The following is a 46,078-nucleotide window of genomic DNA, read 5'->3' on the forward strand; positions in this document are numbered from 1 at the left end:
TAATTTTTAAATTTACTTTGGTAAACTTAACCTGTAACTTATTACAAGGAGTATTAGATGAATACAAGTATTGTAGGTAGACATATAGATTTAACAGATCCAATCAAAGAATATATTAATGCATCAATAGAAGCATTTGCAAAATATAATTTAGATATTATTTCAGTCAATTCGATTATTTCTCAAGAAGAGAAACATGGCAAAAAAGCATTTTCTTTTGAATTTACTTTAAATATTGCTAATTTAGATACTGTTGTTGTAAAACAAAAAGATAAAGATTTATATACAGCTATTGATATTGCAGTTGATAGAGTATCTAAAGTCTTAAGAAGACATCATGATAAGATATCAGGTCATAGAGCAACTAAACTAAGCGAAGTTGATTCAGCTAGCAAAGAAGATGAAATTGCTAATGAATTAGAAAAATTAGAAGGTGAAATTGTTGGAGTTAGATTAAATTCTTATAAACCAATGGATATTGAAGATGCTTTAAATGAATTAAAAGAATCTGAAGCTGCATTTAAAGTTTTTTATGACAAAGACGATAATATGAGAGTGATTTATCCAATGAAAGAAGAGTCAAAATTTGGTTTATACTAAACTTTAGTAGTAAATAGTAAAATTAAAGGTATTAGCTTTGGCTAATACCTTTTTTTTTGTTATAATACAAAAAAATTACATATACATGTAAAAACTTTTTGTTATTAAAAGATATTAGAAGCTTCTATGTTTAAATTTCTAAGGTATTTTCTTAAATACTTTAGAAATTTAAACGTACTTCTTTTTTATCACATTGTATATGTTTAAATAAATAGGATAAGAATGCAAGATATAAAAGAATTAACAAAAATTGCTTTAATTGGACAACCCAATGTTGGAAAATCATCGCTTTTTAATAGAATTGCTCAGAAGCGTATTGCTATTGTATCTGAACAATCAGGAACTACAAGAGATATAAGAAAACACAGAGTTAGTATTTTTGATAAAGAAGCTCTAATGCTTGATACTGGTGGAATTGATGAAACAGATGATGCTATTTTTTCAGTAGTAAAAAGAAAAGCAATTGAAACAGCAAAAGAGTCTGATATCATACTTTTTATGGTGGATGGGAAAAAACTTCCTGATGAAAAAGACAAAGAATTGTTTTATGAATTACAAAACTTGGGTAAAAAACTGGCTCTTGTAGTTAATAAAATCGATAATGATAAAGAGATGGAAAGACTTTGGGATTTTTATGAGTTCGGAATTGGTGAAGAAAATTTATTTGCTATTTCTGTTTCGCATAACAGAGGAACAAAATCTTTAATGGATTGGATAAACAGATATTTACCTGAACCTTATGTTGAGCCTTCAGAAGAAGATGAAAACAAAGAATTAAATGAAGATGAATTAGATGAAAACTATGATGAAAAAATCACTGATGTTAATGAAACACAAGAAGATGATAATAAATTAAGAGTGGCTATTATTGGAAGAGTGAATGTTGGTAAATCTTCTATTCTAAATGCACTTCTTGGTGAAGAGCGTTCTGTAGTATCTCCCATTGCTGGTACTACTATTGATCCTGTTGATGAAATGTATGAATACAAAGACAAAGAGATTACTTTTGTTGATACGGCTGGATTAAGACGAAGAGGGAGTATTGAAGGTATAGAAAAATATGCTTTAATGCGAACAAAAGAGATGTTACAAGTAGCAAACTTAGCGTTATTAGTTCTTGATGCTTCTGAGCCTTTTGTTGATTTAGATGAAAAAATTGCTGGTTTGGTTGATGAGTATGGATTAGGTACTATTGTTGTTTTAAATAAATGGGATAATAATATTGAAACGTTCAAAAAAGTAGAAGAAGAAATTAGAACACGTTTTAAATTTTTATTTTATGCTCCTATTATTGCAGTATCTGCAAAAACAGGACGATCTATTGATAGATTAAAAGATAAATTAATAGAAATTTATGACAATTATTCACAAAGAATAACTACGTCTGTATTAAATGCAACAATAGAAGAAGCAGTTAGAAGACATGCTCTTCCTAGTCCTAATGGTGCGTATTTAAGAATTTATTATACTACTCAATTTGAAACGAAACCGCCAAGAATTGCGCTTATAATGAATAAACCTAATTTACTGCATTTCTCTTATAAAAGGTATTTGATTAACTTTTTACGCTCAAATATTGATTTTGATGGAACACCTATACATTTAGTTGCTAGAAAAAAAGGTGAAAGAGACAATAACGAAGAAGAATTTTTAGAAGAATAAAAAGATTATAAAAAAGGTTTAGATATGTCTAATATTTATCTTCTAAATAATCAAAAACACGAGGGAGTAATTAATCTAAAAGTTTTTAGGATTAATTACCTTCCTTTTAAAGCAGATTTCTCACAATATAATGCTTTAATTTTTACATCTAAAAATGCCATTACTTCACTTCTTCCACATAAGGGTTTATGGGAAAGTATTGATTCTTATGCAATTGCACCTAAAACAAGTGAAATTTTATTATCCCATCATTCAAAACTAGTATTTGTTGGAAAAACGTCTCATGGTAATGATTTTGCAAAAGAACTGATTCCTTTATTAAAAGATAAAAATGTTTTATATATTTCTGCTAAAAAAACTGTTTCTAATTTAGTCTCACTTTTAACAAATGCAAAAATTAACATAAAACAACAAATCACTTATGAAACCGTATGTTCAAATGAAGATAAAATGTATATTTCAAAGAATGCTGTTATTATCTTCTCCTCTCCTTCTTGTATTGAATGTTTTTTTAAACAGTACTCTTGGGATAAATCTTATAGAGCTGTTCTTATCGGTAAAACTACAGCTTCTTATTTCCCTTCTAACTTAGATTATGCAATAAGTGCTAAACCAAATATCAAGTCTTGCATTAACTTAGCTAAAGAACTTTATAATAAATAAGATAATTCTTTTTTATGCTCTAAATTTAAACTATAATTTAAATTTACTTTGCTACAATTACGGTATCTAGGTAGCTCGGGATTTCCATTGTTGAGGGTCCGATACTGTATTTTTGCGAGTAAATGTAGATGTATGGTGTGCAGTGTTTCTTTTTGTTTACACTCCTGAAGTACAACTCTTACATGCAGTGATTGGCTTTTATGGGCCAAATTGATGGTTAACGACTACTTGGTACTTTATTTATTAAAGAGTGTTTTTTAAACATTGTTTTATAAATAATATTTAATGCAAGGATTTTTAGTGAAGATTTTGATACTTGGAAGTGGTGGTAGAGAATACTCAATGGGTTTGAGTATTTCTAATGAAAAAGAGCATGAATTATTTTTTATGCCAGGAAATGGTGCTACTTCTGACTTAGGTACAAATATTAATATTGAAAATTATAATGAATTGTGTTCTTGGGCAATTACTAAAAAAATTGATTTAACTATTGTTGGTCCAGAAGCTCCTTTAGTTGATGGTATTGTAGATATTTTCAAAGCAAAAAATTTGGTAATTTTTGGACCAAGTAAAGCGGCCGCTAGACTTGAAGGTTCAAAAGTGTATATGAAAAATATGCTTAAAAAATTTAACATTCCTACTGCTGCTTTTTTAGAAACAAGCAAAGCAGAAGAAGCTTACTCTTTTATTGATAATATGAACACTCCCATCGTTGTAAAAGCAGATGGTTTATGTGCTGGAAAAGGTGTAATAATAGCAGCATCTAAAGAGGAAGCAAAAGAAGCAGTAAAAGATATGTTAAGTGGAAGTTCTTTTGGAGATGCGGGGAAAGCTGTTATTATAGAAGAATTTTTAGATGGTTATGAACTATCCGTTTTTGCTATTTGTGATGGAGAAAATTATAAAGTATTACCAGCTGCCCAAGATCATAAACGTCTTTTAGATGGTGATAAAGGACCTAATACTGGGGGAATGGGTGCTTATGCTCCAACCCCTTTGGTTGATGAGGAACTTTATAAAAAAATTGAAGATAGGGTTATTAAACCAACACTTGAGGGAATGAAAAAAGAAGGGGCTTCTTTTGAAGGTGTTCTTTTTATTGGTGTTATGGTAGTAAAAGGTGAGCCTATTATTTTGGAATACAATGTGCGGTTTGGGGATCCTGAGTGCGAAATACTATTGCCATTAATTAAAAGTAAAGTTTCTGATCTTTTTTATAAAGCAGCAACAAAAGACTTATCTAATTTAAACATTGTTATGAAAAATGATTATGCTGTTGGTATTGTAATGGCAAGTGGAAATTATCCTTACTCTTCATCCCAAGCTGCTGAAATTATTGTGGATGAAATAATTGATGAAGACTTAAAAAATAATTCTCATATTTCTTATGCAGGTGTAAAAAAAGAAGATGGAAAACTTTTTGCAAGTGGTGGAAGAGTTCTTGTTTGTGTTGGTTTTGGGAAAAACATTAATGAAGCAAGAAACAGAGCATATGCTTTATGTGGTCAAGTTCACTTCTTAGGAAAAAAACTAAGAACTGATATCGCTTACCAAGCATTAAAGTAAGCCTATGAACAACAGCAATGAACTAGAATTAGCTTCCATTCAAGCAAGAATAAAAGCCTTTGTTATTGATGATATATTAATGACTGTTTTGATTATTTTTGTTTTTTGGGAGTTATTTACTAAAAACAATACGTCAATGGAAGAGTTATTATTAATTATGAATGAATTTGTTTATCAAATTGTTTTTATTAAGTTTGTTTATCATACTTTCTTTATCTGGTATTATGGAGCCACTTTGGGTAAATTATTTGCAAAAATCAAAGTCATTGATAATGACAATTTAGGAAAAGTGTCTTTTTTAAATGCTGCCTTTCGCTCAAGTGCTAGAGTAGTGTCTGAAATGCTGTTTTATATTGGTTTTATAATTGCTTTTTTTAATGATGGCAAAAGAACATTTCATGATATGTTAGGTAGGACTGTTGTTGTTAGTGCGTAATTATATATTTTTAATCTCATTTTTATTTATTTCTTTTGCACAAGCTGCTATAGAAACACAAAAGTTGCAAATTCTTGCAGCTAAAGTTACTACAAATAACGATACCCTAATAGCAACAGGAGATGTTGTTATTTATTCTCCTAAATATTATATCACTGCTGATAAAGTAATTTATGATAAAAAACTTGAAACGTTGGAGCTTTTTGACAATGTAATTATTATAAAAGATAATAAAATAAAAACACAAAGTAATTATTCCTTTTTAGATATGAAAAAAGATGAATTATTGCAGAACCCCTCTTTTCTTATAAACAATGCAAGTAATGTATGGATTGATACAAATGTTATGACAAAAGAAAACGATGAGTTTTCTTTTGGCTCTGCTGTTATTTCTTCTTGTGATTGTATTGATCCTATGTGGAGTTTGCGTTTTTCTTCTGGATATTACGATGAGTTAGATCAATTTATCCATACTTTTAATACGCGATTGTATATAAAATCTATGCCTATTTTTTATACACCATATTTTGGTTTCTCAACCAATACAAATAGAAGAACAGGGCTTTTGAGACCTACTATTGGTTTTTCAAGCGGAGAGGGTTTTGTTTACTCTCAACCCATTTTTTATGCACCAGAAGCTAATTATGATTTTGAATTTGTGCCTCAATATAAATCAAATCGAGGAGTGGGATTATATTCTTATTTTAGATATGCCGATTCTGCTTATTCAACATTAAAAGTTAAAGTTGGGGCCTTTAAAGAACAAGATTCTTATTATAAAGAACATGACTTAGACAATCAAAAACATTATGGATGGGATTTAGATTATGTACGTAGTAATTTATTCTCCGATAATGAAAACAATAAAGATGCATTATTTGTTTCTCTTTCTTATTTGAATGATGTAGAATTTATTACTTTAGAAGGGGATGAATCTGCTCCAAGTGATAAAAAAATCACATCTAAAATTAATTATTATTTTAATACTCCTTCTTATTATGCAGGAACTTATTTAAGATACTATTTAGATCGTTCAATTGATGATAATTCTTCTACTCTTCAACAGTTACCACAGGTACAAGCACATAAATATATTGATTCCGTTTTTTATGATAATTTACTTTATTCTGTTGATGTTAAAAATACGAATTACACCAGAGAAAATGGTTTAAATGCGAATATGACAGATGTTAATGTTCCTATTTCTTTAAGTTTTTCTTTTTTTGATGATTTTTTAAATCTTACTTTAAGTGAAGAACTTCAATTGTCAAAAATAGATTATTCTAATTCTTCAAGGGATTATGAAAATGCATATTTAGCACAAAACTTGCATGTTTTAGATTTATCTACGGATTTAATAAAACCCTATAGCTCATTTATTCATACGATTAATTTGTCTTCTAAATTTACTTTTGCAGATACGTTAAAACAAAGTGGTGATATTTATAAGATTAATGGTGAAAATCAAGATGACAGTGATTTATCTTCTTTTTCATTAAGCAAAAATGAACGTTCGGTTGCTTTAGGGCTTAATCAGTCTTTTTACTCACAAATTGATTTATCACAAATTATTAATCATAAAATGACACAAAATATTACCTATGATAGCAGTGGAAATTCAAAATTGACCAATTTGGAAAATACACTAAGTTATAATTTTGATTTGGGAACTTTTTCTAATAGATTTGTTTATTCAAATGAAGATAAAACATTTATTGAGAATTCCACAACAGTAAAATTTGACTTTAATGATTTTGGAACAAGTGTAGGGCATTATAAATCTAAGGATACTCCCAATTCTAATAAAGATGATTTAGAATCTGCAAATATTGCTTTGCGTTACAAAATAAATAAAAAATATAATATTGCTTATAAGCAAAATTATAATATTCATGATAAAATAAAAAGTAAAGAAAGTTTTATATTTTCTATATCTGAAGATTGTTGGGCTTTATCCTTAGAATTACGAAATGAAATAATTACCAGTTCAAGTGCTGATACTACTAAACAAAGTATAATATTTATTAATTTTGAGTTAAAACCAATAACAAGTGTTCGTCAAAAATTTAAAATAAGAGAAGAATAATATTGATGATAAAGAGTTGAAATGAAAACAGATAAGGTTTATTTTAAAAATAGAGAAGATGCGGCAAAGCAGTTAATTGATATTTTGCCAATTGAAGAAATGAAACTTGAAGATTGGATAGTATTTTCTACCTCTGCAAGTGGATACAGTATTGCTAAAATAGTTGCAAAAGCTTTAAATGCAAAAGTAGATTATTTATTTTGTGCTAAAATATATACACCAAATAATGATGAATGTGAGATTGCAATTGTTAGTGAATCGCAAGAAGTTGTGATTCACGAAGAGTTGGCTAAGTCTTTTGATATTTCTTTGGATTATGTATATTCTAAATCCAAAATAATGCATGAAAATCTTCTTAATGAGAAGGTTTATAAGTTTAGGAATAATAAAAGACTTGTTAATTTAGAAAATAAAAATGTTTTATTAGTAGATGAAGGATTAAATACGAGTTTAACAATGATGGCGTGTATTAAAACAGCCATCAATTTAAAAGCTAAGTCTGTATCCGTTGCTGTTCCTATTATACCAAGTGCTAGTATACAGGTGATTGAGTCTATAGCAGATGATTTATACTATAAAAAAAATATTGCACATTTTATTAATATAAAACATTATTATGAAGAATTAGAAGAAGTTAAATTTATAGATATTTTAAATATAAAGAATTAAGGAAAAAATATGTCAACAGTGTGTGAATTTGAATTAAATAATAAAGAAGAACTGTTTCAGTTTAATAAAGTTGCTAAACAAGCAAATGGTTCAGTAATGTTAAGTTTAGGAAATGCAGTTGTATTAGCAACTGTTGTAAGTGAGTTTGATAATCCTGTTTCAGAAGATTTTACGCCTTTAACAGTACAGTATATTGAAAAAACATATGCAGCAGCTAAATTGCCCGGTGGTTTTATTAAAAGAGAGGCAAAACCAAGTGAGTTTGAAACCTTAACATCAAGAGTAATTGATAGAAGTTTACGCCCTTTATTTCCAAAAGGTTATGTTTATCCTACTACAATAACTGTTATTGTATTTTCTGCTGATAAAGAAGTTGATTTACAAGCTCTTGCTTTAAATGCGGCAAGTGCTGCTTTATATACGTCTAATTTACCTATTAGAAAATCAGTAGCAGCAGTTAGAATTGCTAAAATTAATAATGAACTTGTTGTTAATCCAGAAATGTCTTTGCTTAATGAATCTACATTAGATTTATTTGTTGCAGGATCAAAAGATGAATTGTTAATGATTGAAATGAAGGCTATTTCATCTTTAGATATGGTTGAAGTTGATATTGAAGCATTTACAAAAGTTCATAATACCAATGAAATAAATGAAGATGATTTAATTGAAGCTATAGCTCTTGCACAAAGTGCATTAAATGAAATTAATACTACTTATGAAGGTGGTTTTGAGTCTGTTTGTAAAGAACAAGAAGTTGTAAATTTACTTTCTTCTTCATTAAAAGAGGAAGTTCTGGAATACATTAGAGATAATTTTTCTTCTGATATTAAAGAGGCTATAAAAAAACTTGCAAAAAGTGAAAGAGCAAATGATCTTAAACGAATATCTAAAGAAGTAAGTGCTAATGAATATTGCAAAAAAGAAGAACTTGAATATGCTTCAATTTATGAAGCAGTAAACATAGTAAAAAGAGAACTGGTTCGTTCAATGATTGTTAATGATAAAGTTAGAGCTGATGGTAGAGGTCTTAAAGATGTAAGAGCTATTAGTATAGAAACCAATATTTTACCTTCTGCTCATGCTTCTTGTTTATTTACAAGAGGAGAAACACAAGCTTTAGTAGTAGCTACTTTAGCAGGTCATAAAGAAGGGCAAATGTATGAAAAACTTACAGAGAAATCTACTTCAATGGACAATTTTTTACTACATTATAACTTCCCTGGTTTTTCAGTAGGAGAAGCTAAACCTATGTTCAATGTGAGCAGAAGAGAATTAGGTCATGGTAATTTAGGTAAAAAAGCGCTGGAATCATCAATTGATAAAGATTATTCTGAAACAGTTAGACTAGTATCTGAAATACTTGAATCCAATGGTAGTTCATCTATGGCTACAGTTTGTGGAGGTTCTTTAGCGTTAAAAGCAGCAGGTGTTCCTGTTTCTACCTTAATTGCAGGTGTTGCAATGGGAATGGTAACTGAAGGTGATAAATATTCAATTCTTACTGATATTATGGGCCTAGAAGATCATGATGGAGATATGGATTTTAAAGTTGCTGGTTCTTCTAAAGGAATTACGGCTTTACAAATGGATATTAAATTAGGTGGTATTGAATTAGATGTTTTAAAAGAAGCATTATATCAAGCAAAAGAAGGTAAAGATCATATTCTTGAACTTATGGAAGAAGCAGCAAAAGGAATTATTCCAAGTTCTGCTTTACCATTAATTGAACAATTTAAAATTGATCCTTCTAAAATAATGGTTGTTATTGGAAAAGCAGGTTCTACAATTAAAGAAATAATTGAGAAATTCTCTGTATCTATTGATCTTGACAGAGATTCAGGAAATGTAAAAGTTAGTGGAAATTCACAGCAAAGTATTTTAGATGCTTGTGCACATATTAAAACAATATCTGACAACGCACCTGCAAGAAAAGAAAAAAAATACATTAATTTTGAAGAACTTTACAAAGTTGATGACGTAATGATGGGAAAAATTGAAAGAATTGCGGATTTTGGAGCATTTATTGTTCTTCCTCAAGGTGGAGAAGGATTATTGCATATTTCAAAAATATCGAAACAAAGAGTTTCTAATATTAATGACTTATATAAAGTTGGTGATGAACTTGAAATTAAAGTATTAAAAGTGAAGAAAGACCGAATAGAGCTCGCACTATCAACATTATAAATTTATTCTAGTTTAATATTTCTTAGGCTATCATATAAAAAATAACATTTTATTAAATTAAAGAAGGAAGACTATATGGCAAAACTTTTAATTGTAGATGATTCTACTATGCTAAGAGATATGTTAAATTATGCATTAACAGAAGGGGGGTATACTGATGTAACTGAAGCAGTTGATGGTGTTGATGGCTTAGCAAAAGCAAAACTTGCATCTTATGACCTTATAATTACCGATGTTAATATGCCAAATATGGATGGCCTTACTTTAATTACAGAATTAAGAAAAGTGCCTGCATACATTAAAAAACCAATTCTAGTTTTAACAACAGAAAGAAGTGACGAAATGAAAGCAAAAGGGAAAGCAGCAGGAGCTACAGGCTGGATTGTTAAACCTTTTGTTCCAGATCAATTATTAAAAGCTGTCAATATTGTATTAAGTAGATAAAAACTGAAAGGTAAATCATGTCATTTGATATTTCAAAATATAGAGAAATGTTCGTAGAAGAAGCCGAAGAACTTTTTGAATCAGCAGATAATGTATTATTATCAGCAGAAGCTAATGGCTCTTTAACTGAAGAAGAAATGGGACAATTGTTTCGTGATGTACATACCTTAAAAGGTAGTGGTGCCTCTGTTGAATTAACACTTTTTGCTAAGTTTACTCATAGTGTTGAAAACTTAATGGACAAACTAAGAAATCATAAAATTGAATATTTGCCTGAAATGGCAGGTGCATTGATTGATGCTATAGACATAATGAAAGAATTGCTGGAATTAGAAGTTGATAATGAGTTAAGCGAAGAAATCTTTGTAGAAAGAACTGCTGCACAACTTGTTGTTATTAATGCATATTCTGAAGGTACAGTAGAAACAGAAGCAGTAGCTCCTGTCGCTCCTGTTGCTACACCTTCTGTAAAAGCACCTGTTCATGAAGAAAATGATAACTTTGGTTTCTTTGATGATGATTTAGAAAACACTCAAAATAAAAAACCTTACGGTATTTTTGCTGATGATGATATTTCTAATGATACTAGTAATGATGCTTTTGGATTTTTTGATGATGAATTAGAAGAAATTTCTAAAAATACTGAAACAAAAAAATTAAAAGAACATCAAGAAGAAGACAACTTTGGATTTTTTGATGATGTTCCTGCTGTGACACCTGCTTCAGAAATGCAAGCACAAAGTCCTTCTCAAGAAGTAGTTGTGCAAAAAAGTGCAGAAGTAGTAAAAGCCCCAGTAGCTGCTGTTAAAAAAGCTGATGATACTAAAGAAAAACCTATGAAAAAAGCATCATCTACTAATAATATCAGAGTAAATCTTGATAAAATTGATTTATTAATGAATAATGTTGGAGATTTAGTTATTACAAATGCTATGTTGACTCAATTTACTTCAACCATTGATGATACAAAAACGAGAAACTCAGTTCTTGAGCGTTTAGAGTTACTCGAGAGACATATAAGAGACATGCAAGATTCAATTATGAGTATTCGTATGGTTCCAATGGAATCTATTTACTCTAAATTTCCAAAAGTTGTAAGAGATATTTCTAAAAAACTTTCTAAAAAAGTAGAATTTAAACATTTTGGTGATAATGTTGAAATTGATAAAGCAATGATTGAAGGTTTAACTGATCCATTGATGCATATTATTAGAAATTCTCTTGATCATGGTTTAGAAATACCAGAAGATAGAGTTAAAGCTGGAAAAGATGAAGTTGGTATTATAACTATTTCTGCTGAACAAGCAAATGGTCAAATGATTATTACTATTGAAGATGATGGTAAAGGTATTGATTATGAAAAAGTTGCTGCAAAAGCCCTGGAAAATGGATTAATTGACGAAAACGAATTTAATACTATGACAAAAAATGAAAAAGCCATGCTTGTTTTTGGAGCAGGTGTTTCTACTGCTGATCAAGTAACTGATATTTCTGGTCGTGGAGTTGGAATGGATGTTGTTAAAACCAATATTCATAAACTTGGTGGTGCTCTTAAACTTGATACGGAAATAGGTGAGGGTACTACTATTACAATTATGTTACCTCTTACTTTAGCTATTTTAGATGGTTTAGATATTGCTGTTGGAAATCAAAAATATATTTTACCATTAAGTTCAATTGTAGAATCTCTTCAGCCTACAGCTGAAATGATTAAAAAAATTGGTGACGGAAGTCAAGATTTATTGATGTTAAGAGAAGAATTTATTCCAGTAGTTAGACTACATAATTTATTTGGAGTTGAGAGAACATTTGATAATTTAGAAGATGGTATGTTAATTGTTGTTAAATCAGGAACTACAAAAGTTGCTATTTCAATTGATGAATTTTTAGATCAACATCAAGTTGTTGTAAAACCATTAGATAAAAACTTCAGAGCAGTAGAAGGTATTGGTGCTGCAACGGTTAGAGGAGATGGAAGTATTGGTTTAATTCTTGATATTCTTGGAATTATTAATGCACAATTAAAAGTTGATAAGGGTGTAACTGATTCTAAAAGAGCTTCATAATGGAAGAAAATACCCTTCATTTACATGAAAAAGTAAAAAAACTTCTTTATTCTTTGACGGGAATTACTCTCTCTGAGAATAAAGACATTATGATTGCTAATAGACTACATAAACTCAGACGTGATACCAGTTTTTCTGGTGATTTAGAGGAGTTATTGGATTCTATTAAAGAAGGTCATAATACTACAGAGTTTATTAACTCTTTTACTACAAATAAAACACACTTTTTTAGAGAAGACTTTCATTTTGAAGATTTAAAAGACAGGGTTCTTCCTTCTTTTAAAGCAGGTGATAATATTAAAATGTATTGTTCTGCATCTTCTACTGGGGAAGAACCCTATTCTATGGCGATGACAGTACTTGAAGCGCAAGAAGAACATAACTGTAGATACTCTGCTTCAATAATTGCTACAGATATTGATACCAATGTTCTACAATATGCTGCCAATGGGGTATATCGTTTTTCGAAATCTTCTAAAGAATTTCCTTCTTGGATTAAACCTTCTAAATATTTTAAAAAAAGAGTAAACAAAACATTAGCAAGTGAAGAAATACTGATTAAAACAAAACCAGAATTACAAAAAATGGTTTCTTTCCAAGCAATGAATTTAAATGATAATGTATATCCATTTTCTTCTAATCAGTTTGATGTTGTATTTTGTCGAAATGTTTTAATATATTTTTCAACTCAAGATCAAAATAAAATATTAAAAAAACTTTTTAAACACCTCAAAATTGGGGGAACATTATATTTAGGACACTCAGAGAATCCTCAAGATTTAATTTCTTATGTGGATAGAGTGGGCCAAAATATTTTTATAAAAAATAAGGAAATCTAGTGGTTGTTATTGGACATAAAGACGGAAGTATTGAAAAAGCTTCTAATACTAGGTTTACTCAAAAAATAAAAGGTTACAATGCTCACACCGTAATTGGTGGAGAGTTTGCTGTGGCACAAGATATTGATAATATTGCTTTTAAAACGCTTCTTGGTTCTTGTGTTGCTATTATGTTTTTTGATAAAGTTAAAAAGATAAGAGCAATGAACCATTTTTTACTTCCAAGTACTCAAAATTCAAACAATGATATGAAATATGGTTTGTATTCTGTTGAAGCCATGTTAAATGAGATGTATAAAATGGGATGTTCTAAAAATAATATGTATGCAAAAATAAGCGGTGGCGCAGATATTATGCAATTAAATATTGGTGGTGGCATGGGGTCAATAGGGCATAGAAATGTTGAATTTGCAAAAGATTTTTGCAAAACTGAAGGTTTTAAACTTTTATCTGAACATACAAGAGGCGAACACGGTCGTTTGATCTTATTAACGAATGAGTTTAGTACCTATATTAAAGTAACCAGCAAATCAGCTACTGATGCAGAAATTGCAAAAGATGAAAGAAATCTTCAAAAAGAAATTACCAAAGAGCCTGTTATTAAAGAATATTCAAAAGGTGTTGATTTATTTGGAGATGACACTGCAGAGCCTGAAATGGAAATAGAATTATTTTAGGAGTGTAAATGTATACCGTATTAGTTGTTGACGATTCTAAGTCAATGAGAATAATGTTAGAAGACATGATTAATTCAATTGACGAATTTGAAGTAGTTGCTTCAGCTGATGATGCTTTTGAAGCAAGAGATAAGATTAAAGAATATGAACCTGATTTGGTTACAATTGATCTTAATATGCCCAAAATGGACGGTGCCGTTTTTTTGCGTAATCTAATGCGTTTACATGCTATGCCTGCTGTTGTAATTTCAAGTGAAAGTGAACGAGGCAATGATATTTTTGATGATGGAGCTGTTGGCTTTATTCCTAAACCAAGTCCAGGGGAATCCTTAGCTACTTTTCAAGAAAATATTAAAGAAACACTTTTAAATCTTACTTTTTTACTAAAAAGATATACCTTGAAAAAACCAAAAGGAACTAGAATAGTTAAAACGGCTGAGCCAACTTACAAAGTACATCCGGATGAAGTAATTAAGAGCAAACCTGCTTTATTACCAGGTTCTAAAGTTATTGCAATTGGAAGTTCAACTGGTGGAGTTGACTCACTTTTACAAGTTTTTTCTAAATTAAGTGGGGATTTACCCCCTATTGTCATGACACAACATATACCCTATGGCTTTTCAAATTCATTTGCCCACAGGTTAAATGACCATTCTTTAATTAATGTAAGAGAAGCAAAAAATGGAATGGTTCTTAAAAATGGCCATGCTTATTTAGCTCCTGGGAATATGCATATGACAATTAAAAAAATAAACAAAGAATATATTGTTGAATTATTAGATACCAAAAAGGTTTCTTTTCATAAACCAAGCGTAAATGTAATGTTTCGTTCAATTAATAATGTTGTTGGCTCAAGTGCAATGGCTGTAATGATGACAGGTATGGGAGATGATGGTACAATTGCTATGAAAGAAATGCATGATAATGGTATTTATACCCTCGCTCAAAATGAAGAATCTTGTGTTGTTTTTGGAATGCCTGCAAAAGCGATTGCGAGTGGGGCTGTAAAAGATATTGTTCATTTAGACGATATTGCAAAAAGTATTATGGCTTTTTCTAAAAGAAGATAAATTTATAAATCATCCATAACAGATGTTGCTGCTTTTAATCTGTCTTGATCAAAATGCGTATAAATTCTTGAAGTATTTAAATCAGCATGTCCCAATGCTTCTTGAACTAAAATCAAATCTTTATTTTTTTTATATAAACGTGTTGCAAAAGTATGCCTTAACATATGAGCGCCATTTTTGTCTTTTCTAATTCCTGCTTGCAAAAGAATTTTATCCATTATATACGAGACATAAGGTTGTGTTAAAGCTTTTCCTGTTCTTGAAATAAAAAGTAAAGCAGAACCGTCTTGATATTCTTGGTATTCATTTAAATCTTTTTGTATGTATTTTTCATGAATCATTGCAATTCTTTGTTTATTTCCTTTCCCAGAGATTTTTATAACATAATATTGATTTTCTAAATACATGTCTTTTCTTTTGATTCCAAGTGCTTCTGATACTCTCATTCCTGTGTATAAAATGATTTTTATCAATAACCTGTTTTTTGCAAGAGAATAGGGCTTAAAAGGTGTTGTCTCCACAGCCTCCAAGAAGCGTTTTATCTCTGCATCGTGCATAAACGTAGGAAGTTTTGAACCTCGTGTACCTCCTAAACCTGCCCAATTCTTCAGCTCAATATTATAAACATAAGAGTTTTCATTCTGATCTTGGTTTTGTTTATCAATATATTTAAACAATGCAATAATCGCCATACGGTAGTTTTTTTTACTGGCATCAGATAAAGAAGACGTATGAACCGCTAAAAAATCAATAATAAATTCTTCATCAATTTCTTTCATAGAAGCAAAGCCTAACTTAATAAATTCATAATAAAGTTTCTCAACAGGATTAATATAAGTATTGATACCAATTAGTCCAATGCTTCTAGCTTGTTTTGCAAGTGTTTTTAATTCTTCCATAGAATTTAGTTCTTGACTTAAGGTTTTGAGTATTTTTTGAAATACATCTTTATCGTTAACTTGCCTGTTTGATAAGGTGGTTAATTTAGAACGTATAAAGTTTTGTATCCAGAAAAGGAAGGTTTTATCAAAAGTGTTCAAAAAATCTATTTCATATCTCATTGTTTAACCTAATCGTATTATTAAATTCTAATTGATGAAAACATAAATTTTCACAGTCTTAATGCTTTCATTACTTTATAACGAATAGTAATAAAATATTCTACCAAAGACTTGTTGTCTCTTCTTGGCTTAAATCAGTTTCAAGATAAATATCTTCATTGTAATCCAAATACAAAGTATACTCACCAAAAGAAAAACTCTTTTCTATGTCTTTTTTATTTAAATAGTTGTTTTCATTAAAAGAGCATAAATCAGCTAAATAATACTCAGCAAGAGAAGGTGCCATATTATCAACACTTTTCTCCAAAGAATTAAAATCTTCAACCCCAAAAGTAGTAAATAAAAGTGTCTTATTTATTTGGGTTAACATTAATTATTTAAATCCATTTAATAAAGATGCCATTCTATTAAGGTCGAGTTTACCATCATCTTGTTTTTTCTGTTCGTTGTTTATAGGGGTATTATTATTTACACTTAAAACAATATTTTCTACTTTATTTTCAATAATATCTTTGTTTTTCTCTTCTTCGTTTACATCTTCTTTTTCAACAGCATCAAAAATATTTTCTGTATTTAAAGCAAAGTCATTCTTTTCTTCTTCAAAAGAAGGGGTTTCATTTTTTATAACATCCCCTACTTGTTTATTTCCAAGTAAGTTTTGTATTTTCCCAAGCATTGAATTAATATTGGTATTCTCTTTTTGGTTATTGTCTTGTATATTGTCTAAATTATCTTCTAAACTTACTTTATCATCTTTTAGATTATTAATATTACTTTCTAGTTCATTTTTTGCATCTTCAAGTTCTTCAATTGTATTTTTAAGTGAGTTATTCTCATTTTGTAAATCTTCATAGGCACCTATTAGTGTATTTAAAGCATCGCTTAATTTTGCTATTGTTTCTGAGTTGTTCATTAAAAATCCTTGTTATATATATAAAGATGTATTATTGCAAAATTTAACTAATAATACCATCAATTTTCAAAAGAGAATCAACATTTGGAGTCCTATTTGTTAAATTAAAAAATAGTTTGTCCATATCAATTGAACCACCCTTTTGCAAAATATTTTCTTTGTATTTTAAAGCCAATTCTTTATTAAGAATTTTTTTGGAATCTATAAACATATAAAAAGCATCTGCACTTAAAACTTCTGCCCATTTATAGGAATAATAACCAGCCGAATAACCACCTGCAAAGATATGTGCAAAACCATTTTGAAATTTATTATATGAAGGTGGCAATAAAGTGGAGTACTTTTTTCGTAATGAATCAAGTAAATCTTGCGTTTCTTGCTCATTTAAACCAGCTTTTTGATACATCTTAAAATCAAATAATGCAAATTCTACTTGCCTAATTGTAGCAAGTGAGCTTTGAAAGTTTTTTGCTTTTATTATTTTATCAATGGCTTCATCGCTTAATACTTCTTTTGTTTCATGATGAAAAGCAAAAAGTTTTAATACTTCTTTATCGTAAGAAAAATACTCCAAAAACTGAGAAGGGAATTCTACTGTATCCCAAGTAACCCCCGATATCCCTGATACATAAGGTTCTTCAACACGAGATAATAAGTGATGTAAAGCATGTCCCATTTCATGAAATAAGGTTACAACATCACTGTGTCTTAAAAGAGATTTTGTAGTTTCAGTAGAAGTAGGAAAATTACAAACAATATAAGCCGTAGGAAGGTGTTTTTTGCCCTTGGCATCAATATAATGAGTATGCCAGTTATTCATCCATGCACCCCCTCTTTTGTCCTTCCTAGCTTCTAAATCAATATATATACGAGAAGAGAGAATATTGTTTTCATATAAGTCATAAACTTTTACTTTATCGTCCCAAGCTTTTTCTTTGACTTCTTTGAACTCTACTTCAAAAATTTTGTTTAAAAAGTTAAAAAAGCCTTTTAAAACAGAGTCTTGTTCAAAATAGGGTCTGTAATATTCTTCATCAATATCATATTTTTCTTTTTTTAGTATTTCTGAATAATAGGCAAGATCATAAGTTTGTATATCTTTAAGCCCATCTTTTAATGCAAGTTCTCTTATTTCATCTAATTCTTTTGAGGCAGAACCTATAGCTTTTTCACCAAGTTCCTCTAAAAATGAAATAACTTCCTCTTCACTTGTGGCCATTTTGCTCATTAATGAATAGGCAGAATAAGAAGAAAAACCAAGAATAGTAACTTTTTCATTTTTTAGTGCCAAAATCTCTTCAATTATTTTTGCATTTTGTGGTGCTCTTGTGCAATACGCTTTGTATATTTCTTCTCTGTAAACTCTAGATGTACCATAAGTAATATACGCAATATATGAAGGCATTTGTAAAGTGAATTTATATTTTGTTTTTCCTTCTTCTTCAAAACGTGCCAATTCCAAATCTGATTTAGGAATTTCTTTTACTGCATCTTCTTCTTCAATAATTAATTCATAAGCATTTGTTGCATCCAATAAATTTTGTGAAAACTTTTGAGAGAGAGTAGAAAGTTTTAAATTTAATTCTTTTAAAATATCTTTCTTTTCTTGATTTAAATGAGAACCACTTAGTTTAAAATCTTTTATTTCATTTTCAAGAACTTTATTTTGTATATCATTTAAAGAGGTTTTATACTTATCCTGTATATCTTTTATAGCTCTATAAATACTGTCATTTTGACTTAGCTCAGTTTCATAAATAGATATAAGTGGAAGACATTCTTCATAAACTTTTTGTGTTAATTCAGAATTTTTAACAGAGTCAATATGAAAAATGGGTGTAATAAATTCATTTAAGTTCTCCCCTACTTCTTGATATGGTTTTACAAAATTGTTATAGTCTTTATTTGGTATTTCTAAAAGTGCTTCAATTTTATTTTTTGATTCTTCTATATATATTTTTAATGTATCTTTTGAGTTTTCTAAATTATCTAAATTAAATTCTTTAAACATGTATATCCTTATTTTTTTATTTTTTGAATGAAAGAGTAAAACCTCGATCAAAGTTTTCATAATCTTTGTAAAATTCTAATTTTTTATATTCAAACTTGTTTATAAAGCTTCTTAAAGGTTTTTCTTGATCATAACCCATTTCGCAAGCTAGGTATTGTATATTTCTATTCTTGGTTGCTATTATTATCTTCTTGAGAAGTTCATCTCCCTCTTCTCCTCCAAATAGTGCATTAGATGGTTCATATCTTACATTTTTTTCTAAATCAAAATTATTTTTGATATAAGGAGGATTTGAAACCACCATATCATAAGTATCTTCTTTGATATTTTCAAATAGATTTGAGTGTAAAAATGTAATTTTATGCTCAACTTCATGATACTTAGCATTCTTTTTTGCAAGTTCCAATGCTTTATCATTAATATCTACTGCAATAATAGAAATATTTGGAATTAAACGTGCTAACATCACTGAAATTATTCCAGAACCAACACCTATCTCAATTATTTTGGGATTGGCTATTTTTTCTAAAATAGGAAGTACTTTCTCAATTAATAGTTCTGTTTCTGGTCTGGGTATTAAAACACCCTCTTGCACATGAAATTGTTCTCCATAAAAAGAAGCCTTGTTCGTAAGGTATTCAAGTGGAAAATTCTTTTTTCTTTTTTCTACCAATTCTTTTAACTCTTTTTCTTTTGAAAATTCTTCATTATAATTTAAATGCAACCAAATAATATTTTTAGAAAGAAGATGCAGTATTAATATTTCAACTTCTTTTGCTGGTATATGGGTGATATTTACTAAATGTTTTGCATATTCTTTTACCGTATTCTTTATCGTCATTGCTTCTTGCCTTTATTCAAAAGATCTTCTTTTGAAAATATATTATATCTTTTTTTATTTTGAGTTTATTAAATCCATGCTTTTTAATCTAAGATATACAAAACTACTTCATCACTTAATAAATAGTTCTTATTGTATATTGTGCCATTTTTTTCACTCAACTTATTTTCACTTATTAAAAATTCTGCTCGTTTTAATTCTTCTTTATTTAATAAAGATTTATTTACACCCACTTGTGACCTTAAACCTAAAAGAATTTTCTCTGTTTTTATATCATCATCACTCAAAATCTCTATATCTTTAAACAAAGGTGTTTCTATATATTTTTCAATATCTTTAAGAGGGTAAAGTCTTTGTTTATTAATATATCCAACAGCACCTGTTCCTATTCCTAAATATTCTTTATGTTGCCAGTATCCAAAATTATGAGATGATTTACTTTCTTCATTAATTGCAAAATTTGATATTTCATATTGTTCTAAACCCATACTTTTTATTTCATCAAATATTTGATAAGAAAGCTCTTCATCATCTATTTTCATATAGGACTTATTAAAAAACTTTGTACCCTCTTCTATGATTAAACTGTAGGCACTTAAGTGAGTAATTGGAAGTGTTCTTATTATGTCTAAATCTTCTTTAATTGACTCAAAAGTGTCTCCTTTGACACCATATATTATATCGCAGTTAATACCTTTAAAACCTATACAAGCTGCATTTTGTATAGCACTTATAGCAGATATAGACTTATGCGCACGACCCAAAGCTTTTAACTTGTGATCTTTGAAACTTTGAACCCCAAAAGAGATTCTATTTACCCCATGTGCTTTCATAGCTTCTTGCCATTCTTTTGTTGCAGAATTGGGATTGGCTTCAGTGGTTATTTCTATGTCCTTTATTAAATAAGGTTTAATGATTTTAAAGACTTTTTCATACAAAGATGCTTCAACGCAAGAAGGCGTTCCTCCTCCTATGAAAACCGTTTCTATTTTTTTATCAGTATTTTTTAAGTACAAATCTATGTCATGTTCTAATTGTTCTTCTAAAGCCTTCATATAAGCTACTTTTAGCTTAAATTTATCGACATAAGAGTTAAATGCACAGTAGTAACATTTACTGTCACAAAAGGGTATATGTATGTATAAAAGCAATTCTTAATCCTAATTTTAATATAATTTCGCGCTAATTATAAGGAAAACTAGATTTATGATAGATAAAACGAAACAATTAAATAAAACAAAAAACTATAGAAAAAATGTAGCCGCTGTAATTTTAAGTGAAAATTATCCTAATAAATTTGAAATCTTTATTGCATCAAGATGTGATATCAAAGATGCTTGGCAATTTCCACAAGGTGGAATCAACGAAGGTGAAACACCTGAAGAAGCTTTGTACAGAGAGCTTGAAGAAGAAATTGGCACTTCTGATATAAAAATAATTGCAGAATATCCTTCTTGGATAAGTTATGATTTTCCAAGTGAGCTTGCGTTAAAAATGAAACCGTATGATGGACAAATACAAAAATATTATTTGGTTAAATTAAATAAGAATGCTAAAATCAATATTAATACCGAAATACCAGAATTTAATGAATTTAAATTTGTAAAAAGCTCAGATATTTATGAGCATATAAGTGTTTTTAAACGTACTGTGTATACAGAAGTTTTAAAATACTTTAAAAAAGAAGGTTATATTTAAAAAAGGGAAGAGTTTATGTTAAAAGTACTAAAATTTGGTGGTACTAGTGTTGGAACACTGGACCGAATACAAAATGTCGCAGAAATTATTAAAAAAATAAAAAACGAAGGTCACGATGTAATTGCAGTAGTTTCAGCAATGAGTGGTGAAACCAATAAATTAATTGAATACGCAAATACATTTGCTAAAAAACCTACATCTCACGAGCTGGACATGCTTTTAAGTTCAGGTGAACGAGTGACGTCAGCATTATTATCTATTGCTTTAAATGAACAAGGATATGTAGCTACATCAATGAGTGGAAGAGAAGCAGGAATTGTTACTGATAATTCACATACAAAAGCAAGAATAGAACATATTGATACAAAAAATATGGCTCATGCGATTAAAGAAGGTAAAGTAGTAATCGTTGCAGGTTTTCAAGGTGTAACTAAAGATGGACGTATCTCAACATTGGGGAGAGGTGGGAGTGATTTAACAGCAGTTGCAATTGCAGGTGCTATTAAAGCGGATGTTTGTGAAATATATACTGATGTAGATGGTATTTATACTACAGACCCTAGAATTGAACCAAAAGCAAAAAAATTGGATATGATTTCTTACGATGAGATGTTGGAATTAGCATCTTTGGGTGCAAAAGTTTTACAAAACAGATCCGTAGAAATGGCAAAAAAATTAAATGTAAATTTAGTATCAAGAAGTTCTTTTACTCCTGAAGTTGAAGGAACCTTAATTACAAAGGAAGAAAATATTATGGAAAAACCCTTAGTCAGTGGAATCGCATTAGATAGAAATCAAATCAGAGTAGGAATGTATAAGGTTAGAGATATTCCTGGAATTGCTGCTACTATTTTTACAGCTCTTGCAAGTGCTGATATCAATGTTGATATGATTGTGCAAACAGTAGCAGTTGATGGAAGAACAGACCTTGATTTTACTATTCCTACAGACGATTTAGAAACATGTGAAAGCGTAATGAAAATATTTGAAGAAGATGTTGAAAATATTGATTACAATGAAGATGTGTGTAAAGTATCTGTTGTTGGTGTTGGAATGAAGTCTCATACAGGTGTTGCTGCTAAAGCTTTTTCTGCTATGGCAAAAGAAAATATTAATATCAGAATTATTTCTACGTCTGAAATTAAAATATCAATGATTATTAGCCAAAAATATGCAGAACTAGCAGTTCGCGCTTTGCATGATGCTTACAACTTGGATAAATAATAGTGCAAGAATTTATTAATTGGACCGTTGATACAATAAGAGAAGACAAACTTTTAGCACCATGGTTAGAGGAGCGAAAATTTGATTGGACTCCTTTAGTATCTAAATCAATTGTAAATATCTTAGATAAAGGGTGCTCTGTTATTGTTATTACTGACAGTGATAGAGAATGGTTTTTAAACTATTGTTTAAGCAATATAAATCATAAAACACTGCACAGACCTTATTTGCCTTTTTATGATTTTAAGTCCTTTTATTCAAAATTAGAGCAAGTGAAAAATGAAGATGATATTTCTTATATTAAAGATATGTTAAATATCTCTTTCCCTAATGGCTATTGTTTCTGGTATATAGGACGTGGACAAGATTCAAGAGCAATAATTCCTAAAATTTCAAAAAACTCTTTTTTGTGGTTATTTGATGATGAACAACAAGATGCTTTTAATTTAAGATCTTCAGACGAAGCATTGGATATGAAACTCTTACAAATGTTTCGTTTGTATAATAAAACTATTTCTGCTACTTTATTTGCGCAAGTGAATGTAGAGAATTAAGGACAAAAATGATTATTGATTCTTCTTATATATATATTGTTAATGACATAGATGAAATGCTGGAAATAGTTTCATCTTCTTTATCTAAACACAATACTCGTATTATTAGAAATATAGAAAAAGATGATTTTTTATTGCAGCAAGCCAATTTAGTAATTAAAGAAGCTTATATTGCAAGTAATGAAAGAAAAACAATTATTTTATGTGGAAATACTTTTAGAAAAGAAGCGCAAAATGCTTTGCTCAAGATTTTAGAAGAACCTCCACGAAATATTGTATTCATAATAATTACCACGTCAAAGTCTTCTTTATTACCAACCATTCTTTCAAGAATGCCGCATAAATTTCTTAAAAAAAGTATAAAAAGACAAAAATGTGATTTAGATGTTTTGAACTTAGATTTAAAAACGCTTTATTCTTTTTTAAAAAAAGAGCAAAAAATAACAAAAAATGATGCAAAGATTCTTGTTGAAGATGTTTTATTTCAATTGCAAAAAGAGAAAATACTTCTTTCTTCAAAAGAATTGGAAGTATTTTCGAAAGCACTCAAATTACTCGAGCTAAATTCTCGCCCTATTTCCATAATTACTGCCTTATTATTAACCCTCGTTCAAAGAAAAATTACCTAATGTTTAAAAAAACAAAAATTATGGGAGTTATTAATGCAAATGAAGACTCTTTTTTTACAGGTTCCAGATTTAATGGACTAAAAGCAGTAGAGAAAATATACAATATGATTGATGATGGTGCTGATATTATTGACATTGGGGCTGTTTCTTCTAGGCCTGGTTCAAAATTGGTTTCAAAAGAAGAAGAATTTCTTAGATTAAAAGAACTTATTTCTTTGATAAAAACGCATAAATTGTATGACTTAATTGAATTTTCACTTGATTCTTATACGCCTTTGGTATTAAAACATGCCCTAGATGCTGGTTTTACTATTATTAATGATATAACAGCCTTATCAAATGATGAAGTTTGTACCTTGGCAGCTTCTTACAACGCAACAGTTGTATTAATGCATATGCAAAACTCTCCTTTAACCATGCAAATTAAACCAGAATATAAAAATGTTACAAATGATATTGAGCTTTTTTTTAAAGAAAGAATAAAGAAAGCAAAATCTTTTGGGATTAAAAATTTAATATTAGATGTAGGTATTGGTTTTGGAAAAACGTTGGAGCATAATATTACTTTAATTAATAACTTAAAACAATTTTCAATTTTTCCTTATGAAATATTAATTGCAGCAAGTAGAAAATCAATGATCAATGATATTGTGCCCACAGAAGTTAAAGATAGGCTCCCTGGGACCTTAACTATTCATTTAGAAGCCATACGTAATGGTGCAAGTATTGTACGTACTCATGACGTTAAAGAGCATTTTCAAGCAATCAGAGTGTACGAAGCACTAAAAAGTGCTTCTTTAAATTAATTAAAGTATTTCATGTAAAGTATTGGCTTTTTTCATCCAATCTTTTAAATCCTCATAATCATCACTTTCAAGCATTCTTTTTACTTTTTTCATATGAAGTTCAAACATATCAATGGATTCTAATAAATTCTCTTTATTTTGTCTAAAAATATCCGTCCACATATCAGGAGACGATTTGGCAATACGACTCATATCTTTAAATCCACCAGCAGCAAGGGCTATAATTGATTTTGGGTCTTCTTTTGACATAACAGTATTTGCTAGTGAAAAAGAAATAAGATGGGGTAAATGCGACATAAAACAAGCATGGACATCATGTTCTTTAGCATCCATAACAATAATTCTCATACCAATGGCTTGGAAAATTTTAAAGGCTTTATTTACATGAATATTGGTATTTTTTTCTAAATCACAAAAAACAATTGTTTTTCCTTCATATAATTCATGCATAGCAGCACTTGGACCATTTTTCTCATTTCCTGTCATCGGATGAGCTGCTACAAAATTTTCTCTTATTGATGCAGGAATATTTTTTGTAATAATTTCTTTTGTTGAGCCCATGTCTATAATCGTTGTATTTTTTGAGATCCCTTCTAATAAAGGCATCATTTTTATGATTGAATCAACAGGAATTGCCAAAATAATAACATCAGATTTTTCTTTTAATTCTTCTATATTTAATAAATCATCAACCAATGCGAGTTCTGTTATTTCTTTTTTGGTTTTTTCATTGTGAGCATAACCATAGACTTTCTTAGCAATATTATATTTTTTTAGTGCTTTTGCAATGGATCCTCCCATTAAACCTAAGCCAATTATTCCAATATTCACGTAAATCCTTTTCTTTATCAATTATTTATTTATGAAAATGAGAGTTATTATATCTTATTCAATCTATCTATAAACTTTATTTTGCTATATTAATTGCTTTATTTTATAACAAAATTAAGGATTAAAGTGAAAAAAAGTTTTCTATTATTATCAATAGCTACAGCAACACTTTTAAGTGCACAAACAGTTAAGTCAATTTCATATAAAAATTTATCAAGAATATCTCCAAAAATCGCTAATGAAACCATTCTTTTAAAGCCTGGTAAGGACTTTAGTGATAAAGATATTAATGATTCTTTAAAAAAGTTTTATGCATTTAATTATTTTGACGATATACAAGTATTTAACAACAATGGACAAATTGAATTTATTTTTACTGAAAAACCTTCCATTGCAAATATTGTTATTAAGGGATATAAAACAGCAGAAGGTGAACTGGAATTATTATACGCAAATATGGGTATAAGAAAAGGTTCTATGTATACAAAAGAAAGAGTTCAAAAAGCAAAAGAATCTTTACTTAATGAACTGGAAAAAGAGGGCTATATTAACTCTGTTGTAGAAATAGATAAAGAAGTTTTAAATGAAGACTCTTTGGCATTAACTTTTAATGTTAATAAAGGGGACGAAATACTTATAAAAAAAGCTTCTTATATTGGGGCTGAGTATTTAGAACAAGATGATTTTGATGACGTTACTGCCAATAAAGAAGAAGAATTTATGTCTTGGTGGTTTGGTCAAAACTCAGGGGAATTAAAACTGGATCAAATGTCATATGAAAGCAGAAGAATCAATGATTTATACTATCAACATGGTTTTTTGGATGCTAAAGTAAAAGATCCTTTTATGACTATTGATTTTGCTTCAAATGCAGCACAACTGGATTTTAATATAAGTGAAGGTATTCAATATACAACAAATGAGATAAAAATTTATGTTGATTCTTCAATAATAAAAGTAGAAGAATTATACGAAGTATTAAAATTAGAAAAAGATGATATTTTTGATATTAATAAATTAAGAAAAGATGTAGAAGCTATTAAAACGAAGATTGCAAATTTAGGTTATGCTTTTACACAAGTTAAGTATGATTTAAATAAAGACAGTGAAAATAAAAATGTTAGCATTGTTTTTAATGTTATTCCGGGAGAAAAAGTTTATATCAATGATGTAATTATTTCAGGGAATACAAGAACACTTGATCGAGTTGTAAGAAGAAATGTTTATTTAGCTCCTGGAGATCTTTATAATTTAACTGATTTAAAAGATTCTAAGAATAAATTAGGGCGTTCTTCTTTTTTTGAAAATGTAGAAATAAAAGAACAAAGAATTTCTGATACTAAAATGAATCTACTGGTTGAAGTACAAGAAGCATCTACTGGAAGTTTAACCTTAGGTGGAGGATATGGTTCTTATGATGGAGTATTAATCAATGCTTCTATCTCAGATAAAAATATTTTTGGTTCAGGACTTAGTTTAGGATTTTCCGTAGATTTATCTAAAAAGAAAAATAACTATGCCGTTTCTTTAAAAAACCCTTCAATAAATGACAGTAAATACAATGGTGAGGTTAGAGTTTATAATAAAGAAAGAGAATATGACTACACTGATTATGATTTAGATACAGAAACAAGAGGTATTTCTTTAGGTTTTGGGAAAAGTTTTTTTAGACATATGTACGCAGGTGTAAAATACAAATTTGAAATGGTATATGAAAAATATGATTATAAAACAGCTTATACAGGTACAGAAGCTGATAAAAAAAATAATCAAGATTATAATATCTCTTCTTTTACTCCTTATGTGTCTTTTGATAATACAGATGATTATTATGTTCCAAGAGAAGGTTATAAAGCAGGTGCTTCATATGAAGTAGCTGGAATTGGCGGAGATGCTAAGTTTCACAAAGCAGTTACTTATTTAAAATATTTTTATGGCTTTAATGATATCATTGATTATGATGCTATTTTTAGATACAAAAGTAAAGTAGGTGTACTGTTTGATAAAGGATTTGTTACAGAAGGACAATCTTTTTATCTTGGAGGGCCTACTTCATTAAGAGGTTATGAATCTTATGCTTTTGGTCCTGAAGACAGTGCTAGCGATGATCCTTATAAAAAAACATTCACTAATGCTTTTGAACTTAGTTTTCCTTTAATCAAAAGTGCTAAAATGAGATGGGGAGTATTTTACGACTATGGTATGATAGGAAAAGACAGTTTCTCTGAAATTAAACGTTCAGGTACGGGTGCCCTAGTTGAGTGGATTTCACCGGTTGGTCCTTTACAGTTTATTTTTTCAAAAGCAATAGATGCAGAAGCGGGTGATAATACATCAAGCTTTGAATTTTCATTGGGAACAAATTTTTAAGGCTTAAAATGAGTATTAATATAAAAAAAAGATTGACAAATACGCAAGCATTGGCTCTAATACAGGATGCACCTCTTCTAGAATTAGGTGAAATGGCAAGTGCTAAAAAATTAGAAAAACATCCTTTGGGAGTAACTACATTTGTAGTTGATAGAAATATCAACTATACCAATGTATGTTGGGTTGATTGTAAGTTTTGTGCTTTTTACAGACATGGTAAAGATGAAGATTCTTATGTTTTAACATTTTCGCAAATTGATGAAAAAATTGAAGAACTTTTAGAAATAGGAGGTACTCAAATTTTAATGCAAGGTGGAGTTCATCCTAAGTTAAAAATTGAGTATTATGAAGAGCTTGTTTCTCATATACACACAAAATTTCCTCAAATTACGCTGCACTCTTTTTCGGCTATAGAAATCGTTTATATTGCAAAAGTTTCAAAAATCACTATTTTAGAGGTTTTAAAACGTTTACAAAAAAAAGGTTTAAGCTCAATTCCAGGAGCTGGGGCTGAGATATTAAGTGATAGAGTAAGAGATATAATAGCACCTAAGAAAATGGATTCAAAAAAATGGATTGAGGTACATAGATTGGCTCACTCTATTGGTATGAAAACAACAGCTACTATGATGTATGGTACGGTTGAAACCGATGAAGAAATTATTGAACATTGGGAAATGTTAAGAGAACTTCAAGATGAAACAGGTGGATTTAGAGCCTTTATTATGTGGTCGTATCAAAATCAAAATACAAAATTAGCAGAAGAATTACCAGATATTAAACCTCAAAGTTCTAACAGATATTTAAGATTATTAGCAGTGGCACGACTTTATTTGGATAATTTTGATAATTTGCAAAGCTCTTGGGTTACACAAGGTTCCTATATTGGACAAATGGCACTTAAATTTGGAGCAAATGATTTAGGTAGCACTATGATGGAAGAAAATGTAGTTGCAGCAGCAGGTGCTAGTAATTGTATGAATCAAGAGGATATGATTGAGTTAATCAATGATATAGGTGAAAAACCTGCAAAAAGAAATACCGCATACCAAACACTAGAGCGATTTTATTAAAAAATGAAGAAATATCTGTTTGCGTGTTTATTTATCAAAGGAATATTAATGAGTTCAACTATTGAACATATAGAATACAAAAATATACAAATACCTATTATTTATGAAAAAGATGTTTTACCTACGTTTAACTTACAATTGGTTTTTAAAAACTCAGGTGCAATTAAAAATACTATTCCTGGCCTTGCTAGTATTTCTTCAAAGATACTAAATGAAGGTACAAAAAGTAAAGGAAGCGTTAAATTTTTTGAAGATTTAGAAAATAAAGCTATTTCTTTACACATAAGTCCTGGTTTTGAGACACTTGTGATTGAACTTGGATCTTTAAAGTCTGAATATAAAGAAGCACTTAATTATTTAAGTGCTTTACTCAAAGACCCAAATTATTCAGATAAAGTTTTAAATAAAGTAAAAACTTTACAAATAGGATCTTTAAAATCAAAAGAAAATGATTTTGATTACACAGCAAGTGTTGAACTAAATAAACTAATGTTTAAAAACACCGTATTAGAAAGTCCAAGTGCAGGTACAAGTGAAAGTATTAAGTCTATTAAAATAGAAGATGTTAAAAAGTTTATTAAAGATGCTTTTTCGCTAGAAAACTTAATTATTGTTGTTGGTGGAGATATTCCATTGGAAAAAATAAAAAAAGATATGATATCTATTTTAAAAGAATTAAGTAAAAAAACAAATGACAAACTAAAACATATTGAAGTTGTTTCAAAAGTCAAGAAACAAACACTGTATAAAGAAACAAAACAAGCCTATATTTATTTTGGTTCTGCTTATAATGCAAAGTTTGATGATGAAAACAATTATATGGCAAAAGTAGCTTCTTTTATCTTAGGAGGTTCTGGTTTTGGATCCAGACTTATGGAAGAAATAAGAGTAAAAAGAGGTCTTGCATACAGTGCATATGGACATATCGCAATCAATCAGTCCCATTCATATTTTTCGGGATACCTACAAACAAAAACAAACAATGCAAAAGAAGCAAAAAACTTAGTTGTTTCGATTATAGATGAATTTGTACAAAATGGTGTTACAAAAGAAGAGTTAGAAGCTGCTAAAAACTTTTTAAGTGGAAGTGAACCTTTAAGAGTTGAAACACTTTCTCAAAGACTTTCTCGTTCTTTTCATTTGTATTACAAGGGTTTAGATCAAGATTATTCAAAAAAAGAACTTGAACTAATCGAAAATTTAAGTTTAGATAACTTAAATACTTATATTAAAAAACATAAAGAGATCAAAAAACTTTTTTTCTCTATTGTGACTCAAAAAGAAAAACAAAACTCTTAAAGGTTTTGTTTTTTCTCTTGCCTAATAAGATATAAATACTATTAATATTTTAGTTGTATTTAGATATTATTTTAAAAGTAAAAAATAAAGGATTGTATTGTTAAGATTTGCCGCTAGTCCAACAGGTGATATGAATATAGGAAATTTAAGAACAGCTATATTCAACTATATTGTTGCAAAGCAAAAAAAAGAAGATTTATTAATTAGAATAGATGATACAAATAAAGAAAACAATATTGAAGGTAAAGACAAAGAACTTCTTGAATTATTAAGCCTTTTCTCTATTGAATACTCACAAATAGTTTACCAAAGTGAGAATCTAAAATATCATCAACGTATGGCTATGCAGTTATTAACTAAAAAAGAAGCTTTTTCTTGTTTCTGTTCAGATAATAAATTGCAAGAACTAAAAGATGAAGCACAAGTTGCATCAAAACCTTATCTTTATGATGGTTTTTGTGCTACATTATCAGAAGAAACAGTTTTTAACTGCAATGCTGCTTTTACAGTGCGAATTAAAGCTTCTTCAAATGATATTTCATTTAAAGATGAAATAAAAGGAAATTTTAATTACAAAGCTTGTGATATTGACTCAACTATTATTTTAAAGCATGATAAAACTGCTACAGCTACTTATGCCTGTGCTGTTGATGATATGTTGTATGATATTTCTACTGTTATAAGAGAAGACAATCATCTTTTAGAAACGGTTAATCAAATTAGTATCAGACATGCTTTAGCCTATGAAAAAAAAATTGTTTATGTACATTTGCCTGCTATTATGAATGAAAGTACTAAAGAAAAAATTTCTAACAGTGACAGTGAATTTTTCATTAAATCTTTGATAGCAGAAGGATTTTTACCTTCTGCAATTGCAAATTATTTAGTACTTCTTTCTTGTGAGACACCAAAAGAAATTTTTTCACTAGAAGAAGCTATTTTGTGGTTTGATATTGCAAAGATATCAAAAAATATTGCAGTATTTGATATAAATAAATTACGTTTTATTAACAAAGCACACTTAAAAAATTTAGATAATCTAAGATTGTCTAAAATATTAGGTTTTGCAGATGAGAACATTGGTAAACTTGCAAAAGTTTACCTAGAAGAAACAAGTACTGTAAAAGAAATAAAAAATAAGTTAAACAGTATTTTTTCACTTAAAAGCACCTGCAAAGAGTATGAAGAAGAAATTAAAGTATTGAAAAAATGTTTAATTAAAGCGCCCTATTTTGATAACTACTGTGATTTTATAGAATATATTATGGATAAAACATCTTTAAGTGAAAAAACACTAAGTACTCCTTTAATGTTTCTTCTTACAGGAGAACAAAAAGGGCCAGAAATGTCAAAAATATACCCATTAATTAAAAATTATTTAGGAGAAATTGTAAAATGATAGATGCTTTACTACAATCAACTTTTATCGTTATTATTGGAATAATTACACTTTATAAGTGGATAATTATTATCTCGTCTTTATTGTCTTGGGTTAAACCTGATCCTTATAATCCAATAGTTCAAATGTTAAGTAGACTTACAGAGCCTGCTTATGCATTTATAAGAAGGTTTGTTCCTACTGTTTTTGGAGGTATGGATTTAGCACCTATAATTGTTATTTTTATATTGATTTTTCTTGAAACCTTTCTTTCTCGAATTTTTATAGGAATGTAAAAATGTTTTTTAAGCTATTTTTTGTTTTTATTTTTTTGAATCTTACTTTGTATTCAAAAGATATTGACTTAGGATGGCTTAAAAACAAGCCAAAAACCTATGCCAGAGATTTTTATATTTGGCAATATTTAAAACAAAATAATATTTCTTCAAAACATGCAAAAGAAGCTTTCAACTTGGTGCATGTAAAAAATAAAAAAATCCTTTTTGCTTATTCTTCTCACAAAAACAATGATAAAGTAAATAAAAAAATCCTTTGTTTAAAAAAATCATCAAGTACTTTAGTGAAAAGTTCGCCTTTTTGTATAAAAGAAGCACTCAGTTTTAACAAAGCATCAAGATTAAGCTTTGAAGAGTTAAAAACAGTCATTTTTAAAACAAAAAAACAATATCCTGAATATTCTAGAAGAATTGCACTTTTAAATAATAAAAATTTCAAAAAAATTTCTTCAAGCTTAAAAGCAAAAGATTTTGTATGGCTTTTTTTAAAGGTTTCTTCTTCTTTTAGAATTAATAAACTAAATTTAGCCTATTCAAAACATTTTATTGATGAAATTAAATATCAAAAAGGGTTTTCTCGTTTTCTTAAATTGATTGTTACTAATAATTTAATGAATAAAGCCCAAAAATCGCTCTTAAACATAAAAAGCTCTAAACTTTCTTCTGCTGATAATTTTTTTCTAGCAATGAATGCACTGTCTTTTAATAAAAGAAAAAAAGCAATGGTTTTTTTAAATTTGGCTGCTAAAAAAACGAAGTCTTCTTCAAAACTAAGCAAAATCTTATTTTGGAAGTATATGGCAAGTAATGATAGAGAATATATTAAAGAATTACTAAAAATACGCAAGATAAATCTTTATACACTTTTTGCCCATGATTATTATAAAGAGAAAATAAAAAATGTTGTTTATTCTTTAAAAACACTGAATACTTCAGCGTCTTCTTTTGATGAAGAAGATCAATTTGCGTGGATAAAAGTATTAAGAGATACAAAAAAGATGAATAAAACAAAACTTTTAAAATATCAAAAAACCTTTTCATCTTCTAAACACTTGGCTCATTATACTTATGTAAAAAACAGATATGAAAATTATAAAAAGAGCTATTTTATTAATCCCTATAAAAATATTATTAAAGATTTTCCCTTAAAAAGACAAAATTTAATTAATGCAATTGCCAGACAAGAAAGCAGGTTTATCCCTTCTTCAATTTCAACAGCTTATGCAATGGGAGTAATGCAAATAATGCCTTTTTTATCAAAAGCACTTGCTAAACAAAAAAAAGAAGAATATGATATATTTACTATGTTTAATGCAAAAAAATCGATTACTTATGCACATAAACATCTGAATTATCTGGAAAGGGTATTTAAAAACCCTTTGTTAATTGCTTATGCATATAATGGTGGAGGCGGATTTACCAGATCTATGTTTAGAAAAGGTTTGTTTGTAAAGAACGGCCAATATGAGCCTTATTTAAGCATGGAAAAAGTGCCCTATTTAGAAACAAGAGAATATGCAAAAAAAGTGTTAAGTAATTACATTGTATATGCAAGTAAAGATAAAAAAAGAATCACTGTGTCTTCAATGTTAAGAAACGTTTCTAAAGATGCAAGAAAATCAATTACGAAATGAAATCGAAGCTTTCTTGTAATTAGAATCTCTTAGTTCTACTAAAATCGAAGTGATATCTTTGTCTTTTTTGAAAGAAACATAATAATATTTTGCCCAAGCATTTTTTAAAGATATACTTTTGTATATTTCTGAATCTTGATCTATATCTTTTATTTTTTCATAAGAAATATTGTTTAAACTTAAAGCATAATCGCTTAGTGTTTCTTCTTCTGAGTAGATGCCTATTACAAAGTTATAATACTTGTCATCGTATTTTTCATGAACCTTATTCATAAATGTGGCATAAAATATTGTTTTAACTACATCTTTGTACACAATATCTGCTTTTTTACTGTATAAAACAGCTTGTGTGTATGAAATGTCTTTATTAAAATGTTTTAATGCTCTGTAAGAAGTACAGGAATTTAATACAAATATTAAGAAAATAGGCAAAAATATTTTTTTCATATAGTGTCCATGATAATTTGATTTTTATATTTAAAGTTTCGCAGTTTACAGTAAATGTACTTTATAAAGATTGAACTTTGCTTTATTCATTTTACTAAAAGAACTATAACAAAATATCTGCTTATTTTTATTTGATATTAACATTAATTTTGATAAAATCGCCTATGATTAATACAGAAAATAAACTCCTTGTGGCTTTTACTGGCCCTTCAAATAGTGGTAAAACCAGCCTTATTGTTAAGATATCTAATATTTTACAAGACAGAGAGTTCAAAGTCTGTATTATAAAACATGATCCAAAAGATAAGGCTACCTTTGACTATAGAGGCAAAGATTCAGATAAATTTTCACAAACAGGAGCAAATGTTGCTGTTGTATCTCCTAATAGAACAACTGTTTTTAAGAAAAACACTTCTAGTATAGATGAAATTTGTGAAATGTTTGGAAACTTTGATTATTTATTGGTTGAAGGTTTAAAGACTTTAGACTTACCACGTATTGCAATCTTTAGAAATAAACTTGATGAAAAATATTTTGAGTTTTCTAAAGCTATTGCTCATGATGATACAATTAAAGACAAAGACCTACCTTTACACTTGGACAGTCTTGACTTAAATAACCCAGAACAAATTATTGACTGGATAAATATAAATGCAAAAAGAGTAAAAAAATGAATGATATATTAAATGCAATAAAACAAAGTGCTATTGAAATTAAAGAATTAATTGAAGCTGGAGACACAGCAAAAAGTGAAAATCAAAATGCAACAGGAGATACTCAATTAAAACTTGATATCGCATGTGATGTTATTTTGGAAAAACTATTTGCAAAAGTACCTTCGATTAAGGCTATTGTTTCAGAAGAGCAAGAAGAAATCGTAGAACTTAATAAAGACGGTAAGTATTTGATTGCTTATGATCCTTTGGATGGTTCTTCTTTGGTTGATGTAAATTTATCGGTTGGATCTATTTTTGGAATATATGAAAATGATTTTACTGGAAACAATATTGTAGCTTCTGTATATGTAGTATTTGGACCCCGTGTTGAAATGGTAGTTGCACAAGATGATGTTAAACTATACCGTTTATTAAAAGGCAAATTTGAGTTTATTCAAAATATTGTTTTAAAAGAAAAAGGAAACTTAAATGCTCCTGGAAGTACTCAAAATTGTTGGGCTCCACACCATAAAGCTATGATAGATGATATCTTTAATGACGGTTATCGTCTTAGATATTCTGGTGGAATGGTTCCTGACTTGCACCAAATTTTATTAAAAGGTGGAGGCTTGTTTTCTTATCCAGGTACGAGTGATAAACCAAAAGGTAAATTAAGACAGTTATTTGAAGTATTTCCATTTGCATATACTTACGAAAAAGCAGGAGGCCAAGCAAGTGATGGCTTTAAAAGATTGTTAGAAGTTAAAACCACTCATATTCATGATACCTCTCCTTGTTTTTTTGGATCTAATCATGAAATAAACAGAGTTCTTAAAGTATACAAAGAACATGCATAATCCACTAGAAAAAGACGATTGGCAAGAAAAACTTGCAGAAAAAATAAAAGAACTTAAAGCATGTCAAGATGAGAAAAGTTTTAACTCCTGTCATCCTTGTGATAAGTTTTTCGAATGTGAAATACGAAGAAAATATGTAAAAGCGGTATATGAGTCTATGAATAAAGGCTCAAGCGGCGGATTTGAATTTTAAAGGTAAAAAATGAATAACGATTGTAAAAATGTATATATAACTACCCCTATTTATTATGTTAACGATGTGGCACATATTGGTCATGCTTACACAACAATAATTGCTGATATGTTAGCACGACACTCAAGATTAACTGGTTCTAATACATTTTTTTTAACAGGTACGGATGAACATGGGCAAAAAATAGCACACAGTGCAGAAGCCAGAGGCAAAACTCCTATGGAATATGCTACTGAAGTTTCTTCTAAATTTAAGAATTTATGGGATGGTTTTGACATTACTTATGATAAATTCATAAGAACTACTGATGCTGATCATAAAGCTGGTGTACAAAAAGCCTTTTTAAGCATGCATGAAAAAGGTGATATTTACAAGGGTGATTATGAAGGTTATTATTGTGTATCGTGTGAAACATTTTTTACAGACAAACAATTAATTGATGATGAATTTTGTCCTGATTGTGGAAAACCAACAACTATAGTAAAAGAAGAGAGTTATTTTTTCAAATTATCTGATTATGAAGACAGATTGTTAAAATGGTATGAAGAAAATGAAGATTGTATTTTACCACGTTCAAAAAAGAATGAAATTATTAATTTTGTTAAAGGTGGATTAAGAGATTTATCAATTTCAAGAACATCATTTGACTGGGGTGTTAAACTACCTCCTGAGTTAAATGAACCAAAACATGTAATGTATGTATGGTTAGATGCTTTAATGAATTATATTACTGCTTTAGGATATGGAAATGATGAAAAGAATATGCATCACTGGCCAGCAAGTATTCATTTAGTAGGAAAAGATATTTTAAGATTTCATGCTGTTTATTGGCCTGCATTTTTAATGTCTTTGGGTTTACCTTTGCCTAAGCATATAGCTGCTCATGGTTGGTGGACAAGAGATGGCGAAAAAATGTCAAAATCTAAAGGAAATGTTGTTGATCCTAAAGAAATAGCTGATGCTTATGGTTTAGATGCGTTTAGATACTTTATGTTAAGAGAAGTGCCTTTTGGACAAGATGGTGATTTTTCACAAAGAGCATTAATGGACAGAATCAATTCTGACTTAGGAAATGATCTTGGAAATTTACTTAATAGAATCATTGGAATGAGTGGAAAATATTTTGATTTCAAAGTAAGCTCTAAAGATGTAATGAAATACCATGAAAAAGAAATAAATGAAGTGCATAATATTTTAGAAAATATTGAAGATTATATTTACAAAATGCAATTAAACAGATTTCTTGAAGATATTTGGAAAGCACTTACAGTAGCTAATAAAGCCATTAATGATTATGAACCTTGGAATAAAATGAAAGAAGGTAAAAGTGATGAAGCAATGGCTTTAGTTGCTTTAATTACAAATATCATGGCTAAAACAGCTATTTTATTATCTTCAGTTATGCCTGAGAAAATAAATAAAATAGCAGATGCTATTGGACTTACTATTAATACTGATTCGTATAACAGTATTTTAAAAAATAAAGAATTATTAGGGGATGTTACAATTACTAAGGTTGAACAATTATTTCCTAGAATTGAAGAGATTTTATTACAACAAGCACCTGAAGTAGATGTTACTAAAACTGAAGTTGAGAAAAAAGATATAGCATTAGCTTCACTGGAAGAATTAGAAGGGGATAACTTAATAACAATTGATACTTTTTTTGGAACAAGTTTACAAATTGGTACTGTTCTTGATGCAAGCGAAGTACCTAAATCAAAAAAACTTTTAAAATTACAAGTTGATTTAGGAGAAAGCAGACCAAGACAAATACTAGCAGGAATTAAAGAGTTTTATGATGCAAAAGATTTGATTAATACACAAGTATGTGTTGTTGCAAATTTAAAACCAGCTAAATTGATGGGTATGATTTCAGAAGGTATGTTATTAGCTGCACGAGATGAAAATGGTTTATCCTTAATTCGTCCAGAAGCACCTAAAAAAATCGGAACAAAAATTTCCTAAGGTAAAAGATGAAAATTTCATCATTGATTGACATTGTAGAAGGAGAATTAATTAACTCTCCTTCTATTTCTTTTTTATACAATATAAAAATTAATGCCAAGAAAGTGAATGAAGGCGATTTGTTTATTGCTAAAAATGCAAAAGATTTATTATTGGCTATCAATAATGGCGCTTTTGCGATTGTTTATGATTTTAATACAGCCGTTCTTGACAATGAAATTGCTTGGATTAAAGTTGATTCTTATAAAGAAGCACTTATAAAGATATTTAGATATAAATTATCTACAATTGATCTTAAAGCCTTTTTTTGTGACAAAATCTCTTATGAATTTTTAAATATTAACAAAAGTAAAAACTTTAAATTTATTTCAAATAATCTGGAACATTCTATTAAAGTAATCGAAAGTATAAAAAATTCTGATACATTATTTTGTTTAAATGAAGAATTATTGCATAAAATATACCCAAGATATCAAACGTTTTCACAAAATAATCATAGAGTTGATAATCTTATTGTTCATTCTTTATTTGAATGCTCTTTTTCTTATAAAAATAATTATTTCAATAAATTTAAACTGGCTTCTTTATATCTTAATTCTTTTTTAAATGTCTATGCTTTTTGTAAAAATGATTTTGATTTAAACAAATTACATAATTTTAATTCTCTAAGAGCTATCTTTTTGGACAAACAATATAATGCCTGTGAACACGGGAAAACGGATAAGTTCATACTTGTGCAAAATTCACATGTTATCATTAATAAAGAAATTGAATATATTAACAAAATATATTCCTACGGCAAAATAATTTATATCTCTTCCCATTTTATTAATGGATTTTCCAAAGAATTGTACGTGATTTCAAATTTAAAAAATTTAAAAACTTTTTTAAAAACAAAAGAATTTAACTGTGTGTATTTAATTGGATATGATTTTGTTAAAGTTCAAAGAACTTTAACAAAAGTAGAAAAAGAGCTAAGTCTTTTTTAGTTTTAGTATATATTTCCAAAAGAAGCCGCAATTTTTCCTATAACATTAATCTCACCTTCTTCAAGAACTTGTTTAGGATAGTCTTTATTATCAGAAATGATATCTAACTTTCCATCTACTCTTTTTTGTATTCTTTTTACAAATAAACCATGTTCTGTTGTAAAAGCATAAATTCCATCTTTAAAAGAAGATGCTTTGCTCTTATCAATAAAAATTATATTATCTGTATTTAAAGTAGGTTCCATAGAATCACCCGTTACATTAATAGCTTCAATATTTTTTAAATTTCCTTGTCCACCTAAGGCAGTTATAAAATAAGGAGGAACATTGATTGCTTCAAAATTATCTTCACTATCATAAGCACCCCCACCTGCACTCACATTTACACTTGGAAAATATTTAACCCAATACTTATCTGTAGAATCCACTAAAGAATCAGGATTTTGCCCATAAAGAAGCCAATTAATAGAAATCTTTTTTAAAGCACAAAAATCCAAAATATTAGAAAAAGGAATTTTCCCTCTATTCTTCATTGTTGCAAAATTAGCCTGAGATAAATCAAGTGCACACGCAACATCTTTATCAAATATTTTACCCATCTTACCATCAGTACTTAGAACGTCTTTTAATTTTTCAATAATTTCACCAGCTATCAACATATTTTACCTTTCTTTTTATATATGATAACACAATACATTACAAAATGCAATATTTTTAGATAAATTCATTATTTATACTAATATTTGTAAGATTTAAATTTAAAAGGATATCAAAATGTCAAAAAAATTAATTCAAACAAAAGATAAATTCTTAAACTTATGCACACTTTTAGATACATATATATATGAAATGGGTAGAAAAATATTGTAAAAATGTAAGAATTATGTAAAGTTAGTAAATCTTTTTAATTATTTCCCAAAATTAATCTTAATAAAGAAACATTATTATAAAATTAACTTTTATTTTAGGTAACCACGGGAGAGGATATGGAAGTAAATTTAATAAGTGAAGCACTCAAGTTTATGGTGCTTGGTATGGGAATTGTTTTTGCATTTTTAATAATATTAATTTTTGTTTTAAAAGCGCAAGCAAAACTTCTAAGTAAATATTTTCCTGCTAAGGAAATAGAAAAACCTAAAAAGGTACAAACAACTTCAGTACCTTCTACTACTAAAAAAGTAGCTGCAATCATAGCAGCAGTACAACATCATGAAAATCTTAAAGGAAAATAATGGCTAAAAAATATATTGATGTCATGGATACAACATTTAGAGATGGATTCCAATCTGTTTTTGGAGGACGTGTTTTAAAAAAGGATTTTTTTCCTGCTGTTGAAGCTGCTTGTGATGCTGGAATCACACATTTTGAGTTTGGTGGAGGTGCAAGATTTCAATCTTTATTCTTTTATTTAAAAGAAAATGCCTTTGAAATGATGGATGAGTTTAGAGAAATTGTTGGTCCAGATGCTAATTTACAAACTTTAGCAAGAGGTATTAATACTGTTATGTTAGATACCGGTTCTAGAGAACTTGTAGATATGCATGCAAAACTTTTTGCAAAACATGGAACAACAACTATTAGAAACTTTGATGCACTAAATGATGTTAACAATTTGGAATATTCAGCAGCATGTATTAAAAATCATGGTTTAAAACATGAAGTAGTTGTTACTTTAATGGACTTACCTCCTGGGTGTACGGGTGCACATGATGTAGCTTTTTATGAAAAAACATTACGTGCTATCTTAGACAGTGGAATAGCTTATGATTCCATATGTTTTAAAGATGCCTCAGGAACATCAAGCCCTAATAAAATTTATGAAACCATTAAAATGGCAAGAAAACTTGTGGGAATTGATACTCATATACGATTACATACTCATGAAACTGCTGGTGTTTCAGTATCTTGTTATTTAGCAGCACTAGAAGCAGGGGCTGATGGAATAGATTTAGCAGCCAGTCCTGTTTCAGGAGGAACTTCACAACCCGATATTCTTACTATGATGCATGCGGTTAAAGGTATGAATTATGATTTGGGTGGTTTAGAAATTGAAAAAATTCTTAAATACGAAGAAGTGTTAAAAGATCAATTAAAAGATTATTTTTTACCACCAGAAGCAAGTGCTGTATCTCCTTTAATTCCTTTTTCACCCATGCCTGGTGGGGCATTAACTGCAAATACCCAAATGATGAGAGACAATGGGACGCTAGAACGTTTTCCTGAAGTTATTAAAGCTATGAGAGAAGTAGTTGAGAAAGGTGGTTATGGTACTTCTGTAACTCCTGTATCCCAATTTTATTGGCAACAAGCCTATGCAAATGTAATGTTTGGTCCTTGGAAACAAATTGCTCCTGGTTATGGAAAAATGGTACTTGGTTATTTTGGAAAAACTCCTGTTACTCCAGATGCAGATGTCATTAAATTTGCGAGTGAGAAACTAAAACTTGAACCAACAAGTAGAAATCCTTTAGATATTGCAGATGAAGATGAAAGAAAAACACTTAAATTTTGGGAAAACAGACTTAAAGAAGAAAATATTGAAATAAATGAAGAGAATGTTTTTATTGCAGCTGCTTGTGATGAAAAAGGTATTTTATTTCTAAAAGGTGAATCCCCTTTAAATATAAGAAAAATAAGCGATGCTTGTGAAGATGATACAGAATGTACAATAGGAGAGAATAAAACTATGAAAAATGTTAGCGGTAATTATACAGTTGTAGTAGATGGTCAAAAGTTTAATGTAACAGTGGCAGAAGGTAGTGCTGATATTCAAGTAACACCTCTTGCAGTTGATGAGACATCTCACCATACTTTAAGTGCGGACGGTGAATCTATTGATGCTGTTGTAAATGGCTCAGTTTGGAAAGTACTTGTAAAAGTAGGCGATAAAGTAGAAAAAGATCAAACCTTAATGATTTTAGAAGCCATGAAAATGGAAATTGATATTAATTCACCTATTGCTGGAACCGTAGGACAAATTTTGGTTGCTACAAATGACAGTGTAGATGAAGGTCAATCTTTAGTCGTAATTAACTAGAGGCATGAAGATGAAAAAAAGTTTTATAATTTCAATCTTTATTGTATTTATGACAATGTTTTGCGCAAATGCAGCAAGTACTGCTGCAAGTGAAAATACAATTACTAAAGAATACCAAGCCAAAAGTTTATCTGAGCTTATGCATTCTTTTTATCAAACAACAGGTATTAATGCACTTTTAAATCCCAAAGTTGGTGTATTAGATGCTAATGGTAATGAGATGAGCCTTTTTGCACAAAGTTCAGGAAGAATTATAATGGTTCTTATTTGTTTTGTTTTATTATTTTTGGCAATTAACAAAGGTTTTGAACCGCTATTACTTATTCCTATTGGTTTTGGTGGAATACTAGCTAATATTCCTATTGCTGATATCGCAGGTCCTAATGGAATGCTTGGAATTATTTACAACATGGGTATTGGAAATGGATTTTTCCCTCTTCTTATTTTTATGGGAGTGGGAGCAATGACAGATTTTGGACCTTTATTGTCAAATCCTAAAACAGCCCTACTTGGTGGTGCTGCTCAATTTGGGATCTTTGGTTCATTAGTTGGAGCTGTTGTTCTAACGCAGTATGTTCCAGGAATTGAATTTACTTTACAACAAAGTGCTGCTATTTCTATTATTGGTGGAGCTGATGGCCCTACTTCTATTTTTATAGCCAATGCACTTGCGCCTGAATTATTAGGTGCAATTGCTGTTGCCGCATATTCATACATGGCACTGGTACCTGTTATTCAACCTCCAATTATGCGGGCTTTTACCACATTAGAAGAGCGTAAAATCAGAATGAAAACATCAAGAAAAGTTTCAAAATTAGAAAAAATTGTATTTCCTTTGGTTGTACTTCTTTTAGCTATCTTAATTCTTCCAGATGCAACACCCTTAATTGGTGCCCTTTGTTTTGGGAATTTTGCAAAAGAATCAGGTGTTGTTGATAGACTTTCTGATACAATGCAAAATTCTTTGATAAACGTGATAACTATTTTCTTAGGATTAGGTGTTGGTTCGAAGTTAGCTTCTGAACAATTCTTAGTTGTTGAGACTATGGGAATTATGGTTATTGGATTAGTTGCTTTCTCTGCTGGGACTATGATGGGTGTTTTAATGGCTAAAGTTATGAATAAATTTAGCTCAAAAGACTCTCAAATTAATCCTTTAATTGGAGCTGCTGGAGTATCAGCTGTACCAATGGCGGCTAGAGTTGTTTCTAAAGAGGGACAGAAATATGATCCATCAAATATATTATTGATGCATGCAATGGGGCCAAATGTTGCTGGAGTTATCGGTTCTGCCGTAGCTGCTGGTGTACTTTTATCAATTTTTAAATAAATAGGAAATAAGAAAAATGTCTGAAATTAAAGACCAATTAGGCCTTGAGCAAGTACAAAGAGTTCACAGAAATAGTGATATTGATTTTTTAATTAAACATGCAGTTGAGAATGAAGGTGCTAAAGTTTCTTCAACTGGTGCTTTAATGATTGATACAGGAATATTTACAGGAAGAAGTCCAAAAGACAAGTTTTTTGTAAATCAAGATCCTTCTAATAAGTATATTGCCTGGGGTGATATTAATAGAGCTGTATCTAAAGATGTTTATGAAGACTTATTCGTAACAACAAAAAAACAATTAAGTAATAAAGAATTATTTGTTACAGATGTTTATTGTGGGGCTTCAAAAGATTCAAAAAAATCAGTAAGGTTTATTACTGAGATTGCATGGCAGGCTAATTTTATTCAGAATATGTTTATTATGCCAAAAACGCAAAAAGAACTGGACGATTTTAAACCAGATTTTACTATTTATAATGCTTGTAAAACCGTAGATATGGCTTATGCAAGCCACGGTATTCATTCAGAAGTATATGTTGTTTTTAATGTAGAAGACAATGTTGCAATTATTGGTGGTACTTGGTATGCGGGAGAGATGAAAAAAGGTGTTTTTTCTATGATGAATTACTGGTTACCGCTACAAGGTAAACTCGCAATGCATTGTTCTGCTAATATAGGAGAAGATGGAGATACTGCTTTATTCTTTGGCTTAAGTGGTACTGGAAAAACGACTCTTTCAACTGATCCAAAACGTCAATTAATTGGTGATGATGAGCATGGTTGGGATGATAAGGGTGTTTTTAACTTTGAAGGTGGATGTTATGCTAAAGTAATTAACCTTGATGAAAGCAGTGAGCCAGAAATTTTTGCTGCTATTAAAAAAGGTGCTATTTTAGAAAATGTTGTTTATGATGAAAATGGACTGGTTGATTATACTGATGGCAGCAAAACAGAAAATACGCGTGTTTCTTATCCTATAAATCATATTGAAAATCATGCCCCTGATTTAATGGGCGGACATCCTACTAATATTATCTTTTTATGTGCAGATGCTTTTGGTGTTTTACCTCCTGTTGCAAAACTAAGTAAAAAACAAGCTATGTATTATTTCTTAAGTGGTTATACTGCAAAAGTTGCAGGAACTGAAAGAGGTATTACTGAACCAGTTGCGACCTTCTCTTCGTGTTTTGGAGAGGCATTTTTACCTTTAAACCCTACTGTTTATGCTGAGTTATTAGGTAATAAGATTGATAAACATAAAGTAAATGTATATTTAGTTAATACAGGTTGGACTGGTGGCCCTTATGGTGTTGGTTCACGAATGACAATCAAAAATACAAGAGCTTGTATTAATGGGATTTTAGACGGTTCTATTAATGATTCAGACTTTGAAACTCTTCCTATTTTTAATTTAGAAATTCCTAAAACACTTGATGGTGTTGAAACTATTGTTTTAAACCCAAGGAATACATGGAATGATAAAGAAGCCTACGATGAAATGAGAAAAAAACTTGCAGGTATGTATATGGAAAACTTTAAAAAGTACTTGACGCTGGAGAGTGAATACGACTTTACTTCAGCAGGACCTCAATTATAAAAGAAAAAAGCCAATAAGTTTAAATATTGGCTTTTCTTATTAAGAATAGAACGAATAGATTTTACTCTATCCTTCTATTTGAATCTCTTCAAATATCTCTAATCCAAAACCATTTAATCCATTGTATGAATGTTTCCCACCTGATGTAAGTAGTTTAATTTGTTTGATATTTAAAGCATTTAAAATTTGTGCTCCGATTCCATAGTCTTTTTGTGAATCTTTATTGGCTTTACTATCATTCAAAAAAACTAAAACTCCGCCTTTAGCTTGTAAAAAGTTAATTGATTTTAACATAGAATGTAATTTATCATCATTTAAAAACAGTTCTAAATCAGGAATAACAGAATGAAACTTAACATGTGAAAGTTCTTTTGTTTCATTAAATACCATTACGGTATGTATATTATCAAGATGATCTTTAAATTCTTTTTTTATAATACTAGAGCCAAAAAAAGTACTTTGTTTAGAAGATACTTCTTCTACTAATGTTTCATGTGATAATCTGTATTCAACTAAGTCTGATATATAAACTTGTTTTAGCTCATGTTTATCTGCAAAGATATCTAAATCATCTCTTCTTGCCATTGAACCATCTTCTTTCATAATCTCACAAATAACAGCTTCACCGTTAAAACCAGCCAATTTACATAAATCAACACTTCCTTCAGTATGCCCTATTCGAGCTAGTACTCCTCCGTCTTTTGCTATTAATGGAAAAATATGTCCTGGTTTAACAAGCTCTGTATCTTTAGATACAGGGTTTGCTAGAATTTTAATTGTATCATCTCTCTCACCTGCTGAAATACCCGTTAGTGCATCAGCAGCATCAACAGATACTGTAAATGCTGTTTCATAAGAAGAAGTATTTGATACAACCATAGGATTTAAGCCTAATTTATTCGCCGTTTCTTTAGTAACGGAAACACAAATTAGTCCTTTTGCATGAGTTGCCATAAAGTTTACTTTTTGTGGAGAACTTAAAGCAGCTGAATAAACCAAATCTCCTTCATTCTCTCTGTCTTCATCATCCAACATGATTACCATCTTGCCTTTTCTTATTTCTTCAATTGCTTCTTTTACTCTTGTTAATGCATTCATATTTACTCTTTATTTTCTCAGAATTAGTAATAATAAAATTGTATTAGAAAAAACATGAAAAATATATTTGATAAATATTTTTATAAACTTATGTATATTTTCTTATTTTTATCTCTGTAAATATAATCTTTTATATTACATTCTGATCTGTTTTATTTATTTTTTAAATTATAGCAGAAATTTTAAAATTTGGCCCTAAAAGTATTGACAATAAAATTATTTTTAACTATAATTTCGGCACTTAAAATTGGGGTATCGCCAAGTGGTAAGGCATCAGCTTTTGGTGCTGACATTCTCAGGTTCGAATCCTGATACCCCATCCA

At 29.2% G+C, this 46,078-nt stretch carries 43 protein-coding genes and 1 tRNA gene; 34 read left to right on the forward strand and 10 right to left on the reverse strand.

All coding sequences use genetic code 11. The annotated features are described in order from the left end of the window. The first annotated feature begins 57 nt into the window (after positions 1-57). The 13 genes from raiA to cheB all read left to right on the forward strand — a co-directional run bounded on the left by raiA (position 58) and on the right by cheB (position 14,965). Positions 58-600 carry a ribosome-associated translation inhibitor RaiA gene (raiA, locus tag HRT41_07130; protein NQY23791.1) on the forward strand — a complete coding sequence of 181 codons (543 nt, stop codon included), beginning with the start codon at positions 58-60 and terminating at the stop codon, positions 598-600. Positions 601-822: 222 nt separating this feature from the next. After that, positions 823-2,262, forward strand: a complete 1,440-nt coding sequence (gene der / locus HRT41_07135) for a ribosome biogenesis GTPase Der (GenBank protein NQY23792.1) — start codon at positions 823-825, stop codon at positions 2,260-2,262. 24 nt (positions 2,263-2,286) lie between these two features. Next, complete coding sequence (locus HRT41_07140; protein NQY23793.1) at positions 2,287-2,925, forward strand: uroporphyrinogen-III synthase; 639 nt, start codon at positions 2,287-2,289, stop codon at positions 2,923-2,925. 300 nt (positions 2,926-3,225) lie between these two features. Next, entirely contained in the window at positions 3,226-4,491 is a 1,266-nt protein-coding gene (gene purD / locus HRT41_07145) for a phosphoribosylamine--glycine ligase (protein ID NQY23794.1), read from the forward strand. A 4-nt stretch (positions 4,492-4,495) separates the two neighbouring features. Next, entirely contained in the window at positions 4,496-4,927 is a 432-nt protein-coding gene (locus tag HRT41_07150; GenBank protein ID NQY23795.1) for an RDD family protein, read from the forward strand. Then, complete coding sequence (locus HRT41_07155; GenBank protein ID NQY23796.1) at positions 4,914-7,013, forward strand: LPS-assembly protein LptD; 2,100 nt, start codon at positions 4,914-4,916, stop codon at positions 7,011-7,013. Before HRT41_07150 ends, HRT41_07155 begins: the two co-directional genes overlap by 14 nt. Positions 7,014-7,034: 21 nt before the next feature. Then, the gene (locus HRT41_07160; protein NQY23797.1) at positions 7,035-7,682 is read left to right on the forward strand and encodes an ABC transporter; all 648 of its coding nucleotides are present in this window, start codon (positions 7,035-7,037) and stop codon (positions 7,680-7,682) included. A gap of 9 nt (positions 7,683-7,691) precedes the next feature. After that, the gene (locus tag HRT41_07165; GenBank protein NQY23798.1) at positions 7,692-9,869 is read left to right on the forward strand and encodes a polyribonucleotide nucleotidyltransferase; all 2,178 of its coding nucleotides are present in this window, start codon (positions 7,692-7,694) and stop codon (positions 9,867-9,869) included. Between the two features lie 75 nt (positions 9,870-9,944). Then, positions 9,945-10,313, forward strand: a complete 369-nt coding sequence (locus tag HRT41_07170; protein ID NQY23799.1) for a response regulator — start codon at positions 9,945-9,947, stop codon at positions 10,311-10,313. A gap of 17 nt (positions 10,314-10,330) precedes the next feature. Next, complete coding sequence (locus HRT41_07175) at positions 10,331-12,379, forward strand: chemotaxis protein CheA (GenBank protein NQY23800.1); 2,049 nt, start codon at positions 10,331-10,333, stop codon at positions 12,377-12,379. After that, complete coding sequence (locus HRT41_07180) at positions 12,376-13,218, forward strand: protein-glutamate O-methyltransferase CheR (GenBank protein NQY23801.1); 843 nt, start codon at positions 12,376-12,378, stop codon at positions 13,216-13,218. The genes HRT41_07175 and HRT41_07180 overlap by 4 nt, the downstream gene beginning before the upstream one ends. Continuing rightward, on the forward strand, positions 13,218-13,895 hold the full coding sequence (locus HRT41_07185; protein NQY23802.1) for a chemotaxis protein CheD: 678 nt from the start codon (positions 13,218-13,220) through the stop codon (positions 13,893-13,895). The genes HRT41_07180 and HRT41_07185 overlap by 1 nt, the downstream gene beginning before the upstream one ends. 8 nt (positions 13,896-13,903) lie before the next feature. After that, the gene (gene cheB, locus HRT41_07190) at positions 13,904-14,965 is read left to right on the forward strand and encodes a chemotaxis-specific protein-glutamate methyltransferase CheB (GenBank protein NQY23803.1); all 1,062 of its coding nucleotides are present in this window, start codon (positions 13,904-13,906) and stop codon (positions 14,963-14,965) included. 2 nt (positions 14,966-14,967) lie between these two features. Here cheB and HRT41_07195 read toward each other — a convergent pair whose 3' ends face one another. The 6 genes from HRT41_07195 to HRT41_07220 form a co-directional block, all read right to left on the reverse strand. Beyond that, positions 14,968-16,026, reverse strand: a complete 1,059-nt coding sequence (locus HRT41_07195) for a tyrosine-type recombinase/integrase (protein ID NQY23804.1) — start codon at positions 16,024-16,026, stop codon at positions 14,968-14,970. Between the two features lie 100 nt (positions 16,027-16,126). Further along, the gene (locus HRT41_07200) at positions 16,127-16,396 is read right to left on the reverse strand and encodes a hypothetical protein (protein NQY23805.1); all 270 of its coding nucleotides are present in this window, start codon (positions 16,394-16,396) and stop codon (positions 16,127-16,129) included. 3 nt (positions 16,397-16,399) lie between these two features. After that, positions 16,400-16,939 carry a hypothetical protein gene (locus HRT41_07205; protein ID NQY23806.1) on the reverse strand — a complete coding sequence of 180 codons (540 nt, stop codon included), beginning with the start codon at positions 16,937-16,939 and terminating at the stop codon, positions 16,400-16,402. 43 nt (positions 16,940-16,982) lie between these two features. Then, positions 16,983-18,950 carry a M3 family metallopeptidase gene (locus HRT41_07210; GenBank protein NQY23807.1) on the reverse strand — a complete coding sequence of 656 codons (1,968 nt, stop codon included), beginning with the start codon at positions 18,948-18,950 and terminating at the stop codon, positions 16,983-16,985. 16 nt (positions 18,951-18,966) lie between these two features. After that, positions 18,967-19,791, reverse strand: a complete 825-nt coding sequence (gene prmC / locus HRT41_07215; protein NQY23808.1) for a peptide chain release factor N(5)-glutamine methyltransferase — start codon at positions 19,789-19,791, stop codon at positions 18,967-18,969. A gap of 83 nt (positions 19,792-19,874) precedes the next feature. Beyond that, the gene (locus HRT41_07220; protein ID NQY23809.1) at positions 19,875-20,942 is read right to left on the reverse strand and encodes a coproporphyrinogen III oxidase family protein; all 1,068 of its coding nucleotides are present in this window, start codon (positions 20,940-20,942) and stop codon (positions 19,875-19,877) included. 55 nt (positions 20,943-20,997) lie between these two features. On the opposite strand from HRT41_07220, the gene HRT41_07225 reads away from it, so the two are divergent. The 5 genes from HRT41_07225 to folP are packed head-to-tail and all read left to right on the forward strand — an operon-like array spanning position 20,998 to position 24,702. Further along, positions 20,998-21,489 (forward strand): RNA pyrophosphohydrolase, encoded by a 492-nt coding sequence (locus HRT41_07225; protein ID NQY23810.1) that lies wholly within the window; start codon positions 20,998-21,000, stop codon positions 21,487-21,489. Between the two features lie 15 nt (positions 21,490-21,504). Continuing rightward, a complete protein-coding gene (locus HRT41_07230; GenBank protein NQY23811.1) occupies positions 21,505-22,713 on the forward strand; it encodes an aspartate kinase in 1,209 nt (402 codons plus the stop codon). 2 nt (positions 22,714-22,715) lie between these two features. Further along, positions 22,716-23,267, forward strand: coding sequence for a hypothetical protein (locus HRT41_07235; GenBank protein NQY23812.1), 552 nt, complete (start codon positions 22,716-22,718; stop codon positions 23,265-23,267). Between the two features lie 8 nt (positions 23,268-23,275). Continuing rightward, positions 23,276-23,896, forward strand: a complete 621-nt coding sequence (locus tag HRT41_07240) for a DNA polymerase III subunit delta' (protein ID NQY23813.1) — start codon at positions 23,276-23,278, stop codon at positions 23,894-23,896. Next, positions 23,896-24,702: a dihydropteroate synthase gene (gene folP, locus HRT41_07245; protein NQY23814.1), complete on the forward strand. Its 807-nt coding sequence runs from the start codon at positions 23,896-23,898 to the stop codon at positions 24,700-24,702. Before HRT41_07240 ends, folP begins: the two co-directional genes overlap by 1 nt. Here the strand turns inward: folP and HRT41_07250 are convergent, their stop codons facing one another. Next, entirely contained in the window at positions 24,703-25,533 is an 831-nt protein-coding gene (locus HRT41_07250) for a prephenate dehydrogenase (protein NQY23815.1), read from the reverse strand. 126 nt (positions 25,534-25,659) lie between these two features. On the opposite strand from HRT41_07250, the gene bamA reads away from it, so the two are divergent. The 6 genes from bamA (at position 25,660) to HRT41_07280 (ending at position 33,583) form a co-directional block, all read left to right on the forward strand. Continuing rightward, a complete protein-coding gene (gene bamA / locus HRT41_07255; GenBank protein ID NQY23816.1) occupies positions 25,660-27,903 on the forward strand; it encodes an outer membrane protein assembly factor BamA in 2,244 nt (747 codons plus the stop codon). A gap of 8 nt (positions 27,904-27,911) precedes the next feature. Continuing rightward, positions 27,912-28,976: a dehypoxanthine futalosine cyclase gene (locus HRT41_07260; protein NQY23817.1), complete on the forward strand. Its 1,065-nt coding sequence runs from the start codon at positions 27,912-27,914 to the stop codon at positions 28,974-28,976. A 48-nt stretch (positions 28,977-29,024) separates the two neighbouring features. Next, the gene (locus HRT41_07265; protein ID NQY23818.1) at positions 29,025-30,275 is read left to right on the forward strand and encodes an insulinase family protein; all 1,251 of its coding nucleotides are present in this window, start codon (positions 29,025-29,027) and stop codon (positions 30,273-30,275) included. 97 nt (positions 30,276-30,372) lie between these two features. After that, positions 30,373-31,674 (forward strand): glutamate--tRNA ligase, encoded by a 1,302-nt coding sequence (locus HRT41_07270; protein ID NQY23819.1) that lies wholly within the window; start codon positions 30,373-30,375, stop codon positions 31,672-31,674. Continuing rightward, complete coding sequence (locus tag HRT41_07275) at positions 31,671-31,949, forward strand: YggT family protein (protein ID NQY23820.1); 279 nt, start codon at positions 31,671-31,673, stop codon at positions 31,947-31,949. Before HRT41_07270 ends, HRT41_07275 begins: the two co-directional genes overlap by 4 nt. Positions 31,950-31,951: 2 nt before the next feature. Beyond that, on the forward strand, positions 31,952-33,583 hold the full coding sequence (locus tag HRT41_07280; GenBank protein NQY23821.1) for a lytic transglycosylase domain-containing protein: 1,632 nt from the start codon (positions 31,952-31,954) through the stop codon (positions 33,581-33,583). Here the strand turns inward: HRT41_07280 and HRT41_07285 are convergent. Then, complete coding sequence (locus tag HRT41_07285; protein ID NQY23822.1) at positions 33,569-34,030, reverse strand: hypothetical protein; 462 nt, start codon at positions 34,028-34,030, stop codon at positions 33,569-33,571. The genes HRT41_07280 and HRT41_07285 overlap by 15 nt on opposite strands. 164 nt (positions 34,031-34,194) lie before the next feature. On the opposite strand from HRT41_07285, the gene mobB reads away from it, so the two are divergent. From mobB to HRT41_07310, 5 genes are read left to right on the forward strand one after another with little or no spacing between them, the layout of a single operon-like run. Next, the gene (gene mobB, locus HRT41_07290) at positions 34,195-34,704 is read left to right on the forward strand and encodes a molybdopterin-guanine dinucleotide biosynthesis protein B (GenBank protein NQY23823.1); all 510 of its coding nucleotides are present in this window, start codon (positions 34,195-34,197) and stop codon (positions 34,702-34,704) included. After that, positions 34,701-35,543 carry a class 1 fructose-bisphosphatase gene (locus HRT41_07295; GenBank protein NQY23824.1) on the forward strand — a complete coding sequence of 281 codons (843 nt, stop codon included), beginning with the start codon at positions 34,701-34,703 and terminating at the stop codon, positions 35,541-35,543. The genes mobB and HRT41_07295 overlap by 4 nt, the downstream gene beginning before the upstream one ends. After that, positions 35,536-35,736: a hypothetical protein gene (locus HRT41_07300; protein NQY23825.1), complete on the forward strand. Its 201-nt coding sequence runs from the start codon at positions 35,536-35,538 to the stop codon at positions 35,734-35,736. Before HRT41_07295 ends, HRT41_07300 begins: the two co-directional genes overlap by 8 nt. Before the next feature lie 9 nt (positions 35,737-35,745). Further along, on the forward strand, positions 35,746-37,704 hold the full coding sequence (gene metG / locus HRT41_07305; GenBank protein NQY23826.1) for a methionine--tRNA ligase: 1,959 nt from the start codon (positions 35,746-35,748) through the stop codon (positions 37,702-37,704). An 8-nt stretch (positions 37,705-37,712) separates the two neighbouring features. Next, entirely contained in the window at positions 37,713-38,693 is a 981-nt protein-coding gene (locus HRT41_07310) for a peptidoglycan synthetase (protein ID NQY23827.1), read from the forward strand. Positions 38,694-38,695: 2 nt separating this feature from the next. Here the strand turns inward: HRT41_07310 and HRT41_07315 are convergent, their stop codons facing one another. After that, on the reverse strand, positions 38,696-39,352 hold the full coding sequence (locus HRT41_07315) for a helix-turn-helix transcriptional regulator (GenBank protein ID NQY23828.1): 657 nt from the start codon (positions 39,350-39,352) through the stop codon (positions 38,696-38,698). 327 nt (positions 39,353-39,679) lie between these two features. Here HRT41_07315 and HRT41_07320 point away from each other — a divergent pair, with 327 nt between their 5' ends. From HRT41_07320 to pckA, 4 genes are read left to right on the forward strand one after another with little or no spacing between them, the layout of a single operon-like run. Beyond that, on the forward strand, positions 39,680-39,925 hold the full coding sequence (locus tag HRT41_07320; protein NQY23829.1) for an OadG family protein: 246 nt from the start codon (positions 39,680-39,682) through the stop codon (positions 39,923-39,925). Beyond that, positions 39,925-41,730 carry a biotin attachment protein gene (locus tag HRT41_07325; protein ID NQY23830.1) on the forward strand — a complete coding sequence of 602 codons (1,806 nt, stop codon included), beginning with the start codon at positions 39,925-39,927 and terminating at the stop codon, positions 41,728-41,730. Before HRT41_07320 ends, HRT41_07325 begins: the two co-directional genes overlap by 1 nt. Before the next feature lie 10 nt (positions 41,731-41,740). Continuing rightward, positions 41,741-43,060 carry a sodium ion-translocating decarboxylase subunit beta gene (locus HRT41_07330; GenBank protein ID NQY23831.1) on the forward strand — a complete coding sequence of 440 codons (1,320 nt, stop codon included), beginning with the start codon at positions 41,741-41,743 and terminating at the stop codon, positions 43,058-43,060. 16 nt (positions 43,061-43,076) lie between these two features. Beyond that, positions 43,077-44,657, forward strand: a complete 1,581-nt coding sequence (gene pckA / locus HRT41_07335; GenBank protein ID NQY23832.1) for a phosphoenolpyruvate carboxykinase (ATP) — start codon at positions 43,077-43,079, stop codon at positions 44,655-44,657. Between the two features lie 66 nt (positions 44,658-44,723). On the opposite strand, the gene HRT41_07340 is transcribed toward pckA, so the two are convergent. Beyond that, entirely contained in the window at positions 44,724-45,755 is a 1,032-nt protein-coding gene (locus HRT41_07340) for a bifunctional 3,4-dihydroxy-2-butanone 4-phosphate synthase/GTP cyclohydrolase II (GenBank protein NQY23833.1), read from the reverse strand. 248 nt (positions 45,756-46,003) lie between these two features. On the opposite strand from HRT41_07340, the gene HRT41_07345 reads away from it, so the two are divergent. Then, a tRNA-Gln gene (locus HRT41_07345) sits at positions 46,004-46,078 on the forward strand.

The sequence above is a fragment of the Campylobacteraceae bacterium genome, assembly GCA_013215945.1.
Taxonomy (GTDB): Bacteria; Campylobacterota; Campylobacteria; order Campylobacterales; family Arcobacteraceae; genus NORP36.

Excerpts from the sequence above, each read along its gene's own strand:
- HRT41_07165 (NQY23798.1), top strand. The coding sequence starts at position 7,692 with ATGTCAACAGTGTGTGAATTTGAATTAAATAATAAAGAAGAACTGTTT.
- folP (NQY23814.1), top strand. The coding sequence starts at position 23,896 with ATGTTTAAAAAAACAAAAATTATGGGAGTTATTAATGCAAATGAAGAC.
- HRT41_07170 (NQY23799.1), top strand. The coding sequence starts at position 9,945 with ATGGCAAAACTTTTAATTGTAGATGATTCTACTATGCTAAGAGATATG.
- HRT41_07160 (NQY23797.1), top strand. The coding sequence starts at position 7,035 with ATGAAAACAGATAAGGTTTATTTTAAAAATAGAGAAGATGCGGCAAAG.
- pckA (NQY23832.1), top strand. The coding sequence starts at position 43,077 with ATGTCTGAAATTAAAGACCAATTAGGCCTTGAGCAAGTACAAAGAGTT.
- HRT41_07265 (NQY23818.1), top strand. The coding sequence starts at position 29,025 with ATGAGTTCAACTATTGAACATATAGAATACAAAAATATACAAATACCT.
- HRT41_07325 (NQY23830.1), top strand. The coding sequence starts at position 39,925 with ATGGCTAAAAAATATATTGATGTCATGGATACAACATTTAGAGATGGA.
- HRT41_07300 (NQY23825.1), top strand. The coding sequence starts at position 35,536 with ATGCATAATCCACTAGAAAAAGACGATTGGCAAGAAAAACTTGCAGAA.
- HRT41_07330 (NQY23831.1), top strand. The coding sequence starts at position 41,741 with ATGAAAAAAAGTTTTATAATTTCAATCTTTATTGTATTTATGACAATG.
- metG (NQY23826.1), top strand. The coding sequence starts at position 35,746 with ATGAATAACGATTGTAAAAATGTATATATAACTACCCCTATTTATTAT.
- HRT41_07230 (NQY23811.1), top strand. The coding sequence starts at position 21,505 with ATGTTAAAAGTACTAAAATTTGGTGGTACTAGTGTTGGAACACTGGAC.
- HRT41_07175 (NQY23800.1), top strand. The coding sequence starts at position 10,331 with ATGTCATTTGATATTTCAAAATATAGAGAAATGTTCGTAGAAGAAGCC.
- HRT41_07240 (NQY23813.1), top strand. The coding sequence starts at position 23,276 with ATGATTATTGATTCTTCTTATATATATATTGTTAATGACATAGATGAA.
- HRT41_07195 (NQY23804.1), bottom strand. The coding sequence starts at position 16,026 with ATGAGATATGAAATAGATTTTTTGAACACTTTTGATAAAACCTTCCTT.
- HRT41_07280 (NQY23821.1), top strand. The coding sequence starts at position 31,952 with ATGTTTTTTAAGCTATTTTTTGTTTTTATTTTTTTGAATCTTACTTTG.
- HRT41_07340 (NQY23833.1), bottom strand. The coding sequence starts at position 45,755 with ATGAATGCATTAACAAGAGTAAAAGAAGCAATTGAAGAAATAAGAAAA.
- HRT41_07260 (NQY23817.1), top strand. The coding sequence starts at position 27,912 with ATGAGTATTAATATAAAAAAAAGATTGACAAATACGCAAGCATTGGCT.
- HRT41_07310 (NQY23827.1), top strand. The coding sequence starts at position 37,713 with ATGAAAATTTCATCATTGATTGACATTGTAGAAGGAGAATTAATTAAC.
- HRT41_07285 (NQY23822.1), bottom strand. The coding sequence starts at position 34,030 with ATGAAAAAAATATTTTTGCCTATTTTCTTAATATTTGTATTAAATTCC.
- prmC (NQY23808.1), bottom strand. The coding sequence starts at position 19,791 with ATGACGATAAAGAATACGGTAAAAGAATATGCAAAACATTTAGTAAAT.
- HRT41_07200 (NQY23805.1), bottom strand. The coding sequence starts at position 16,396 with ATGTTAACCCAAATAAATAAGACACTTTTATTTACTACTTTTGGGGTT.
- HRT41_07140 (NQY23793.1), top strand. The coding sequence starts at position 2,287 with ATGTCTAATATTTATCTTCTAAATAATCAAAAACACGAGGGAGTAATT.
- HRT41_07205 (NQY23806.1), bottom strand. The coding sequence starts at position 16,939 with ATGAACAACTCAGAAACAATAGCAAAATTAAGCGATGCTTTAAATACA.
- HRT41_07210 (NQY23807.1), bottom strand. The coding sequence starts at position 18,950 with ATGTTTAAAGAATTTAATTTAGATAATTTAGAAAACTCAAAAGATACA.
- HRT41_07150 (NQY23795.1), top strand. The coding sequence starts at position 4,496 with ATGAACAACAGCAATGAACTAGAATTAGCTTCCATTCAAGCAAGAATA.
- der (NQY23792.1), top strand. The coding sequence starts at position 823 with ATGCAAGATATAAAAGAATTAACAAAAATTGCTTTAATTGGACAACCC.
- HRT41_07275 (NQY23820.1), top strand. The coding sequence starts at position 31,671 with ATGATAGATGCTTTACTACAATCAACTTTTATCGTTATTATTGGAATA.
- HRT41_07295 (NQY23824.1), top strand. The coding sequence starts at position 34,701 with ATGAATGATATATTAAATGCAATAAAACAAAGTGCTATTGAAATTAAA.
- HRT41_07315 (NQY23828.1), bottom strand. The coding sequence starts at position 39,352 with ATGTTGATAGCTGGTGAAATTATTGAAAAATTAAAAGACGTTCTAAGT.
- cheB (NQY23803.1), top strand. The coding sequence starts at position 13,904 with ATGTATACCGTATTAGTTGTTGACGATTCTAAGTCAATGAGAATAATG.
- HRT41_07225 (NQY23810.1), top strand. The coding sequence starts at position 20,998 with ATGATAGATAAAACGAAACAATTAAATAAAACAAAAAACTATAGAAAA.
- HRT41_07320 (NQY23829.1), top strand. The coding sequence starts at position 39,680 with ATGGAAGTAAATTTAATAAGTGAAGCACTCAAGTTTATGGTGCTTGGT.
- mobB (NQY23823.1), top strand. The coding sequence starts at position 34,195 with ATGATTAATACAGAAAATAAACTCCTTGTGGCTTTTACTGGCCCTTCA.
- raiA (NQY23791.1), top strand. The coding sequence starts at position 58 with ATGAATACAAGTATTGTAGGTAGACATATAGATTTAACAGATCCAATC.